Raw genomic sequence first — 57,671 nt, 5'->3', positions numbered from 1 at the left:
GCTGACGGCGGCAACGTCACCGTCACTCAGCGAGGTGCGATATCGACAACCGGAGATTCAGCAGACGGCATCTATGCGCTGAGTGTTTCCAACAATGGCGGTAACGGCGGATCGCAATGGGGGTTGGTCGGGTCTTCCGGTGACGGTGGTTACGGCGGCAGTGGTGGCACCGTTACAGTCAACACGACTTCGACTGGCAGCATTCTGACAACGGGTGATTTTGCCAACGGTATTTACGCTCAGTCTATCGGTGGTTCGGGCGGGTCTGCCGGGACCAGCGGTAACTTGTTGGTATCCTTGATTGGCGGCGCGGACAATGGCGGTAACGGTGGGCGCGTTACGGTTTCGCATGGCGGCGCAATTGAAACGCAGGGCGATTTCGCGCGCGGGATCGTTGCCCAATCCATCGGTGGCGGCGGCGGCTCGGGCGGCACTGCGGGCGGGTTGGTTTCCTTATCTCTGGGCGGTGTCGGTTCGAACGGCGGTAGCGGCGACGCAGTAAGTGTCACGGTGCAGGGCAGCGGCAGTATTCTAACTTCGGGTGCCGGAGCTGACGGAGTTATGGCGCAGTCCATTGGTGGCAGTGGCGGTACGGGCGCGAACTCGTATGGTTTGGTTGCAATCGGCGGTACCGGGTCAAGGGGGGGTACTGGCGCAGCAGTCAGCGTTACCAACTTGGGCCGTATCGTGACCGGAGGCGACGGTGCACGCGGCGTCATCGCCCAGTCCATCGGCGGCGGTGGCGGTGATGGTGGATCGTCCGGCGGTATGGTGTCCGTCGGCGGCAATGGTAGCGGCGGTGGCAGTGGTTCAACCGTGACCATCGTGAATGACGGTATCATCACCACAACCGGAGACGATGCGATGGGCATTCTGGCCCAGTCGATTGGGGGTGGCGGCGGCAACGGCGGATCGTCCGGTTCGGTTGGTGCATTTGTGGGCGTGGCCATTGGCGGCGACGGTGGAGCCGGAGGGGCCGGCGGTAATGTGAACGTAACCCTTTCCAATACCGACAGCAGCCAGCCATCGGCCATTCAGACATCGGGTGCCCGCTCGACCGGTGTGTTCGCGCAATCCGTCGGCGGCGGCGGCGGTAACGGCGGCGGAGCGGTTTCGGTCGCAGTCGGTGCCTTTGGCGCGGCGTCGGTATCCGTAGGTGGTTCAGCCGGAAACGGTGGAAACGGCGGGGCAGTTACGCTCAGCGGCAGCGGTTCAGCGTCGGTGCAAACCGGTGGGGACGACTCGATTGGCGTGATGTTGCAATCTGTCGGTGGCGGCGGCGGCAATGGCGGCTATGCCGTGTCCGTTGCTGCGTCAGGTGGCCCGGTGTCCGGTTCTCTGGCTATCGGCGTCGGTGGCGATGGCAGTGCTGGGGGCACAGGCGGGCCGGTCACGGTAGGTCAATTCAACAGCAGCGGTGTTGCGACCGCAGCAGGTTTTGAAGGTACAGTGGTGACAACCGGAAACCGCTCGACCGGTATGCTGTTTCAGTCCGTTGGCGGCGGCGGCGGTAATGGTGGCCTTGCAGTGGCTGCGACCGGAGGTGCCTCGGCGCTGTTTTCCGGCAATGTCTCGGTCGGTATCGGCGGACAGGCAGGCAGCGCAGGGAACGGCGGTCTGGTGCAGGTATACACGAGAGCCGACGTGACCACGACGGGCACGAATTCCAGCGGGATCATCGCGCAATCTGTCGGTGGCGGCGGCGGCAATGGTGGCGGCAGCATCGCCGCTGGTATCAGTGCAAGCGGCGGAGCGGCTGTTGGAATCAACGTCGGCGTCGGCGGTGATGGCGGCGGGGCCGGTGTCGGGGGCAATGTTACTCTGGTCGCAGGCGGTAACTCAATCGAGACCAGCGGCGCGTTTTCCAGCGGTGTTGTGGCGCAATCCGTTGGTGGTGGCGGCGGCAACGGCGGATATGCCGTCGGAGCCAGCGCCGATATTGGCGGCGGAGCTGCAGGATCGGTTAGTGTGGGCCTCGGTGGCAAAGCCGGCGGTGGCGGGGCAGGGGGAACTGTTACCGCTCAGGTCGACGCGGATGTTACCACGCGCGGGGATGATTCCGGAGCGGTCGTCGTCCAGTCCATTGGCGGCGGCGGTGGCAACGGTGGTTTCAGCGTCGCCGCAGGTTTGGCGGCTGGCGGCGCGGGCGCGGGGACTGTCGATGTGGGCCTAGGTGGCGACGGTGGCAGCGGCGGCATTGGTGGAACCGTGACAGGTGTGCGCGTCAACGGCGACGTCCGGACCGAGGGCGCGCGTTCGACTGGTGTCGTGATCCAATCCATTGGTGGCGGCGGCGGCAACGGTGGCTTCAACGTCACCGCAGGTGTAGCCGCAGCTGGGGCCGGAGCGGGGTCCATCGGCGTTGGTCTTGGCGGCGATGGGGCCACAGGCGGCAATGGCGGTGTGGTCGAAGGTCAGGTTGCTGGCAATGTCACGACGCTGTCCGACGGCTCAAGCGGTGTCGTGTTCCAATCCATAGGTGGCGGTGGCGGTAACGGCGGCTTTAACGTCACTGCTGGAATTGCAGGAGCCGGTGCTGGCGGCGGAGCTGTCACAGTGGGTCTTGGCGGTGGCGGTTCGGGTGGCGGCATCGGGCGATCCGTCACTGGACGTGTTACGGGAACCGTCAGTACCGGGGGGGCGGATTCAACTGCCGTTCTGGCGCAGTCCGTTGGCGGCGGCGGCGGCAATGGCGGTTTTAATGTGAGTGCATCACTGGCGGGCGCGGGCGTGGCCAGTGGCGCGGTATCGGTCGGCTTGGGTGGTGACGGCGGTACAGGCGCGACCGGCGGGACAGTCAACCTGACAACAACCAATTCTATTGTGACTACCGGAGATCGTTCTTCGGGTGTGGTCGCGCAGTCCATTGGCGGCGGCGGTGGCAATGGCGGTTTTAACGTCTCGGGCACCGGGGCAGGCGCGGGAACGGCCAGTGGTGCCGTGAGCGTTGGGCTGGGCGGTACCGGCGCGGGCGGTGGCAATGGTGGTGCGGTCACTCTGACTTCGGGCGGGACTATCCTGACCCAGGGCGACTCGGCCACGGCCTTCCTGGCGCAATCCATCGGTGGCGGAGGCGGCAACGGCGGCTTCAACGTCAGTGCGTCGGTGCAGGGATCGGGCACCGCCGGAGGGGGCGTTTCGGTCGGTCTGGGCGGAAATGGCGGCGGCGGCGGCGACGGCAGCACAGTCATCGCTACGTCGAACAACGCGGTTGAAACCCGTGGCGATCAGTCTTCCGGTGTCGTGGCACAATCGATCGGCGGCGGTGGTGGCAACGGGGGCTTCAACCTAGCCCCGGTTTTGTCAGGCGCGGGTACGGCAAGCGGTGCTGTCAGCGTCGGGCTTGGCGGTTCAGGTGACACGGGTGGCGATGGCGGCAACGTTACGCTGACCTCGAACGGGACCATTCTGACCGATGGCTTCGCCTCAAGTGGATTCGTTGCCCAATCGCTTGGCGGCGGCGGCGGTAATGGTGGCTTCAATATTTCGCCAACTGTATCGGGCGCGGGAACCGGCGCGGCGTCAGTGTCCGTCGGGCTGGGAGGCTCGGGCGCGGGCGGCGGCGACGGCAGTCTGGTTACGGCGAGCACAACGGCAAATGTAGTCACCAGGGGTGATTCATCGGTAGGTATTCTGGCGCAATCCGTTGGCGGCGGCGGTGGTAATGGTGGCTTCAACGTATCGCCTGCCCTCGCCGGGGCTGGCACGGGATCTGGCGCAATCAGCGTTGGCCTTGGCGGATCTGGTGGCAGCGGCGGCACAGGTGGCGTCGTAGGCCTGACAGTCGCAAACAGCGTTCAAACCGAAGGCGCGCAATCCAGCGCGGTTGTTGCGCAATCCATCGGCGGCGGTGGCGGCAATGGCGGCTTTAATGTCTCGGCATCTGTTGGTGGTGCGGGCACTGGTTCTGGCGCGGCGGCTGTGGGGCTAGGTGGCCGCGGAAGCGGTGGCGGTAACGCCTCGGCGGTAACGGCAAACATTACCGGCAATCTTGTGACGCTGGGCGAAACCTCGACTGGTCTGCTGGCGCAATCCGTTGGTGGCGGCGGCGGCAACGGTGGGATGAATATTTCAGTTGCGGTCGCAGCGGCAGGCACGGGATCTGGCGGTGCGTCAGTTGGCCTGGGCGGCGTATCGGGCACAGGTGGCAACGGCGGTACGGTTGAGGCTACTCTAAACGGAAATGTTTCTACACAAGGCGGCGAGTCCGGTGGCGTTGTCGTTCAAAGCCTTGGTGGCGGTGGCGGCAATGGTGGCCTGAATGTTTCGGCCACGATGACGGTCGCCGGGACCGGCAGCGGCGGAGCATCTGTCGGACTGGGCGGCAGCGGCGGAAGCGGCGGCAATGCGAATACGGCCACTGGTACGGTCGTAGGCAATGTCACCACTGCGGGCGACAATTCGGGTGGTATTCTGGTGCAATCCGCTGCGGGCGGCGGCGGCAACGGAGGGCTGAATGTCTCGGCCGCCGTGAACATCTCGGGCACTGGCGGCGGAGCGATTGGTGTTGGCATCGGTGGGTCCGGTGGCGATGGCGGTAACGCAAGCACGGCAACGGGTTCGGTGACTGGTGACGTCACCACGAGTGGCGAAAATGCAGCCGGTGTTCTGGTTCAATCTGTCGGTGGCGGCGGCGGTAATGGCGGCGTCAACATCTCGGGCGCGTTGAGCATAGCGCGGACGGGATCGGGCGCGGCGGGCATCGGCGTTGGCGGTTTTGGCGGCGATGGCGGCACCAGCGGTGTGGTCGACAATACCTTTGACGGCAATGTCAGTACCTCGGGCACGCGTTCGGCAGGGATCATTGCGCAAAGCCTTGGCGGCGGTGGCGGCAATGGCGCCACGAATATCTCGGGTGCGATTTCGGTGGCCAGCAACTACTCGGGCGGTCTCGGGATTGGTGTTGGTGGTTTTGGCGGCGACGGCGGCGCGGCAAACAATGTCACGCAGCAAGTCACCGGTAATGTTACAACGGCGGGCGATGACTCGGTCGGGATTCTAACGCAGAGCCTTGGCGGTGGCGGTGGTAACGGCGGTACGAACATTTCGGCGGCCTTGTCCTTGTCTCGGTCGGCCAACGCGGCCGTAGGCATTGGTGTCGGTGGGTTCGGTGGCGGCGGTGCAGATGCCGGGGCGCTGGTACAATCGACTGTTACGGGTGGTGTCACCACCGGCGGTGATCGCAGCACAGGCATTCTGACGCAAAGCCTTGGCGGCGGCGGTGGTAATGGCGGCACGAATATCTCAGCCTCCTTGGGGATCAGCCAGGAAAACGGGGGATCGGTCAGCCTGGGCGTCGGCGGCTTCGGCGGTGGCGCGGGCGATGCGGGTGAGGTGATCAGCACGTTGCGGTCCGCCAGGGATGGAGGTGTGACAACTTCGGTGGCTACCACCGGAGCGGACAGTATCGGTGTAATGGCTCAATCCGTTGGCGGAGGCGGCGGCAACGGTGGCTTGAATGTCTCGGGCGCGGTGAACCTGACGGGTAAGTCCGGTGCGGCGGTTGCCTTGGGACTAGGTGGTTTTGGCGGCGGCGGCGGTGATGCAGGTGCGGTGACACTGGATGTGGAAAGCGATGTTGTCACCGCGGGTGATGGGTCGCATGGCCTATTTGCACAAAGCCTCGGTGGCGGTGGCGGCACTGGCGGCGTGAACATCTCGGGGTCTTTGGCACTTACCAAACCCTCCGGGTCGGATACGATTTTCTCAGTTGCGGCGGGTGTTGGCGGCTTTGGCGGATCTGGTGGTGACGCCAGCGACGTAGATCTGGACTACACCGGCGCGCTGCAGGCGGTGCCGATGGTGCAGCAATCTGACGGCACACTTGCCGTCGATCAAAATAAAGGTTCCAGCGGTATTATCGCGCAATCGCTGGGTGGTGGCGGTGGCAGCGGCGGTACCAATGTGTCCGGCGGCATTGCCATCAGCGGTAAACCCGGGGCAGGTCAGACCGACAGCAGCAAGTCTTATGCCGTAGTCGTGGGTGTCGGAGGCTTTGGCGGTGGCGGCGGTGATGCTGGGAACGTTGATGTAAACATCGGCGCTGGCAGTACGATCACAGCCCATGGCACCGGCAAATCCGGCCTGTTGGCGCAATCGCTGGGTGGCGGTGGTGGCAATGGCGGCCTGAACGTCTCGGGCGGGATTGTGTCTGATAGCTCTTTGATCGTGGGCGTCGGTGGTTTTGCGGGCGACGGTGGTCAGGCCGGAGACGTCACGGTTACGTCGCAGGCGGATATAACGGTAACGACGAACCCGGACGATATCTCGATCCCAGACACCACAACCTTTGAAGACAAGCTGCGCGATTTCCTGGGCGACACGATTGTGGATGAAACCGAGGAACTTGCGTCGTCCTTTGGTCTCGAACGTCTGTTCATCGACATGGGTGTATTCAACGAAGAAAAACCGGACACCGATGGGTCTGCCGGTTTGATGGCGCAATCCATCGGTGGTGGTGGTGGCAATGGCGGACTGAACGTTTCGGGCGGTATTGCGTTGAGTAAAGACGGTAAAATTCCGTCTGTTACCTTCGGTGTCGGCGGTTTTGGCGGCGACGGCAATGTCTCGGGTGATGTGACTGTTGACCACTCTGGCACGGTATCGGTTGCCGGGAATTGGAAGCACGGCGTTCTGGCCCAATCCATCGCGGGCGGTGGCGGCAATGGTGCGCTGAACGTCACCGGGCAGTTGAACTATGGAGACTCCAACAACTCCGACGGCAAGACTGATCTGAGCATCGTCGGTGGTCTGGGCGGTCACGGGGGTACCGGGGCGGATGCAGGGAACGTTTCAGTTGTACAAACCGGCGCAATATCGACCAATGGTTATCACGCGCGTGGTATCTTTGCCCAAAGCATCGGTGGCGGTGGTGGTACCGGCGGCATCAATGCGACCTTTGTCGGCACCAAGGACAGCTCACCCATCGCCATGGGGATCGGCGGCTTTGGCGGCGGCGGTGGAGACGCAGGCGATGTGACCGTTGCGCGCGGCACAGCCGCACTGGCGGCGGGAACCATCACGACCGACGGAGTGGGCTCGCACGGGATCGAAGCGTCCAGCATCGGCGGTGGCGGCGGAGACGCCGGGATCAACGCGGTTGTGGGTATCAGCAAGACCACCGGCAACCAGAGCAACGGCGGCACCGGCGACTCGACTGATCGCAAGACACCAACCAATACAGGTGTCGATGACTCGGTCATTGCCAATTACAATAAGGTGCTGGACGAGCTTGAAGGCAAAACCAACCCGGCAGATTCCTCTGGCAACAAGACCGGCGTATCGGCCGTTGTCGCTATCGGTGGTGATGCCGGGACCGCCGGGGACGGCGGCACCGTGGATGTCGACCACTATGGCGATATCGTTACGCTGCAAGACAGCAGCCACGGCGTATTTGGTCAGTCCATCGGCGGCGGCGGCGGTAATGCGGCTTTGAACCTTGGCATGACCTACGAACTGGCCTCAGATGCGACCAACAAAGGTTTTGGTTTGGCTATTGGAGGCGGTACGGGCGAGGGCGGCATCGGCGGCTCGGTTGATGTTCGCAACACCGGAAACATCACGACCTCTGGCGCAGATTCCCATGGATTGTTTGCTCAATCCGTTGGCGGCGGCGGCGGTAACGCGGGTTACAACTCGGCGTCGACCTCGGTGGATGGCGGCAACGTCAACATCCAGATCGGTCGGACAGGTGGTACAGGCGGCAGCGGTGGCGATGTATATGCCAGCTCGAACGGTGTCATCAGCACAACGGGTAACCGGTCTTACGGGTTCTTTGCCCAGTCGATTGGCAATGGCGGCGGTAACTCGTCGTCGACCTCGGTCAGCATCGGCACGCCCAAAACCGGAGACAGCAAAGGCAACAAAGCCAGCCTTTCGGTTGGTTTGGAGGGTGGCACAGGTGGCACTGCGGGCGATGTGACTTCGGTGGTCGCGGGCACTGTGGTCACGCAGGGCACAGATGCCCATGGTGTGTTTGCGCAGTCCGTTGGCGGCGGTGGAGGTAATGGCGGCAAAGCCAGCAACTCGGCCGGTAAGGGTATCTCGGTTGCTCTGTCCATTGGTGGCACTGGCGGCACGGGCGGTATTGGCGGCCAGGTTGATGTGACCAACACCGCACGGATCGCCACGTTCGGAGACCGCTCGGTCGGCCTGATGGCGCAATCCATTGGCGGGGCAGGCGGTACCGGCGGGATGGTGCAGGCCGGTCAGTCGAACCTCGACACGATCAAGGCGGTGGTCAATCCGTCAACGGTCGGCACAACTGCGTCGATCAATATCGGCGGCACCGGTGGCGACGGCATGACATCTGACACGGTAACTGTGGTCAGTGACGGGATCATCACCACCGAAGGCACCATGGCGCACGGTATCTACGCCCAGTCGGTCGGCGGCGGCGGCGGCATGGGGGGTGTGGTCGAAAACCGCATCATCAGCCTGCGGAAAGAGATCGGTAATACCGCGACCCTGTCCATTGGTGGCAACGGTGGCACAAGTGCTGTGTCTGCAGCGGTTTCCGTAACCAACCGTGACCTGATCCAGACCACGGGCGATAAGTCCGTTGGTATCTATGCTCAGTCCGTCGGTGGCGGCGGTGGTGACGCGCAACAGGTGCGCAACATCATTCTGGGCCGGTCATCGGACGGGGCAACCACAAACGCCATTTTGATCGGAGGCACCGGGGGCACCGGCGGGGCTGGCAGCACGGTGATCGTTGCGAACGAAAGCGACGGGACGATCCTGACCACAGGTGCGGAAAGCCACGGGATCTTTGCGCAATCCGTTGGAGGCGGCGGCGGCAATGGCGGCTCGACGATTTCGGTCGATGGCCGCTATGGCGGGGCCGAGGCCAGCACACGGCGGGCGCTGCAATTTGGTCTGGGTGGCTCGGGCGGTACCGGCGGTACCGGCGGCAATGTTTCGGTCAGCAATGACGGGATGATTGTGACTACCGGCGCTGTTGCCCACGGTATCTTTGCACAGTCCGTCGGCGGCGGGGGCGGTAACGGCGGCAGCTCGATAACGGGGACACTGCGGCTTAAGACTGGGGACAACAGTTCGCCGACCGCGCAGTTGAATATCGGCGGTTCTGGCGGCAGCGGTAATGTTGCGGGCAACGTCGTTGTCACCAACAGCGGCGACATCCGTGTGGATGGCGCGGGGGCCTATGGCGTTTATGCGCAATCCGTTGGCGGCGGCGGTGGTAATGGCGGCTTGGCCGTTGCCATGGATGTAAACGACCTCAAAAACACCATGACCGGCAGGTCCTATTCGAAGATCGCTATTGGCGGATCGGGTGGGGATGGCGCGGATGGTGGCGACGTCACGGTCAACCACACAGGCGCCATCATCGTGAACGCCGAAGACGGGTTTGGCATCTTTGCGCAATCCGTTGGCGGTGGTGGTGGCAATGCCGGGTATTCGGTATCCTCCCCACTGGTTTCGGCGTTGGATTACACGGTGTCGCAATTGCTGGGCGCGCGCGAGGGCACCACAGGATCCGTGGGAACAGTAACCGTCAATTCGACCGGAGACATTCTTGTGAATGGCGCGGGCAGCGAGGCTGTATTCGGCCAATCTGTAAATGGCGGTGGTGGCAATATTGAAACATCGGTCGATTTCCGGGCCGCATCCGCCAGTGCAGGTGGAACCGGGACTGTTTACACCAGCGATATCTCACTGGGTGGTGATGATGTATCGGGCACAGCCGGTAATCAGGTTGCGCAGTCGCATACCGGTAACATCGCCACGACAAGCGATCGCTCGACTGGTCTGATGTTGCAGAGTGTCGGTGGCGGCGGCGGGACCGCGGCAACTAATGTCAATGTGCAGGACGGCGACGGAATAGACATCGCCGCGCGTCTGGGCGCGATTAACACAAGTGATGCCGGTGGCGGTGATGTCAACGGCAGCCGGACGGGGGATGTCGGCACAGATGGTGCGTTCTCATCCGCTGGTGCGGTGCAGTCTATTGGCGGCGGCGGCGGCAAACTGGTGCTGAACAGCTCTGGTACGGCTGACACGAACAAGTTCGCTTCGGTGATCCTGGGCTCAGACCCCAGTTTCCGTAACGATGGGGGCGACCTCAATCTCTCGTTGGACGGCGACGTGTTCACCAGTGGTGACCGGTCCTTTGGTCAGAGCGTTCAAAGCATTGGCGCGGGTGGCGGCGAAGTGGTCATCATTGGACTTGGGCGTGCGGATGTCACTCTGGGTGCGCAGGACGATTCAACCGGTGACGGTGGTAACGTCGACGTCACCAATATCGGGGATGTGACCACAAGCGGATCCGGATCGCATGGTTTCGTCATCCAGAGCATTGGCGGCGGCGGCGGCCTCGTGTCGACAGATCTGGAGCCAAGCCAAGTGACGGTGAACCTCTCGCCTGCCAATGGCGGTGACGGCGGTGATGTCGCATTTACGCAAACCGGCAATATCGTGACGAGCGGCGAAAACGCGATTGGCGTTGTGGCGCAGTCGTTGGGCGGCGGCGGCGGTATGGTGGATTCGATCTTCCGCGGTGCTGCAGGCGGTGCCGGGTCCGGCGGTGCTATTGATATGGCACTGAATGGCAACATCCTTTCGGTTAACGAAGGCGGCATCGCCGTTGTGGCACAATCCGAAGGGCGCGATGGGGCGGATGCTATCTCGTTGGCGTTCGACGGCGTTGTGATGGGCGGCACGGGACAGGCGGACGCCGTCGCATCGATCATTGTGGATGGTGGTACGGACAATGCGTTGACCTTGTCTGAAAACTCGGTGCTGCTCGCCGGGAACAACCAGCTGGTGAATGGCAGCGGTGGTAATGATCAGATCTCGCTTGCAGGCAGCGCCCTGGGCAACGTGAACCTGGGCGCAGGTACCAATGGCTTGACGGTTGAGGAAGGCGGGGCTTTCTATGCGCTCGACACGATCAATCTGGGCGTCGGCGGATTGATGCAGGTGAATGGCGATTTTGTTCCGGGGGCGAATTGGGGTCTGAACACAGCCCTGTCACCGACCGTTCAGGCCAGCGATTTTGCCTTTACCGGAAATGTCAGTCAGACCACAAACCTGACCGGAAGCCTGGCTTTTGGCGCTACAGCAAGCTCTGTCTTTGATGTGTACTTTTTGACTTCGGGGGCTTCGGGCGGTGACAGCGACCTGATCAATGTCACCGGCGATGCCACAATAGGGGGCACGCTGTCACCACAGCTGAACACGCTGGAACGGGCTTTGCCACTGGTCATCATCAATCCGGAAGGCACGGCTGCAGATGCAGGCACAACAATTCAGGACACGGTGGTGCTGGATTACTCGATTGGTCTGAACGGCTCGACCTCGGACGGCAGTTCAATTGATCTGGTGATCACACCGGATTTCTCGACCACCAATATGAACGCTAATCAGGCTGCCGTTGGGGACTATATCAATCAGGTGCTGAACGGGCGAGGTGCCGCCGCACAAGGTGAGCTGTTTGCCCTGATCGGTAATCTGACGTCCGAAGAAGAGGTCATCGCCGCCATCGATGCATTGACGGTAGGGGATTACGCCTCAGATGCAGTGGATGCGTACTATGGCACTCGGGTCTTTGCCGATGTGCTGCACAATTGCGAGCGGTACACCGACTATCAGGCCGGTGACGATCCACGCACTTGTATCTGGTTCTCGGGCGGAAGGTCCTTTTACGACCGTGAACAGACTGGCATCTACGATGAGCTGGACATTAACAATACCAACCTGTCGGCTGGTATCCGTATGCCGGTCGGAGATGAGCTTTATGCCGGTTTCGCGGTCGGTCATGACCAAATCAGTCTGCGGAACGGATCGAACTACAACGCCACCGGGGATCGGTTCAATCTGGGTGCATCACTGACCAAATATACCGGCGCGTGGGAATTCGCGGCCATGCTGTCGGCGGGATGGTCGGATTACGACACTGACAGAGCGGGCGGGATCAGTGGTGTGCTGCCCAATGGAAATGTTGTGGACACTGTTGGTGTCAGCTCGATCAAGCACAAGATGAACCACCAGAACCTGCGCCTGAGCTTTGCTTATGATCACAGGTTTGCTGGCGGCAGCGCTTACCTGCGACCAGAGGTTGCCGTTGATGCAACGCGTTTGGCAACTGAAAGCAACGGCGATGCAACCCTGTCAGGGGTTGTCCTGCAGGGCGACAGCGAAATGATTTACTCGTTGACGCCATCGCTTGAGATCGGGACGGAACAGGTTTTGAGCGCTTCGCAGAAACTGCGTGCAAGCTTGCGGGCTGGCGCGATCCTGTCGTCGGACGACACCGTTTCGGTTAGCGCAGGGTTTTCGGGTGCCAGCGCAGCAGATGGCGGGTTCTCAAATACCAGCTACATCGGTGACACACACGGGCTGGTCTCGGCCCGGTTGGGGCTGTTCGCACTGGACGATAGCAGCTTTATCAATCTGAGCCTCGATCATATGTTCGGTGACTCAACCGAGGCCTTACAGGTTGGTCTCGGCCTAGGAATACAATTCTAATCAATGAGGAACAGCAGTATGAAAACTTGGATTTGCGCTTTGGGGGCCTCATTGGGCTTGGCATTCCCGCTTGCCGCGCAAGAAAACAATGCGCCACTTTGGTCAGTCAATTGTAGCAATCTGCTCAACGGGTCCGAGTTGATCTGCGAAATGACTCAGAGCATTGTTCTGACGGAAAACAATCAAAGGCTTACCTCAATCGCATTTGTGAAACCCGCAGGGAAAGAGGAAGCCGAGACCGTGCTAACCCTGCCCTTTGGTTTGCTGTTTTCCGAAGGGCTGGTCGCCAAAGTAGATGGCACGGAAGTTGCGCGCCTTGAATTCCTGACCTGCGAAGCGCAAGGCTGCTTTGCCCGTTCCCCTGTCTCGCCGGAATGGATGTCAGCGATGCGGGCTGGCGATCAGTTGACGATCGAAGGCAAAAACCGGGTCGGGGACCCGATCTCTTTCGGTTTCGATCTGGCGGGGTTCAGCAAAATCTCTGATCTATTGCCCTGAGAGCATCCGGCGTTTTTCAGCCATTGCTTCACGGCGATTACGCTCGATTCCCAATCTGAAGGACGCTTCTACAAAGTCGATGTGATCGGTTGCGGCCTTAACCGCACGCTCCTCGTCTCCGTCGATCACGGCTTTGCCCAGTTCCAGATGCTGGGCTAAAAGCTGCTCGCCGGTGCCGTCAATCGTCTTTAGGAAATCGCGGTTGTAGAAAACACCCTTGCGCGTGAGTTCATAGATCGACGCCATCATGTGGATCAGCGTCGCGTTCTGACTGGCATCCACGATTGCCGTGTGCAGTGCGAAATCGGCCACCTGGGCGGCTTTGGAGTCATTTGCCTCCCATGCGCGCTCGTTCTCGGACAAGATTTCCGCAATTCTTTCTTTATCGGCCTTGGTTGCCCGTCTTGCCGCAAGACGGGCGGCAAAGCCCTCCTGCTCGCGCCGATACTCGAGATAGTCGAAAAAGGCGGGCTCATGCCGTTCGTAAAGTGCCAGTAGCGCAGGCATCATCGCTTGCCCGGTCAGGGCAGCAACAAAAGTGCCCTCGCCATGTTGAGTGGTGACAAGGCCGCGTTCTTCCAGAACCGCCAGAGCCTCGCGCAGCTTTGGTCGAGAGACCCGCAGCATTTCTGCAAGATCACGCTCCGAAGGCAGTTTGCGGCCCTGTTTCAGGATGCCCGACGCGATCAGATCCTCAATCTGTGCCACCACGGCTTCGGCCAGCGATTCGTGTCCAACCGGTTCAAAAATCGCCGTAGGGCTCATGGCGCTGCGCCTCCGCTAGGTGTCAGATCAAGAGTTATTGGTAAATAAATATAACCATGTTGGTCAAAAATTCAAGCAAACGTATTCAGCAGTGATGTTGGGCTTAATTCAATGAAAACGCATAAATAAAATGCAAACCTAGTTTTCTAAGGGCTTCTGGATGCCTTAGCTTGATCCACTTTTGAGGGCCTGTTGCTCGAGAACTGCAAGTCCAGTGGTAAACAAATTTGTTGACTGGTTATTACTGGTAAAGTTAGTTTACCACCGGAAGGGCGCTGGAAGAGCCTGCGCCACTGATTGGGGTAGTTGCCCTGACCAACCTGGAGGAGATTTCATGAAGAAGACCCTGACGAGCCTCGCCGTAGCCGCCAGCCTGCTGGCCGCACCCGCTGTCGCCGCTGACAAGCTGCTGCTGAAAACCCCGATCGCATTCTCGACAGAACTGCCAGGCCTTGGCTCGCCGATCCCACGCGTGGCCGAACAGCTGGACCTGATGTCGGGTGGCACGCTGAAGATGAAAGTCTATGAGCCGGGCAAACTGGTTCCGCCGTTTGAAATTCTGGATGCCGTTTCCACCGGCAAGATCAACTCGGGCTACACCACTGCCGGTTACTGGGCGGGTAAAATCCCGGCCGCGCCGCTGTTCTCGGCCGTTCCGTTCGGCCCCGAGGCAGGCGAATACATGGCGTGGATGTATTACGGCAACGGCCTGAAATTGTACCAAGAGATGTACGATCAGGCGGGCTATAACGTGCACGTGCTGCCCTGCGCCATCATCGCCCCCGAAACCTCGGGCTGGTTCGCAACCGAGATCAACTCGCCCGAAGACCTAAACGGCCTGAAGATGCGTTTCTTTGGCTTGGGCGGCAAAGTGATGCAGAAACTGGGCGTTGCGACCTCGCTGCTGCCGGGTGGTGAGATTTTCCCTGCACTGGAAAAAGGCGCCATCGACGCGACCGAGTTCTCGATGCCTGCCATCGACGCGCGTCTGGGCTTCCACAAGCTGGTGAAATTCAACTACTTCCCCGGCTGGCACCAGCAAGCGACCGTGTTCGAACTGCTGATCAACAAGGACGTCTGGAACGAAGCCACCGATCAGCACAAAGCGATCATCGAAAACGCCTGTAAGGCCTCGATGGCGGACAGCTTTGCCGAAGGCGAAGCCATTCAGCACGCCGCTCTGATCGACAACGTTGAAAATAACGGTGTCACCATCAAGCAGTGGTCGCCCGAGATGCTGGATACGTTCCGCGCAACCTGGGACGAGGTTGCCGCTGAAGAAGCCGCAAACGACGCATTCTTTGCACAGGTTCTGACCGACATGAACGAGTTCCGTGACGGTTATGACCTCTGGAAAACGAACGCTTTTCTCCCTCGTCAGTAACCTCCCTAACTGACGACGCCGGGGCGGCTGCAACCGCTGCTCCGGCTCCTTTTCTTAAAACTCGGAATTTCTAACCAATCACTGCCTGCACGCCGGGCTGCTGAGCGAGGAATGACCATGGCCAGCCAAAAAAACTTCAACGATCCGGTCGAAGCCTATGAAGGCATCCTGGAGCATCCCGAGACAGACCGTCAGAAGATCGCTGTCGCCATCGACTCTGGCGTAAAGGCCATCGGCCATGTGGTCATGTGGGCGAACGTGCTGCTGATGGGCGCGATTTTCACCCAGGTCTCGCTGCGCTACCTGTTCAGCCAGAACTACCCCAAACTGGATGAGATCCAGTGGCATTTCTACGGCATCGTCACGATGATCGGTATTTCCTATGCCTTGATCACGGACAGCCACGTGCGTGTGGACGTGCTGCATATGCAGCTTTCGCGTCGCGCGCAGCGGGTCATCGAGGTGATCGGCATCCTGACCCTGCTGACCCCGTTCATCTATCTGATGATCGATCAGGGATATGACTATTTCTACGAAAGCTTCCGCGTCAACGAACGGTCGGACAGCCCCACCGGTCTGCCTGCTCGCTGGGCGTTCAAGGCGGTCATTCCGATCAGTTTCGTGTTGCTGGCACTGGCCGCTCTGGCGCGACTGATCCATGACGGGCACGCGCTGATGTATGGACCGGCGTCCGAGCGCGAAGGCGCGCCGCTGCGTCGTATCCTGCTGGTGCTGGCCGTATTCGCCGCCGTCTGTGTCGGGCTGACCTTCCTTGTTGAAACGACCGAGGAAAAGCTGGTCATCGCGATGTTCCTGACGTTCATCGCGCTTCTGTTCACCGGTTACCCGGTGGCCTGGGTACTGGCCGGTGTTGGCGTGGCCTATTGCGGTCTCGCATATCTGTTCGACAACGATCTGATGCTGTGGACGGGGCTTGAGAGCACCTTCACTGGACTCGACTACCTGACCCTCGGCGCGGTGGTGAACCGGGTCTATGCGACCATGTCCAACGCAGTGCTGGTCGCCTTGCCGATGTTCATCTTCATGGGCCTGATGCTGGACGAATCCGGCGTGGCCGAGCGTCTGATGTCCTCGATGCAGCGCTTGTTCGGTACTGTGCGCGGTGGTCTGGCGATCACTGTAACCCTGATCGGGATCATTCTGGCGGCTTCGACCGGTATCATCGGTGCATCTGTTGTTCTGCTGGGCGTGCTGTCGCTGCCCTCGATGATGCAGCAGAAGTATCAGCCGACGCTGGCGGCAGGTGTGGTTTCGGCGTCTGGTACGCTGGGCATCCTGATCCCGCCGTCGATCATGCTGGTGATCATGGCCGACCAGATGGCACTGTCTGTCGGTGATCTGTTCATGGCTGCGGTCTTCCCCGGTGTGATCATCGGAGGCCTGTATCTGACGTACATCTTCATCCTTGCACTGGTGAAGCGCGACGCGGCCCCGGTGCCGGAAGGTGCGAAAGCCCCCGACTGGGCCGCTGTCAAGGACGTGCTTATCGCCGTCATCCCGACCCTGATGCTGATCCTTGCGGTTCTGGGTTCAATCTTCGCGGGTCTGACCACGCCGACCGAAGCCTCGGGCATCGGTGCACTGGGTGCGACGCTGCTGGCGCTAGGCTATCGCAAGCTAACCTTTGCTAAGTTGTGGAACGTATTGGTCTCGACCTTCAACACCACCGCTTACATCTTCGCGATCTTCCTGGGTGCGACCGTGTTCTCGTACGTTCTGCGCGAACTGGGCGGGGATGAGCTGATCGAACATGTGGTTCAATCCACCGGCTTTGGCGCTAATGGTACGATCCTCTTCATCCTGTTCATCGTCTTCCTGCTGGGCTTTGTGCTGGACTGGATCGAGATCACGCTGATCGTTCTGCCGCTGATGCGCCCGATCGTGAACGGCCTTGGCATCGACATCCCGGGCTTCGGCGTTCTGGATGAACCCGCACTGGTGTGGTTCGTGATCCTGGTCGCGGTGACGCTGCAAACCAGCTTCCTGACACCGCCGGTTGGCTTCGCCTTGTTCTACCTGAAAGGCGTCTGCCCGCCCGAGATCAAGCTGACGCATATCTACAAGGGCATCATCCCCTTCGTGCTGCTGCAGCTGACCGGTCTGGCGCTAGTCTTCCTGTGGCCGACCCTTGCCACCTGGCTTCCTTCGGTCGCGTACTGAGGAGCTTTCGTGATGCGTTTGAACCAATGTCACAACTTCCACGACTTCCGGCGGCTGGCCAAACAGCGGCTGCCGGGGCCGATCTTCAACTACATCGACGGTGGAGCCGATGATGAGGTGACGTATCGGGAAAACACCAACGCGTTCGACCGCTGCGATCTGCTGCCCTCGGTCCTGCGCGGGGTGAAGGATGTGGACATGTCCGTCACCGTGATGGGGCAAAAGCTGGATATGCCGATCTATTGCTCGCCCACCGCCTTGCAGCGCCTGTTCCACCATCAGGGAGAACGCGCTGTTGCGGCGGCGGCCGAGAAATACGGCACCATGTTCGGCGTGTCCTCGCTGGGCACCGTGTCGCTGGAAGAGCTGCGGAAGAAACACAAGAACCCGCAGGTTTATCAGTTCTATTTCCACAAGGACCGTGGTCTGAACTCGGCCATGATGCAGCGCGCCAAAGAGGCGGGCGTCGAGGTGATGATGCTGACCGTCGACAGCATCACCGGCGGCAACCGCGAGCGAGATCTGCGCACCGGCTTCTCGATCCCGTTCCGCCTGACGCTGGGCGGCATGATCCAGTTCGCAATCAAGCCGATGTGGGGCATCAACTATGTCACACACGAGAAATTCCGCCTGCCGCAACTGGATGAGCATGTGGATATGGGTGGTGGTGCAAGCTCGATTGGTGGTTACTTCACCGAAATGCTTGACCCGTCGATGAACTGGGATGACGTGGCGCAGATGGTGCGCGACTGGGATGGTCAGTTCTGCCTCAAAGGCATCATGACTGTCGAGGATGCCAAACGCGCGGCCGAAATCGGCTGCACCGGCATCATCCTGTCGAACCACGGGGGTCGTCAGCTGGACGGTTCGCGCACGCCTTTCGACCAACTGTCCGAGATCGTGGACGCGGTCGGCGACAAGCTGGACGTGATGATGGACAGCGGCATCCAGCGCGGCACCCATGTACTGAAAGCCCTGTCGCTGGGCGCCAAGGCGGTGGGTGTCGGTCGGCACTATCTGTATCCACTGGCCGCCGCAGGGCAGGCGGGTGTCGAACGTGCTCTGGGCTTGATGAGGGCAGAGATCGAGCGCGACATGAAACTGATGGGTGTCACCAGCGTTGACCAACTGAGCCGCGAGAATATCCGCTTCCGCACTACTTGAACCGCTATGAGGGCTACCATGACCAATGATGAACTGATCACACATTTCCGTTCCATCGTTGGGTCGCGCCACGTCCTGACCGGCGAACGCGCGACAGAGCGGTTTCGTCGCGGGTTTCGCTCGGGCGAGGGCGAGGCGTTATGTGTCCTCCAGCCCGGTTCCCTGCTGGAACAGTGGAAAGTGCTGCAGGCCTGTGTGGCCGCCGACAAGATCGTCATCATGCAGGCGGCCAATACCGGTCTGACCGAAGGCTCGACGCCATCGGGCAGCTATGACCGCGACGTGGTGCTGATCAATACGCGGCGGATGGACACTCTGGTGCCGCTGAACAATGGCGAGCAGATCGTCAGCTTTCCTGGTGCCACGCTGTTTGCGTTGGAAAAACTGTTGGCCCCTCTGGGACGCGAGCCGCATTCGGTGATCGGGTCTTCGTGCATCGGCGCCTCGATTGTAGGCGGCGTGTGCAACAACTCGGGCGGATCGCTGGTTGAGCGCGGACCGGTCTTTACCGAACTGTCGGTTTACGCGCAGATCACCGAGGCAGGTGAACTGGAGCTGGTCAACCATCTGGGCATCGATCTGGGCAACACGCCCGAAGAGATTCTGACCAGTCTGGATGCCGGGAAGTTCGACCGTAATCCGGGAGCAACGAACAAGCGCGCCTCGGCCAGCGATTATGCGCAGATCGTGCGGGACGTGGATGCCGAAACGCCTGCGCGGTTCAATGCGGACAAGGCCAAGCTGTTCGAATCCGCCGGGTCGGCGGGCAAGATGGCTGTGTTCGCCGTGCGTCTGGATACTTTTCCAAAGAACGCAGCCGAAAAGGTTTTCTATATTGGCAGCAACAGCCCGGATGATCTGGCCGCCTTGCGCCGTCATATCCTGTCCGAGTTCAACTCCCTGCCGGTTTCGGCCGAATACATGCAGCGCGAGGTGTTCGACATCACGGCGCGCTATGGCAAAGACACGGTTGTTATGATCGACAAGCTGGGCACCGACCGGCTGCCGATGTTCTTTGCCATGAAAGGTGCAGTCGATGCGCGGCTTCGGCGCATTCCGTTCCTGCGCAACTTCACCGACCGTTTCATGCAGGCGGCGGTTTCGATCTGGCCGCGGGTTTTGCCGAAACGGATGGTGGACTTCCGTGACCGCTATGAACATCACCTGATTCTCAAAATGAAGGATGACGGCATCGCCGAGGCCAGTGATTGGCTGCCCGAATTCCTGAAGGGCCTCGATGCGGATTTCTTCGAGTGCACCGCGCGCGAGGCCAAGATTGCAGGCCTGCACCGCTTTGCGGCTGCGGGCGCCGCCGTGCGTTACATGGCGATCCACGCGAGTGAGGTCGAAGACATCATCGCCCTGGACGTCGCGCTGCGCCGCAACGATCAAGACTGGCTTGAAAAACTGCCGCCAGAGATTGAGAGCCAACTAGTTCACAAGCTGTATTACGGCCACTTTATGTGCCATGTGATGCATCAGGACTATGTGGTCAAGAAAGGCGCTGATCCAAAAAAGCTGAAAGCCGCGATGCTGGAATTGTTCGATCAGCGCGGCGCCGAATATCCGGCTGAACACAATGTTGGGCACCTTTACAAGGCCAAGCCCGATCTGGCGGCGCATTACAAATGTTGCGACCCGACCAATTCGTTCAACCCCGGCATTGGCAAGATGTCCAAGGCGCGCAATTACGGCGAGGACAGCGCCTCCTAACCGGTATTGCGCCGAATGGCCGATTGCCGTTCGACCAGTCGCGCCTCAAGCCGTTCCGGGCCAGGTTTTTTCTGTTCCGCGATCCAGTCTGCGAGTGCGACTGCAGAACGTTCGCCCATTTGGGTCACGGGTAGATGCACGGTTGTGATCGGGGGCACTGCAACGGCGGAGCTGGGCAGGTCGTCGATACCGACCAGAGACACATCACCGGGCACGGAAACACCCTCGGCCTGAAGCCCAAACAGGACACCGAGCGCAACCACGTCCGACAGACATAGGATGGCGTCTGGCTTTTGGGGCAGCGCGCAAATCTGTCTGGCAGCGTCCGCCCCGCCTTGGTGACTGAAATCTGTCTCGAATGTCGTCAGCTCTGAGGCCATGGGCAGGGCGCGCAGGCCTGACAGACGCGCGCGGGTCCGGTCGTTGTCATGGGTCGGGCCATGCACAACCGAAATGCGCTGATGACCCAGATCGATCAGATGCTGCAAGGCAAGTTGCGCCGCGCCCGCGTTGTCGTATCCGATGGTCGGCAGCGGGTTTTCCGTGTCGTAGAAAGACGTGATGATCGTCGGCAGCATTGTCCGCTCGATCAGATCATGAAGCGCGGCGCTGTGTGCGGCACCCGTGATAATCAGACCTTCGGCCCCGATATCCACCAGGCTTTTCGCTTTTTCGGCCTCGATTTCCAGGTCCGAGTCGGTTGTGGCCACAACAAGTGACAGGTCGTGCTGAGACAGCGTGCGTTCGAGGGCGGCGAGGAATCGGGCAAAAATTGCGTTGTCCAGAGTGGGTACCAACGCTCCGACAAAGCGGGTCCGTCCGGAATTGATTGCCCGCGCGGCGGCGCTGGGAACGAATTTCAGCCGTGCAATTGCGGTCTGAACCTTTTCCAGCGTGTCCTTCTTGACCACGCCGGGCTCATTCAGGACCCGGGATACCGTGGCGACGGATACGCCGGCGGCTTTGGCTACATCTCTGAGATTTGCGCGTTTTTTGGGCTCGGGGGCTTTTTGCGTCACCAGATTTTGTGTCCGTTTTTGGGATCTCTCAAGAAAGAGTTGACATATGTAACTAGTTTCAGCAACCTCTGTAACTAGTTACATTAGCGAGAATCTGACACCACCATGCTGGGATCTTCGGTCTTACATGCATTTACGAATACCGGGTTTGACAGCCCCCGCCGCCGGTTTCCGGGGTTTCCTCAGGCCTCGGGTGCGCGGGCCCATAAGGTGGCCTCTCGTGAGGCGGTTAGGTTGGCGATGTTGCCGGGGGATTTGCTGTCGCTGGAGGGCGTGGAGCAGCCTTTGGACCTCGTGGTGTTCGCCGAGGACGGGCAGGTCAAGCCAAAAGCTCTGGGGTTGGCGGCAAACACACAGATCGACTGCGCCGAATTTGACAGCGCTCGATTCCTCGGCTGGTTCGAGGCGCAGGGCGGGGCGCTGCCGGTTTCCGGTCATCGGTTAAGTCAGACCACTGAGCCGCTAATCCTGCGTGCGGACCAAAAGGTAACCGTCTGGGCAATTCGGCCTGTATCGGTTGCGGGATTGATCAAGGGCGGAAATACCGGCTGCATCACCATCCGGCATAAACCTGCAACGACGGACAGTCCGCATCTTCCTCCTTTGCTTGGTGACACGCGGGAGGAATTCACCGTGCCGCGGGGCAGCGCCATCGCCTATGAGCTGAAGGCGGGGGAATTCGTTCAGATCATTGATGTCGAAGGACAGCAATGTTCCGACTTCATGGCGCTGCGGTCCGACGGTTTGGATCAAGACCAAGAGTGGATGATCGACTCGACCGCGACCCGGTCGATGGTGCGCCGCGCCTATCCCGGCCCCGGATTGCTGGACAAGTTCTTCGACCGTGAGATGCGGCCTCTGCTGAACGTTGTGCAGGATACTTGCGGGCGGCATGACACATTTGGTCTGGCGTGCACCGCACGCGGATACGAGGATCGGGGCTTTCCCGGCCATCTGAATTGCTCAGACAACATGTCGAACGCGCTGGACCCCTATGGGGTGACACGGCGGGCGGCATGGCCTGCGATTAACTTCTTCTGGAACACGTGGATCGATCCGACAACCCATCACATCCTGACCGAGGAATCCCACTCGCGCCCCGGAGACTATGTCGCAATGCGTGCGCTTGAGGATCTGGTCTGCGTCTCGACCGCCTGTCCCGATGACATCGATCCGATCAATGGCTGGAACCCGACGGATGTGCATGTGCGCATCTATCGCCCTGAAACACCGATCCGCCGCGCGGTGGCCTATCGCGAAAAGGAAGACGCCCCCATGTCGATCAGTCAGGAGTCTGCGTTTCATGACCGTTTGGCCCCGCTGACCCAGCATTTCGCCCCTGCGCGCGATCTGTGGGCACCGGTCAGCTATCCTGCCCATGGCACGTTGGGCGAATACTGGGCCTGTCGTCAGGCGGTGACCGTGCAGGACATGAGCGGTCTGCGTAAATTCGATATCGTCGGTCCGGATGCCGAGGCTCTGATGCAGCTGGCCACCACGCGCAACGTAGCGAAACTGCCGGTATGGCGCGGATCTTATTCGCTAATGTGTGACGAGAGCGGTTCGGTCATCGACGATGGCACCTTGTTCCGGCTCGCGCCCGAGATATTCCGCTGGTGCTGCGGGTCCGAAGAAAGCGGGCGTGCTTTGCAGACACTGGCTGAGGAGCGCGGTCTGCAGGTGCGTGTCCATACGTTGCAGGGGGCGATGCCGAACCTTGCAATTCAGGGGCCGAAATCGCGCGACCTGTTGCTTAAAATCGCCTTTACCCAGCCGCATGTACCTGCCTTGGACCATTTGAAATGGTTTGGCGTCACTATCGCGCGGTTGAACGACCGCGAGGGCACGCCGTTCATGTTGTCGCGCTCCGGCTATACCGGCGAGCTGGGGTATGAGGTTTTTTGCTCCAAATCCGATGCTGTCGCGATCTGGGATGCGGTGATGGCGGCGGGTGAAGAGTTCGGGATCACCCCGATGGGCTCGGCGGCGCTGGACATCATCCGGATCGAAGCCGGGCTGGCTGCAGCTAACGCGGAATTCGCGCCGGGTGTGGATGCCTTTGAGGCCGGGCTTGGCTTTGCCGTCGATCTGACGAAATCTGATTTCACCGGCAAAGCTGCGCTGGAGCGCAACGCACGCGAACCGCGCCGGGTGCTCAAAGGGCTGCTGATCGGTTGTGACGATGTCCCTGCCCATGATGCCCCGGTCTTTGCGGGCGAACGGCAGGTGGGTGTGGTCACTTCGGCCACCCGATCGCCCATGCTGGAACACGCAATCGCCATGGCGCGGCTGTCGGTCGAACACGCGGAGAACCGCACCCGGCTTGAGATTGGCCAACTCGACGGGCGGATGAAGCGGCTGGGGGCCACCGTCACAGACATTCCATTCATAGACCCGCAACGCAAGCGGGCGCGCGCCTGACGCGCTTGAACTTCAACCCAACGGGAGATTGAAAATGAAGAAGCTTACACTTACTGCAACTCTGGCGTTGGCTCTGGGCGCGACGGGGGCGATGGCCCAGGATAAAGTCATGGTCGGTGAGCCCAGCTGGCCCGGCGCTAAGATCATGAGCCGGGTGATTGGTCAGGTAATCGAAACCCGCTTGGGCGGCGAGGTCGGCTATGCCCCCGGTGCCAATGCGGTGATCTTTGCCGCCATGGATGGCGGGCGTGGGGATATTGATGTGCATCCAGATGTCTGGCTGCCGAACCAATCCTCCTTCACCGACGAGTATGTCGATCAAAAGGGCACCGTTGCTTTGTCCTCTGGCAGCTATGAGGGTCGCGCCGGGATCTGTGTGCCGAACTACATGGTCGAGGATCACAACATCAAGTCCATCTACGATTTGGCCACGCCCATGGCGCAGGAGTTGTTCGATTCCGATGGCGATGGCATGGGCGAGGTCTGGGTTGGGGCCTCGGGCTGGGCCTCGACCAACACGTTCAAGGTGCGCGTGCGCGACTATGGGATCGAGACCTTCCTGACGCCGACCACCGAAGATGAAACCGTGTTCTATTCGCGGCTGAAGGATCAGATCGACCAGCAAAAAGGCGCGGCCTTCTACTGCTATGCGCCGCATTACGTCCATGCGTTATATGACGTGACCATTCTGGAAGAGCCCGAGCATGACGCGGCCACCTACAAGATGGTGCAGCCCGATCAGGATGCCGATTGGTACAACAAATCGCATGTCAGTACCGGCGAGCCAGTTAAAACCGTCACCGTGGCGCACTCCAAGTCGCTGGAACAGCGCAACCCGGCGGCGGCCTCTTTCCTTGCCAATATCAACATGGACGCGGGGCAGTTGAGCGGCCTGACCTATGAGGTCGTGGTCAAGGGGCGCGACACAGATGAGGTCGTGGCCGAATGGATCGCCGCCAACGGAGAGACCGTGGATGGTTGGCTTGGTCTGACCACCAACTGACACCAGCGCGCCCTCGGGGCCGGGGGCGCAGCCAGACACACTCAACAGCGGCGGGGCCAGTATGACAGCGGATATCGCAATTGACGCAAAAGGCGTGTGGAAAGTATTCGGCGCGCGCTCGCAGGAGGCTTTGAACGCCATACACAGTGAGGGGTTGAGCAAGGCCGAAGTGCTGGACCGGTTCAACTGCGTTGTCGGTGTGGCCGATGCCAGTTTCGAGATTGAACGGGGTGAGCTGTTCTGCGTCATGGGCCTGTCGGGCTCGGGCAAATCAACCCTCGTACGTCATGTGAATCGCCTGTTGGAGCCGACGGACGGCCATATCTATCTGGACGGCGATGATGTGATGGGCCTGAATGACGAGGGCCTGCGTGACCTGCGTAACCGCCGCGTCGCCATGGTGTTTCAGAATTTCGGTCTGATGCCCCACCGCACTGTCCGCGACAATGTTGCGATGCCGCTGGAAATACGCGGAACCGGCAAAGCCCGACGTTGGGAAGAGGCTGATCGGGTTCTGGAACTGGTGGAACTGAACGGCTGGGAAGATAAGTACGCACATGAGCTGTCGGGCGGGATGCAACAGCGCGTGGGCCTTGCCCGCGCCATCGCCGCTGACCCTGAAATCCTGCTGATGGACGAGCCGTTCTCGGCCCTTGATCCGCTGATCCGCAAACAGTTGCAGGATCAGTTCATGGACCTGAGTCACAAGCTGAACAAGACCACGATGTTCATTACTCATGACTTGGATGAGGCAATCCGTATCGGCCATCGGATTGCGATCATGAAGGACGGGCGCATCGTGCAGATCGGTACTCCGGAAGAGATCATTCTGAATCCCGCCGATGATTATGTCGCTGATTTTGTTGCCGGTATTTCCAAACTTAACATGATCTTCGCCCATGCGGTGATGAAGCCGGTGGATGAATTCGAGGCGCATCACGGCGAAGTCCCCGATGACGCAAAAGAGGCGCACCCGGATATGGATCTGTCCGATCTGATGAACCTCTGCGTGGACGGTCACGGCGTCGTTGCGGTCACACAGGATGGCAAGACAGTGGGCGTGATCAACAGGGCCGGTCTGATCCGCGCTATTCAGGACAGTCAGGCGTGAAGAGGGCGAACATGAAACATGTAGACGTAAACCAGATAAAACCCGAAACCGCAGATCGGCTGGATGGTTTGATCGGAGAATTCGTGGGGCAGGGTCAGGCCTACTACCAAAAGACCTTTGCCTACATGATGCAAGCGCCGGGCTATCGCTTTACTTTGAACAAGGCTGCCGCCGTATTGGGGCCAATCTGGTTTGGCGCGCGCGGACTGTGGTCGTGGTTTCTGGGGTTCCTGGTGCTTGAAACACTGGCTTATATCCAGATAGGGCTGGGCCTGTTCGGCGATCTTGGGCGCGAGTTCCGCGAACGCGCCGAGCAGATCGAACAGACGCTGGAGTTGCGTCGGCAGCAGATCGCGGCGGCGGAACAGTCTGGTGCGGCGTCACTGGATTCTCTTAAACGTGCAGCAGAGTCGTTGGAAGGCGCACTGGCAGGGGCGCAGGACGCTGCCAAGAGTGCCGATTCAACCGGTTTGACATATCTGGCTATTGGGATCGCTTTGCTGCTTGCAGTCAAGTTTCTGGCCGCTTCGCTTGCCAACTGGACATTGGAAGGACAGTTCGCGCGCTGGCGCTCGAACACGAGCGTTGCAAATGGATGGTCGATGACCCGCCTTGTCGTCGCCTCGGTGCTGACGGGTGTTGTGGTGATCCTTTCAATGATCAAGTTTGCGCAGCCTGATGCGTTGGCGGTACTGAAAACCTTCCCGACCAACCGCGACTGGCGTTTGAACGTGGGTGATGGCGTCCAGGCGGTGTTCGAATGGACCAAAACTGCCGGTCGTGGCTTCTTCGATGGGCTGACTTATGGGATGCGTACGCTGCTGGACTGGATCGAGGTGGTTCTGGTCGATACACCCTGGCCGGTTGTGGCATTGGTGATTATCATGCTGGCTTACCTGTCTGCTGGCGCGCGCGTAGCGATCTTCACCGGCGCGGCGCTGGCCTATCTGGGCCTGCTGGATTTCTGGGAAAAGGCGATGACCACAATCGCCTTGCTGGGGGCTGCGGCGCTGATCTCGATCACGCTGGGTATTCCGCTGGGGATTTACTGCGCCCGCCGTCCGCGAGCCTTTGCAATAGTGCGGCCCATTCTGGACTTTATGCAGTCGATGCCGTCCTTCGTCTATCTGATTCCGGTGGTGGCCTTCATCGGATCAGGTAAACCGGCGGGCGTGGTTGCGACGATGATATTCGGCAGCCCTCCGGTCATCCGGTTCACCGTTTTGGGCCTGCAACAGGTGCCGGAAACCGTACGCGAGGCTGCGTTGGCCTTTGGCGCCACGCCCCGATACCTGTTGTGGCGCGTGGATTTGCCGCTAGCGCATAAAACCATCATGGCGGGGGTGAACCAGACCATTCTGATGTCGCTGGCGATGGTCGTAGTCGCTTCGCTGATCGGGGCCAAGGGGCTGGGCGAAGACGTGCTGGAAGCGTTGCAATACGCGGCGGCAGGGCAGGGCATTCTGGCTGGTTTGGCGATCCTGTTCTGTGCGCTGATCCTGGATCGGATCGTTGCTGGCAAGAAATAGGGCTTTACTCAGAGGCGCGACCACAACGGGCGCAAACTAGACCTTCGGCGCCCGGGCGTAGGGAAGATGCCCGGTTTTCATCCAGACCTTGGCGCCGTCGGGGCCTGCGGCGGCCGACAGGGTCTGGCCCTCAGGCAAACGCAGCCAGTCGTTTGTGTTCAAAACATCTTGTTCGGTGGTGATCGAGCCGTCGATGATCAGTACCTCGATCCCGCCGGTTGCGTTTGATGACAGGGTCGCGCCTGCGTCCAGATGGCTATAGGTCACAACTTCGCGGGCGTCTTCGTGCAGGATCGCGGTAGCGACGCCGTTTACCGGCGCGGACAGTTCATCTGACATGGTTTTGCGGAACTGGGTACGGTCATCCATGTCGAACTGCCATAGCTTGACGAAGATGGTGCAGCCGGGTTCCGATCCCGGCGTATGCTGCGATGTCGGCGGGTTTCGCACATAGGTCCCGGCCGGAAAATCGCCGTGCTCGTCCTGAAATACGCCGTCAAGCACGATGAATTCCTCACCACCGGTATGGGTATGAGCAGAGAACTTGCTGCCCGGTGCGTAACGGACAATGGTGGTGGCACGCGCAACCTCGCCTCCGATCCTGTCCAACATGCGCCGGTCCACGCCTTTCATGGGCGATGCTTGCCATTCCAGCTGGTCAGAGTGAACGACGACGCGGGAAGAAAAATCCGAGTTGAGTTCCATGAGGCGGGTTCCTTTCGACGTATGGGGTCGTGATCGGCGCGTGCCGCTTTTTGCACGCCATTCCTGAAGATGGGGCGGACGTTCGAGGATTTCCACCTTGGCGCAAAGACAGAATGTCAGGTCTCGCGCAGTTGCGCCGCCAGAAAGTCAATCAACGCTCGTATCCGAGCGGTCAGGTGGCGGTTCTGCGGGTAGGCGGCATAGAGGCCGACGGATTCCGCCTCCTGCGCCTCAAAAATCAATCGCAACTGTCCTGCATCCAGAAACGGCTGCGCGGTGTACAGGGGAATGCGTCCGATCCCCAACCCGTCTGCGGCCATGTGGGCCACAGCACGCGGCGAGTTGGCCCGGAAATTGCCGGACATCGGAACCGAATACGCGCCGTCCGGTCCCTTGAAGGTCCAATGATCAGAGGTGTTGCCGGTGGTCTGTAGCAGGCAGTTATGAGAGGCCAACGCCGCGGGGTCTTTCGGTGCTCCGAATTCCGCCAGATAGTCCGGCGAGACACAGCACACGATCCGCATGTCCATGAGCTTGCGCGCCACGAGGTTCGAGTCTTTCAGGACGCCGAAGCGAATGGCCAGATCATAGCCTTCCTCGACCATGGGGACGTGGTGATCTGACAGGTGAAGCTCGATCGAGACCTTGGGATGTTTGGTCTGAAACGGTTTCAGCAGGTGGATCAGTTCCGCAGATCCAAACCCGGTTGGCGCGGTGATCCGGATACGGCCTGCCAGTTCGGTTTGCCGCTGCTGGACCAGGCCCTCAAGCTCATCGAACTGTTCCAGCAGGGGCAGGCAACGTTCGTAATATGCCCGCCCGGTATCGGTCAGGGTGACGCTGCGGGTGGTGCGATTGAACAGTTGCGCGTTCAGGCGATCCTCGAGCTGACCGACATATTTACTGGCCAGCTTGGTGCTGATGCCAACCTGCCGCGCCCCTTCGGTGAACGAAGAATGCGCTGCCACGGCCGCGAAAGCCTTCATGCCTTGAACAGTATCCATTATCTACACCATGTTCATAGTAATTCTACAAGTTGATATATTATCGCCAAATGGAATTCCAACTAAGTCTGGTGCTCAGATGCTGATCCTCAGCCAAACCCTTTCAGTCAGAGAAAGAGCTATCAGATGTCCAACGCTATACGAATTCACAGTTTCCCGCTGTCCGGTCATGCCCACCGTGCGGTTCTGTTCGCCAACCTTGCCGGTATCAATCACGATGTCATCGATGTTGATTTGGCCGGGGGTGAACACAAGACGGAGGCCTTTCTGGCGCTGAACCCCGCAGGCCAAGTGCCGGTGCTGGAAGATGGTGACGTGGTTGTCAGCGACAGCAACGCCATCCTCGTTTATCTGGCCCGGAAATACGCGCCGTCCTACCTGCCGACCGATCCGGTGCTTGAGGCCGAGGTGCAGAAATTCCTGACCCTCGCCGCGGGTGAGATTGCCTTTGGTCCCGCCGCCGCGCGGTTGATCACCGTGTTCAATGCTCCGCTGGATGTCGACTTCACCCATGCCACCGCCGCCAAGGTTCTGGGCAAGCTGGACGCACATCTTGAGGGGCGCGACTGGTTGGTCGGTGACGCGCCCTCTATCGCCGACGTCGCGATCTACAGCTACACCGCGCACGCGCCCGAGGGCGGCGTTTCACTGGAACCCTATGCGAATGTCCGTCGCCTGCTGACCAATATCGAGGCGTTGGACGGCTTTGTTCCGATGCCTAGCACGGCGGCTGGTCTGCACACCGCCTGACCCTGAACCTGCCCGGTTGCGCTTCGGTGCAACCGGCCCCCCGCTCGCCGACAAGTGAGGTCTGCCATGAATGTTCCTGTAACCGTCGATAGATCACCCTTTCACGCAGGCGAACGAGCCATGCAGTCGCGCGTGGGGAAACGCGAAAAGGTCGAGAAGATGGGTCGGGACTTTATCCGCCCCTACATGCCGGATCAGCATCGGGAGTTCTTTGGCAAGCTGCCTTTCATTGTCCTGGGCAGCGTCGATACCGATGGGTGGCCCTGGGCGTCGATGGTATCGGGCAGGCCGGGATTTGTCAGTTCGCCCAATGACCGGCGGCTGGACGTCGCGATCCGACCCTTGGAGGACGACCCGCTGAGCGCTGCATTGCAAACCGGTGCACCGATCGGTGTTGTCGGGGTCGAACTGTCCACGCGTCGCCGTAATCGAATGAATGCGACCGTGCGCCATGTCAATGATGATGGTTTTTCGTTGGATGTGGTGCAGTCCTTTGGAAACTGTCCGCAATACATCCAGACCCATGATGTGAGTTTTGCTCGGGAACCTGGGGCCGATGTTACTCACCCCCGCAGTGATCGGTTTTCCACGCTGGACGCGCGGGCCCGTGAAATGATTTCAACGACCAACTCGTTCTACGTGGCAAGTTCCGTCAATACTTCTGAACACGAAGGCGTAGACGTGTCGCATCGCGGTGGGCGCTCTGGGTTCGTCAAGGTCGAAGGCAACAGTTTGCTGGTGCCGGACTTTTCCGGAAACAACTTTTTCAACACGCTTGGCAACTTTCTTGTGAACCCGCGGGCAGGTCTACTGTTTCCCGACTACCAGACTGGGGACCTGTTGATGTTGACCGGAACAGTTGAGGTTTTGGGGGAAGACCATCCCGATATCGCTGCTTTTTACGGGGCCGAACGTGGCTGGCGGTTTGAATTATCTCATGGACTTCGCATCTATGATGCTTTGCCATTCCGGGCCGCGTTTCAGGAATTCTCACCCAACAGCCTCATGGCCGACAATTGGCAGGCAGTAGAAGCCCGCCAAAAAGCCGAAATGCAGCGCCGTCAATGGCGATCCCTCAGGGTTGCTTCGGTCAGGGATGAAAGCGAGGTGATACGGTCCTTTACCTTCGAGCCTGCGGAAGAGTTACCCCTTTTACCTTTTGAAGCGGGACAGTTCCTGACACTTCGTGTTCAGCCCGAAGGTACGACACCTGTGACCCGAACCTACACGGTTTCTTCTGCGCCGGGGGATGTCGGCTACACGATATCGGTCAAACGTGAGCCGGGTGGTGCGGTCTCGAACCACTTGCATGACACGCTCTCAGTCGGCGACCTGGTCGAGGTTAAAGCGCCCAAAGGTCAGTTCTTCCTGAATCCGGCAGAGACCCGCCCCGCCGTTCTGTTCGCCGGAGGAGTTGGCATCACACCGATGATATCGATGGTCCGCCACGTGTTGAACGAAGGCGTGCGTACGCGGCATACGCGCAGATTGACCGTGTTCCATGCCGCGCAGACCGTGGCAAAGCGCGCCTTTCACCTGGATTTGCGTCGGGCAGAGACCGCGAGTGATGGTGCAGTCCGTTACGTTTCGGCTATTTCGCAGCCTGAAAGGGGTGCGCGAGCGGGTGTCGACTTTGATGTTGAAGGACACATCACACTCGACCTGATCCGCGAGGCTCTGCCATTCGATGATTATGATTTCTTCCTGTGCGGCCCGCCGAATTTCACGCAGTCCGTCTACGATATGCTACGCGACCTCGGCGCAAGAGACGACCGGATATTCGCCGAAAGCTTTGGCCCTGCCGCACTGAAACGACGTTCTGACGGCGGTGACGCATCAGTCCCGATAAAGCCTGAGGCCGACGTTTCTCAGATCAGTTTTGAAACCAGCGGGCGTACAGCACGATGGGAAAAAGGGGGGCCAACCCTGTTGGAGACGGCAGAGGCCCAAGGCCTGACCCCGTCCTTTTCCTGTCGCACGGGCTCGTGCGGCAGCTGTTTGACCCGCAAGATCGCTGGCAAGGTTGTCTACCGTTCTGAACCTGCGGCGGACCACTCCGAGGATGAAGTTCTTATCTGTTGTGCTGTACCTGCCGAAGGGACAGATGAGGTTGTGTTGGATCTTTAGCGCAAAGGACTCGGGACTTTGGCTAAGGCTCCGGTTACAAAAGATCGGAATGCAATTGCGATCATGTGAGGATTTCCAATGACCGACCCAAAACTCAGAACCACCTCGGGCAATGGCCGTACCTTTGACAGCGTGCTGGACACGATCGGCAACACGCCCACAATCCGCATCAACAATCTTGGGCCGGATGGCATCAATCTTTTCGTGAAGTTCGAGGCCTTCAACCCGGCCGGGTCGGTCAAGGATCGCCTTGCCGTGAACATCATCGAGGCAGCCGAGCGAAGTGGGGCGTTGAAACCCGGACAAACCGTTGTCGAAGCGACCAGTGGCAATACTGGCATCGGTCTGGCCATGGTCTGTGCGCAAAAAGGGTATCCTTTGGTGGTCACAATGGCCGAGAGTTTTTCGACCGAACGTCGACAGTTGATGCGAATGTTGGGTGCAAAAGTCGTTCTGACCCCCAAGGCGGAGAAAGGCTTTGGCATGTATCGCAAAGCCGCCGAACTGGCCGAAAAGCACGGTTGGTTTCTGGCGCGACAGTTTGAAACACAAGCCAATGCCGAGATCCACGCTGCAACAACCGCCCGGGAGATTCTGGGCGACTTCAACGGCGAACGGCTGGATTACTTCGTGACGGGGTATGGGACTGGCGGAACGGTCACCGGCGTCTCGCGTGTTCTGCGTGCCGAGTGGCCGGAAACAAAGATCATTCTGTCTGAGCCGGAAAATGCGCAATTGGTGGGCAGCGGTATCGCGACCGAGAGGGGAGAGGATGACGATCCTATCTCCAGCCATCCGGCGTTCGAGCCGCATGTGATTCAGGGTTGGACGCCGGATTTTATTCCTGCGGTTCTGCAGGAATCCATCGATAACGGCTACTTTGACCAACTGATACCTGTGCCCGGCCCGACGGGTGTCGAATGGGCACAAAAACTGGCCAGCCAGGAAGGTATTCTGACAGGAATCTCTGGCGGTGCGACCTTTGCCGTAGCTATGGAAATCGCCGAGCAGGCAGAACCTGGCGCGTCGGTCCTGTGTATGTTGCCCGACACGGGCGAGCGGTACCTGAGCACACCGTTGTTTGGTGACATCTCGGTGGACATGACGGATGAGGAATCCGAAATCTCGCGCTCGACTCCAGGGTACCACATCGGCTGACGCTATGTCGTGCTGCGCCCTTCTTGCCTAAGCGCCCCCGTAACTGCAATGATATTGGCGGGTTACGGGGGATGTAGTCCAAGATCGGACAGGGGGAGGCTGATGCAAAAAGTTCGACTGTTGCTAAGGGCTGCTGCGCTGATGTCTTTGCTCTGCGCTTACCCGGTCGAAATGCTTGCGCAGGAAACGGGCACCTCCCTGATGCAAGATCAGGCCAGCGCGGACGTCAAAGCGATTTTGGACCACCGCTGTGTGGTTTGCCACAGCTGCTACGACGCACCTTGCCAGTTGAAACTGACGTCATCGGCGGGTGTCTTGCGAGGGGCCAGCAAAGAAGCCGTTTACCATACCGAGCGTTTGACCGATGCCCAACCCACCCGGTTGGGCATCGACGCGCAGACTGTTCCGGAGTGGCGGGCGCTGGGGTTCCATTCGGTTGTTGGCGGGCAGAATGCTGGATTGCTCGAACGATATCTTGAGTTGGGCCGCCAGAACCCCATGCCAGACAATGCCACCCTTCCATCTGAGCTTGGCCTTGCGATCGATCGCCCTTTGGTTTGTCCCAAGGCCGATGAATTTGATGCATTCAGCAAGGCACATCCGCTTGCAGGTATGCCTTATGGTACAGCACCTCTTGCGGAGGCAGAGTTTCAGGTGCTTAAGGTTTGGGCCCGCAACGGTGCCGAACTGCCCTCGGCGACGACCGATTTACCAGATGGGGTCAAAGCCCAAATCACGAACTGGGAGGCGTTTCTGAATGCGGACAATCTTCGCAGTCAGTTAATGAGCCGCTACCTATACGAACACCTCTTTCTGGCCCGGCTGCACTTTCAGGGCGATGACCCTCGGCGGTTCTTCCAGATCGTACGCTCAACCACTCCGCCGGGCGAAGAAATCGACATAGTCGCGACCCGAAGACCATTCGAGGATCCGGGCGCAGACCTGTTTTATTACCGGTTGCAGCAGATCACGGAAACGATCGTTCACAAAGAGCATCTGGTCTATACGCTTGGTCCGGATCGTATGGATCGGTACCGGCAATTGTTCCTCGGTGCCGATTGGACCTTGTCCGAATTGCCGCCCTACGGAGACGCTGAAGGCGGCAACCCGTTCAGTACCTTCATGCAGATACCCGCACGAAGTCGGTATCAGTTCCTGCTGGATGATGCGCTGTTTTTTGTCCGTAGTTTTATCCGCGGCCCCGTTTGCCACGGTGAGACTGCAGTTGACGTGATCGAGGACCGTTTCTGGGTCAGTTTCCTCGATCCGGATGCGGATTTGTCGATCACTGACCCAAGCTTTCTGGAGGAGGGCGCCGCGTTTTTGGATTTGCCCGTGACAGAAGCCAACGCTGGTGTTTTGGGCACATTGCAGGGGTTCTCGCACAAAAAACAGATCGAGTATCTTGAGTTCAGGGATGCGCGATACCGGGCCGCTCCGGTGTATCAATCCGGGTTTGACTATAGCTCGATCTGGGATGGTGATGGGGCCAATACAAATGCTCTGATCACGGTGTTCCGGCATTTCGACAATGCCTCGGCCATGACAGGGTTTCACGGCGGAATCCCAGAAACCGCCTGGGTCATCGACTTCCCGATTTTCGAGCGCATCTATTATGACCTCGTAGCAGGTTACGATGTGTTTGGACGGGTCGAACATCAACTGGCCACACGTCTTTACATGGACGAGTTGCGGATGGAGAGCGAGGATACTTTTCTGGCTTTCATGCCGCTTGATGTCCGCCCACAGATGCACCGTTCCTGGTATCAGGGTGTTCTGGCAGAGCTGCATACCTATTGGCACCAGCGTCGCGTTGATGACAGTTTCCCCACCGGAGTTACCTATGAAACAGATCAACCAAAGAAGGAATTCTTCCTGAGATTGCTGGAACGCGGCAACGGGTTGTGGCCTGTCACAGATGCGATCAATAGATGCGATGCGGGGGGTTGTGCCTCGGGCCAGCCCGAAGAAGCCCTGCGCGATCTGGCCGGTCAAGTCGGAGATTGGGTCAAATATCTGCCCGATCTGTCCATTCTTGTGATTGAACAAAACGATGAAGAGATAGCGTTATTTACGCTTGCGCGGGACAAGGCGCATTACAACGTGGCTTTCCTGTTCGATGAAAAGGCGCGCCGCAAACCCGAGGAAGATGTCCTAACCATTCTTCCGGGCCTGATTGGCAGTTACCCGAATTTCTATTTCCACGTCCGGCAGGACCAGTTGGAGAGTTTCATACCTGCGTTAAAATCCATTCAGTCGCAAAGTGACCACATGGCTGTTGTGGAAGAGTTCGGCGTGCGCCGAACCAGCCCAGATTTCTGGGCGTTGAGCGACCGGATTTATGATCTCTTTCTAGAGCAGGAGCCGACGCAGGCCGGTATTTTGGATCTTAACAGATACAAGGATCCAAAGCCCACCGATGACCCCGATTAGGGCCATGTTTCCTAGCGTTTAAGCACGAACCCTTGACCGCACGCGAGCGCCGCTAACTTGTTCCAAAGCCGTTTGGCGCTTAAGTTAAGCCTATGTGGTCCTTCGCAGATATCCGACCGGCCTACACCCGAGCCGAGCGTGTAAGCGACGGAGTTGTGCATATTCTAGGTGTCACCGCAGCTCTTGTTGCTGTTCCCGTGTTGATTGCAATCACCGTATTTCACCGGCCCGAGCCCGAGGTTGTTCTGGGTGTTTCGATCTATGGCTTCACGCTGGTGCTGATGCTGACGTTTTCTGCACTTTACAACATGATAGAAAACGACAGGTGGACCGACCTGCTGCGCCGTCTCGATCACTCGGGCATCTATGTGAAAATCGCCGGGACCTATACGCCGTTCCTTTTGCTTTCGGCTGGGCAGGGGCCAGGCCTTTTGATTGGCTTGTGGTCGTCGGCAACGCTGGGCTCTGCGCTGAAGTTGATTGATCCCAGTCGCTTTCGATGGTTCGGGCTTGCTCTGTATCTGATGATGGGGTGGGCTGTTGTCTGGGCCGGGCCAACGATGCTGTCCGAGCTTTCAACGGTTGTTGTCTGGCTGATGATCGCTGGCGGTGTCGCCTACACCGTCGGGGTTGCTTTCTATCTTCTGGACAGACTGCCCTTTCACAACACGATCTGGCACGTGTTTGTTTTGGCCGGGAGCGTGCTGTTTTTCATCGCAATCTCTTTCCGAATTCTGTTTGGGGCTCATCCGGTTGCCTGAGGCTGAGTTTCGGGATGATGGTGCGTGTTGCAATACCTGAGTAATTTTGTCATATAGCGCCCGGCTTAGTCAGATCCGATGGAATCACGCCCGGCCGCTTACAGCTTAATGCCCCGAAAACAAGCGCACTTAACGGCGAAATCGGGCACGTGCACCGGGATGACTGACAATGAAAACAATCATGAACACGCTTCTGGCGGCAGATGATCTGGCACGGACCCACGGGTGTGGGCTGAAACCCGCGCTGCGCGCCGCAATTGAGAAGGATCTTCGCTTTCCAGCCCATGCGGCATCACCGACACCGCAAGAAGCTCAATTGCAGAACGAATTGCCCAAGAATGTTGTCAAGTTGAAGGCCCCTCAGCCGCAAAAGCAGAGGATTTCGGCATGAGCGCGCCGTATCGCTCCGTGCCGCATGGCGGAATGCAGGTGATCGACAGTTATTCGTTCGACACGTTCGAGATCGGTGTTCTGGCGGTTGCCCGCCATCACCTTGATGCGTTGCGCTGTCCCGAGACCCAGGCCTGGCATCTGGCGTATTCCATTGCCGCCGAACGTTGGGGTGACAATATCGGATTGCCGGCCGCGCATTTGCTGGCGCGGTTCCTGAAATATGTGGTTCGTTGCCGTGAAGATGGCTTTGATCACATCGACCCCCTATGTGAACACAGCCGAGATTTGGTGACCGAGGATGAGGCCAGCTTGCTGAGCGCGCTGCATTTCATGCGCCGTGATGACACCCCGGCTGCACGTGAAGCGGTTGAGGAACTGACCCAAGGACGCCTTGACCCGGATGTAATTCGCTCGGGCCTGACCTTCGCCAACCGTTTCCCCGCAGGAGCGTCCCCGGCGATACGTGCGCGATGTGGGGTCAAATTACGCGTTGTGGGATAAGCCGCCATACTAATGACGTGCGGACCGAAGTTGCTTGTTGATTTCCGTTCATTCGGTGTTGGGGAGATTATCTCTGGGAAGACCGCCAAGGAGCACATTTCCGTCTTCTTGTGTGTTTGTGCCGATCTGCACAACGGGCTTTTGAGTTGTATCCGGGACAGCTGTGCCCCTGAGCTAGATAAATTTTATCGTGGGCCCTGATAGTAGTGCTCTGGCCCAAGGATCAAGAATTGAATGATTTGGGGGTTGACTTGACCCGGTGTTAATCGACTAAAAGGCTCAGAAATTAAATTCCTGATAAAAAGAGTCGGACAGATCGAGGATTCCCATGCTCAAACCCACACTCAGACTCACTTCGGCGCTTGTTGCTGCGGCCATGATCAGCAGTGCCGCCATGGCCGATCAGGCCTATGGACCTTTCCCGGTCACTTTGAAAGGCTATGAAGGCGACAAGACTAATTCGGTTTCATACACTGGTCAGATCGCGCGTCACGTGCTGCATGACAGCCTGAAGAAAGCGGCGGCCAAAGGTGACGGCGGCAATAACGCGGCCGACGTCGAAGCGCTGATGCTGGCCTATTTCAACGGGTCCGAAGAAGACCTGGAAATCATTGCGCCTGCAAGCAAGGACGGCTTCCCGGTCATGCAATCGACAGTGAATGAAATCTCCAAGGGCAAGAACATCTCGGGCAAGTTCTACAACGGTGCAATGCCCGCATGGCCGGGCAACCAGTCGGGCGTCGACGTTGCGCTGCAGATGATCAAATTGGCGGCGGCATCTGAGCAAGGCTATGACCCGGTGAACGGCATGGATTGGGGTCAGCTGATCTCGAAATTCACGCTGGGCGCGATGGCTTATAACCAAGCGGTCGACAACTACCTCGACGAAAAGCTGGAAGCCGACAACAAACCCAACGACAAGCCTTACTCCGAGGGCGCGCATTACACAGGCAAGGAGCATTCCTGGGATGAGGCCTTCGGCTACTTCGGTGCCGCAGCACATTCTGTGACTCTGTCGCCGGAGCAGAACTATGGCGTATCCAAGCAGAAAGACATGGCTGCAGCGGACGCCAGCGGTGACGGCGTGATCGACCTGAAAACCGAGATGGTCTTTGGTCCGGCCTACTATGCCGCTGGCGCTGACAAAGGTGGCAGCAAGAACACCCAGTACATGGCGACCATCTTCAATGCGTTCCGCGATGGCCGTGCCCTGATCGCTTCGGCCAATGGCGAGGCGCTGACGGACGCGCAGCGTGCTGAACTGAAGAACTACGCTGACATCATCGAGACCAACTGGGAAAAGACGCTGGCTGAAGCCACGTTCAAATATGCCGGTTCAGTCTACAAAGACATCGACAAGATCAAGTCCGGCGAAGATGCCGACAAGGCGCTGCGTGACTATGCCAAGCATTGGGGTGAGCTGAAAGGCTTCTCGATGGCGCTGCAATCGGGCAAGAACAATCTGGGTGCCACCGCAATTGATCTGAACTGGTTGATCGGTTTTGGCCCGGCGATGCCTGATGGCAAAATGGTGTCGGACATTGATGCCGACGGCAACTTTGTTCGTGGCCGCGACATGACGCTGGATGAGTATCAGGTCAACATGCTGAAAGTTCAGCAGTTGCTGATCGAGAAATTCGGCATCGAAAGCCGCGCCAATGACGCAACTGCTGATCTGGCCGCGCTGGCGGAAAAGCTGGGCGAAAATGCTTCGGCAGAGAACGACTAAGGGTCTTTTGATCCTGACCCGGCGGCCTTAGGGTTGCCGGGTTTTCAGCGGAAAGAGACCCCTTGGAATTTCTCGATCAAATAGGCTCGGTCTTTGCTGATTTTTCAAACCCCAAGAAGCGTACCTTCGTTGGGTATCTGTTTCTTACAATCCTAATAGCACTTGTTTGGCTGGTGGCGGTGCGCCGGTCCTCGATCCGTGCGGCCTTGCGTGAGGTGTTTGACCGCAAGATCCTGTTCTCGCCGTCGGCCAAGGCGGACTACAAGATTTTTGTGATCAACCGCGTCTTCACCTTGTTCATTTCACCATTGCTGGTGTCACAACTGGCGATCGCAACGGCGTTGTACTACGCGTTGCATGACGTGAGTTTTCTGCAACGCGGTCTGTTCGACGACACACCGAAAAGCGTGATCGTGGCGCTTTTCACTGTCACAATTTTTATCGTCGATGATTTCACAAAATACCTTCTGCATCGTTGGATGCACCGCTGGCCAATTCTGTGGGCAATCCACAAAACTCATCATTCGGCCGAAACGATGACACCGATAACGGTCTACCGCACGCACCCGCTTGAGGGCATTCTTTACGGAATGCGCGGCGCGGTTGCGCAGGGCACCGTGATGGCGGTGTTTTTGTTCTTCTTCGGCAGTGCGGTCGATCTGTACACCGTTCTGGGCGTCAATGTGATGTCTTTTGTCTTCCACGTTACTGGCTCAAACCTGCGGCATTCGCATATCTCGATCCGGTATTGGCATTGGCTGGAGCATATCCTGATCTCTCCGGCGCAGCACCAGGTGCATCATTCGATTGCGCGGGAACATCACGATAAGAACTTTGGCGTCGCGTTCGCGGTCTGGGATTGGCTGTTCGGGTCGCTGCACCTGTCAGAGCGTGAGAATAAGCTGACCTTCGGATTGAAGCCCACCGAGGCTCACGCATCAAACCTGATCGACATTTACTTCCGCCCCTTTCGGGATATCGCAAACGTCCTGCGTCGACGGGTTGGAAAGTTGCGTGCCCGGATAGAGGGCCAGTCACGGAATGAGCGCGACCCCGTAGCGTAAGTAGCTGCTGACCTGCTGTTTTATCTGACACAACGCTGCCAACAGGCGTCGGTGACCCTTCTGCATTTCCCTGATTATCGGGCGGCTCATCGCTGATCGGACAGTTAGCAGTTGAAATTTGCAGCTCTATCGATATTAGGAAAGGTAGGCATGGAGTTTCGGACAAATTATCGATAAAATGGAAAACACCACCCCCACATGGACCCGCGAAGCAGCACAAGCTGTTTATGATCTTCCTCTGATGGACCTGCTGTTCCGCGCGCAGACCGTGCATCGCGAGAATTTCGATCCCAACAAGATCCAAACCTCCAAGCTGCTTTCGATCAAGACGGGTGGCTGCGCCGAGGATTGTTCCTATTGCTCGCAGTCGGCCCGGAACGGCTCGAAGCTGTCGGCCTCGAAGCTGATTGAAGTTCAGCGCGTCCTGACTGAGGCGCGCAAGGCGAAAGACGGCGGCGCGACCCGGTTCTGCATGGGCGCGGCTTGGCGCGAGCCAAAAGATCGCGACATGGATGCGTTGGTCGCCATGGTCGAAGGCGTGCGCGACATGGGGATGGAGACCTGCATGACGCTGGGCATGCTGGACGACAATCAGGTCATCCGTCTGCGCGACGCGGGTCTGGATTACTACAACCACAATATCGATACCTCTGAGCGTTATTATCCCGAGGTGATCACCACGCGCACTTTTGCCGACCGCATCGACACGATGAACCGTGTGCAGGATGCCGGGATCAAGGTGTGTTCGGGCGGTATTATGGGAATGGGTGAAGAGATCGGCGACCGCGTCGATATGCTGGTCACCCTGGCCAACATGGGTCCTGCGCCCGAATCCGTGCCGATCAACATGCTGATGCCGCAGGAAGACACGCCGCTGGCCGACGCCAAGCCGATCGACCCGATCGATTTTGTACGCGTGATCGCCACGGCCCGCATCATGATGCCGAATTCTTATGTGCGCCTGTCTGCCGGTCGCAGCGACATGACCGAAGAAATGCAAGCCATGTGTTTCTTCGCCGGTGCGAACTCGATCTTTGTGGGCGAAACGCTTCTGACTGCCGAGAATCCCGAAGAAGACACTGACGCAATCCTGTTCAACAAGCTGGGGCTGCAGGCCGAAACCGTGGCCGGGCAAAGTTGTGCGGAAGCGGCTGAATGAAAGCATTGAGTCGCCTGCACTCGATGCTTGAAACACTGGACGCCCGGCATCGCCGCCGGGCGCTGGCCCCGAGGCGTGGGTTGGACTTTGCCTCGAACGACTATCTGGGCCTTGCGGACTCACCGCTGTTGCGCCGCGCCGCGCAAAAGGCGTTGGAGCGGGGCGTGGCTTTAGGTTCGGGCGGGTCACGACTGTTGCGCGGCAATCACCCGGAACATGAGGCGCTTGAGGAAGAGGCTGCTGCCTTTTTCGGCGCCGAAGCTGCTTTGTTCATGGGCGGCGGATTTCAAGCCAATCAGGCGATTTTCTCGACCCTGCCCGCAGCAGGGGATTTGATACTGTATGACGATCTGGTCCATGCCAGCGCCCATGAAGGGATGCGCACTGGTCGGGCCGAAACCCGGTCCTTTGCTCATAACGACGTGGCCGATGCCCGGCGGGTTTTGGCGGATTGGCAAGCCACCGGCGGATCGGGGCAGGTTTGGATCGCGGTGGAAAGTGTCTATTCGATGGAGGGCGATATTGCGCCCCTGCGCGCTTTGTCCAATCTGGCCATCGAACACAGAGCTGTTCTTGTTGTGGATGAAGCCCACGCTACAGGCGTTTTTGGTCCGAAAGGAAAAGGTCTGGCCCATGGTCTGAAGGCTGAGGTTTTGACACTGCACACTTGCGGTAAGGGCTTGGGTGTCTCGGGTGGCCTGATCTGCGGGTCCCGAGTGATGATTGACGCGCTGATCAACCGGGCCCGGCCGTTTATCTTTGCGACCGCCCCGTCACCGTTCAACGCGGCCCTTGTGCGGGCGGTTCTGGACCATCTGCAATCCGACACCAGCCTGACTAATGCCGCAAATGCCCGAATACGCCATGCTCATACCGAGGCGCGTCGCACCGGTGTGCCGCAGGACGTGCTGAACAGCCAGATTATTCCCGTCATTCTGGGCGACGAAGCCCGGACGATGCAGATGGCCGTAACCTTGCAAGCACAGGGGTTTGACGTCCGGGGTATTCGCCCGCCGACCGTGCCGCGCGGCACCTCGCGGCTTCGGGTCTCGGTCACCAGCAATGTGTCCAACGCTGACATCAGCGCCCTGTTCGAAACGCTGGCACAGCACCAAAGCGAGGCCGCATGAGTACCGTGATTGTTGTTGGCACTGATACCGGCATCGGTAAAACTGTCTTCGCAGCAGGTCTAACCACCGCCCTTGGCGCGCGGTATTGGAAGCCGGTGCAGTCGGGGTTGGAAGAGGCAACGGATTCGGAAATCGTCGCTGAACTGACGGGGGCCGAGGTACTGCCCGAGGCGTATCGGCTGAACATGCCAGCTTCACCGCATTTGTCGGCAGAGGATATGGGGATCGAGATCGCCCCGGCCTGTCTGGCCTTGCCGCAGGTGTCCGGCCCTCTGGTCGTTGAAGGAGCAGGCGGGCTGATGGTGCCGCTGAACCGTCAGGTATTTTTCCTCGACGTGATTGCGCAATGGACGGCGCCGGTCGTGCTGGTGGCGCGCACTGCGTTAGGGACGATCAACCACACGACGCTGTCTCTGATGGCACTGCGCAATGCCGGGTGCAATGTGGTTGGTGTGGCCTTTGTCGGCGATGCCGAGCCGGATGTCGAACAGACCATCGCCGAAATGGGCAACACCCGGCATCTGGGCCGTTTGCCGTTCATCGACACCTTGTCACGGGACACGCTGACCGACTCCTTCAGCGCCATCGACGTCGACACAATCCGGAGCGCCCTGTGACCCCGCTTGAGTTTGACGCCCGCCATCTGTGGCATCCCTATACCAACGTGCTGAAGCCCGGTCCGATGCACCTGATCACCGGGGCCGAGGGCGTCTGGCTGACCGCCGAGGACGGGACCCAAATGATTGACGCCATGTCTTCATGGTGGTGCGCTGTGCATGGGCATCGTCACCCAGCCATTATTGGCGCGATGCAGGCGCAGTTGGATCAGATGCCGCATGTGATGTTCGGCGGACTCACGCATTCCCCGGCTATCGAACTGGGTCGCAGAATGATCGACCTGCTGCCCGACGGGCTCGACCGCATCTTCTACAGCGACAGCGGTTCCGTCGCCATCGAAGTAGCGCTGAAAATGGCGGTGCAATACCAGATGGCGCAGGGCCGAAAGGGGCGCACGCAATTCGCCACCATCCGCGGCGGCTATCACGGCGACACCTGGAAAGCGATGAGCGTCTGCGACCCAGTTAACGGGATGCACGGGCTGTTTGCGGGCGCTCTGTCGGTGCAGCACTTCCTGCCGCGCCCGCAGATCGCCTTTGGGCAGGACTGGTCCGAGGATGGCGAACTGAACGGTCTGAACGCGCTGGAAGAGTTGCTGGAAACCAAGGCCGACCAGATCGCGGGCCTGATCCTTGAGCCGGTCGTCCAAGGCGCGGGCGGGATGTATTTCTATCACCCGACATGGCTGCAACGGGCGCATGAACTGTGCAAGGCCCATGACGTGCTGGTCATCTTCGATGAGATCGCCACCGGTTTCGGTCGCACCGGAGAGCTGTTTGCGCTGCACCATGCCGGTGTGGTGCCGGATATCCTGTGTCTGGGTAAAGCGCTGACCGGGGGCCACATCACGCTGGCCGCGACGGTCACGACCGAAACCGTTGCCCGCCGCATTGGCGAAAGCGAGGCCGGCGTGATGATGCACGGCCCGACCTATATGGCAAACCCACTGGCTTGTGCGGCGGCTGTTGCCAGTTTGGAGCAGTTGTCGATCCGGGATTGTCGATCCGAAGTGGCCAGGATTGAGGACCAGATGGAACACGAATTGGCACCCGCGCGCGGATTGCCGGGGGTCTCGGATGTGCGTGTTCTGGGCGCCATCGGTGTCATTGAAATGGACGATTGGGTCGATCCGTCCGTCGCTCATGGGTTGGCGCTGGAAACCGGCGTCTGGCTGCGCCCCTTTGCGCGAAATATCTATTGTATGCCGCCATACATCATCTCTCCGGATGAGCTGAGCCGTGTGACATCAGCCATGGTATCCTTGGCGAAAGGCGCGTCATGAAACAGCAGTGGCTGTCCCGCTCGGGCACCCAAGAGGTGCTGTTGGTTTTCGGAGGCTGGGCGCTTGGGCCTGGGCCTTTTGAAGACCTTTCGGGCGATTCAGACGTTCTGTTTGTGGATGACTATTCCCGGTTGGATGATCCGCTGAGCGACCTCGCGCAATATGATCGGGTCACCCTGATTGCTTTTTCCTTTGGCGTGGCCTCATCAGCGCACTGGCTGACGCAGACAGGGCTTCAGCCGGATCGTCTGATTGCGGTCAGCGGCACTCTGTCCCCAGCCGATGTTGATCACGGCATCGCGCCGGATATGATCCGCGCCACGGCGGACCAGTTAAGCACCGCCAGTTTCGCCAAGTTCTGTCGCCGCGCCGGATTGGCGGGGCCTGTCCCCGAAATCGATATCGACGCCGCGCGGGCTGAGCTTCACGCGGTGATCGAACGTGGAACAGCGCCGGACCACAAGTTCGACCGGGTATGGATTCCGCAGCGGGATAGGATCATTCCCACTCGCGCGCAACAGGCCGCATGGGCCGGTCAGCCGGACGCGGTGCGCGAGATTTCCGCACCGCATGTGCCCTTTGCCGCCGGTCAAAGCTGGAAGGAGTGGATCGCATGAACGCTCAGTTGACTGACCGTGTCCAGCGCAGCTTCAGCCGTAGTTTCATGACCTATCACGACTCGGCGGGTCAGCAGGCTAAGATCGCGGATCGCTTAGCGCAGGACCTGCGCGATGGCGGCGCACCGCAGCACTTCGCCTCGGCTTTGGAATTCGGCTGCGGCACTGGTCACCTGACGCAACAGCTTTGCGAGCATTTCGCGTTCGACAGGCTCACGGTCAATGACCTCTCGCCCGAGGCCGATGTGACCGCCGCCACCTTTGGTGCCGAATTTCTATGCGGTGATGCCGAGCACGTCGCATGGCCCGCGAAACCGCATCTGATTGCTTCGGCCTCAATGGTCCAGTGGCTTCCCGATCCCGCGGTATTCCTGCACCGGGCCGCGATGGGATTGGCACCCGGAGGCTGGCTTGCCGTTTCGGGGTTTGGTCCCCAGCAATACCACGAATTGGTTCAGGTCGGGTCGGCAGCGAAAGCGCCGGGGCTGTGTGGGCCGGACGTTCTGACTACTGCTGTCGAGGGCATTCTGGATGTTGTCTCCGCCGGAGAGGTGGAACGGCAGATGTATTTTTCCTCGCCCCGCAAAGTGTTGGAGCACCTGCGCCGGACCGGCGTAAATGGACGCGCGCGTAAAACCTGGACCAAGTCCAGCCTGATGGCCTTCACCAATGACTATATCCGACAGTTCGGGGGCGAGTCCGGCGTTCCGCTGACCTACCACCCGACATGGATCATCGCCCGCAAACCCGGTTAATCCGGTCTAGGCTAACCGTGTCAGGTGGCGCTGCATCACCGAATGGGCCTTGGCCGCATCGCGATCCTTGATGGCGGCCAGAATGGCGGCATGATCCGGGTCTGCGCGTTGGCGCCATTTGGCGGTGTGCAGATTGTTGAAATGCCACGTGTACAGCACTTGTAGGTTTTTGATCTCTGAGATCATGCGCGGCATGTTGCAGGCGGCGATGACGGCCATGTGAAAGCGCTGATTAGCGTCCTCCCAATCATCCGCGGTGGTGGCCCCGTCGCAGTCTTCGTGAACCTGTTCGATCAACGCGATCTGATTGGTTGTCAGGTTGGGCACGGAATGCAGCAACGCGACCGGTTCCAGCGCGCGGCGCATCACGCGAAGCTCCTGAATAGCATTCTGATCCATCGGCGCTACGCACATCCCCCGGCGCGGCACGGCGACCGTCAGCCCTTTGGAGGCAAGGTTCAACAAAGCTTCGCGCACGGTCACCTGGCTGACCCCGAACTCGCGCGCGATTAGGTCTTGCCGCAGCTTTTCTCCGGGCTTCAGCGCCCCCTGGACAATCCGCATCGACAGCTTGTCGGCGATGTCATCCGATTTCTTGATCTGCTGCTCAGACACCTGACCCTCGGTTCATTTCACGTGTTCACAGACGCTTACCTTTATGCAGGAGGTTGAGCAACAGAGCTGTGAGCGGGTGGGCTGTGGCGGCAACCGGAGTGACCTTGCGGCACTTGCGACTGAGACCCTGCCAGCGGGTTTCACAAACGCCAATCGCGCGGCTAGGGTACGGAGAATGGTCTGACGTAACAGCCTGAAAAGGGATCACAATGGATTTTGCCCTGTCGCCTCGCGCCGTGGATTACCGCGACCAGCTAAAACGCTTTATGGAGGCGCATATCTATCCGCGCATCCGCGACCACAAGGAAGAGATTGAGGCGGGTAACTTTCCTGTGTCTTTCATGGAGGATCTCAAGGCTCTGGCCCGGGCTGAAGGGTTGTGGAATCTGTTCCTACCTTCCTTGCGCGACGATGAACCCGGCACGCGGCTGAGCAATTTGGAATACGCCCCGTTGGCCGAGTTGATGGGGCAGGTGACATGGTCCTCCGAGGTGTTCAACTGCAGCGCGCCGGACACCGGCAACATGGAACTGCTGCACATGTTCGCTACGCCCGAACAGCGCGAGGAATGGCTGTTGCCGTTGCTGAATGGTGAAATCCGATCAGCCTTTGCGATGACGGAACCGGACGTAGCCAGTTCGGACGCGACCAACATCACCACCTCGATCCGGCGCGTGGGGGATGAGTATGTCCTTAACGGCCGCAAATGGTTCATTACCAATGCCTGCCACCCGAACACCAAGATGTTCATCGTCATGGGCAAGACCGACCCGAATGCGGACCGGCACAAGCAGCAGAGCATGGTGATCGTGCCCAAGGACACGCTGGGTCTTGAGATCGTGCGCAACCCCACGATCCTGAACATGCACGATCCTGAGGGCCATGCGGAACTGGTCTTCAAGGATGTGCGCGTTCCCGCCGGCAATCTGCTGGGCGAAGAAGGCAGTGGGTTTGCTCTGGCGCAGGCGCGGCTGGGGCCGGGGCGTATTCATCACTGTATGCGCTCGGTCGGTGCCGCCGAAATGGCGCTGTCACTGATGGTAGAACGCGCGCAGGAGCGGAAGACCTTCGGCAAGCAGCTGTCAGAGCAGGGGGTGATCCGGGAATGGATCGCGAAATCACGGCTTGAGATCGATCAGGCGCGACTGCTGACCCTGCAGGCGGCGTGGAAGATTGATCAGGTCGGCGCCAAGGCTGCGCGGCGTGAAATCTCACTGATCAAAGTGGTAGCGCCCAATGTGCACGCCACCGTGACTGATCGTGCGATGCAGGTCTTTGGCGCCATGGGCATGACGCCGGACACGCCGCTGGCCGACAGCTATACCTGGGCGCGGGCGCTGCGCTATGCGGATGGCCCGGATGAGGTGCATCTGCAGGCCATCGCTAAGCAAGAGCTGAAAGAGTCGAACTTCGGCATGTCAGCGCAATGGCTGACACCTCCGAAGCGTTGACCTTTTACTTGCCCTTCCAGACCGGGTCGCGTTTTTCCGCAAAGGCGCGGGCGCCTTCCAACTGGTCGTCGCTGGCGTAAAGCACGTCGACGGTGCGCAACTGGCGTTTGGTGATGCGGTTCATCGCGTCCTGGAATTTGCTGTCCTCGGCGTCGCGGACAACCTCTTTGATCGCGGCGTAAACCAGCGGCGGCCCCGAGGCCAGCAAACGGGCCAGTTCCCACGCGCGGTCCATCAGTTGGTTGGCGGCGACAATTTCGTTCACCAGACCCCAACGGTTGGCTTCCTCGGCATCAAACCAGCGGCCGGTAAGCAGCAGTTCCATGGCGATGTGATAGGGGATGCGCTTGGGCAGCTTGATGCTGGCTGCATCTGCCACGGTGCCAGAACGGATTTCCGGCAGCGCGAAAGTTGCGTGTTCTGCAGCGATGATCATGTCCGCCGAGATCGCCAGTTCCAGCCCGCCACCGCAGGCGATACCGTTCACAGCAGCAATTACGGGTTTGTTCAGATCGCGCAGTTCCTGTAGGCCGCCGAAACCACCAACACCATAGTCGCCATCAACCGCATCACCGTCGGCGGCAGCTTTCAGGTCCCAGCCGGGGCAGAAAAACTTCTCGCCCGCGCCGGTAATGATGGCCACGCGCAGTTCCGGATCGTCACGGAATTCGGCAAAGACCTCGCCCATTCTGCGGCTAGTGGCTAGGTCGATGGCGTTGGCCTTGGGCCGGTCCAGCGTCACCTCAAGGATCGCCCCTTCGCGGCGGGTTTTGATCGGGTCCATATCTCAGGCCTTTCTGATGAGGGCATCCACCGCGACGGCCTTGTCGGGCGTGCAGAGGAGCGGGTTAATCTCGACCTCGCCAAGCGTGTCGGCATTTTGCATGACATAGGCCTGAACGGCCTCAATCGCGGTGATGATCGCATCCATATCAGCCGCTGGTTGGCCGCGATAGCCCGCAAGCAGCGGTGCGATTTTCAGCTTGCCAAGCGCGACGCGGACATCGTCGGGTGAGCTGGGCACCAGCAGGGATGCGGTATCGCGCAGAACCTCGGTCAGTACACCGCCTGCGCCCAAGGTAAGCACAAAGCCGTGCGCCGGGTCGCGAACCACGCCGACCAGCAATTCGGCAACGGTTCCGGTGATCATCTCTTCGACCAGAATCTCGTTGGTACCGATATCGGTGGCGACATCTGCCACGTCTTCGGCCTGAACGCCTAGCCGAACCGCAGAATGTTCGGATTTATGGGCAAGACCAACGCCTTTGACGGCAAAAGGAGCGTCCATTTCCTGTGCCGCCGCTTTTGCTTCGTCGGCACCGCTAACCGTACGGTTCTGCGGGATGCGCAACCCGCAATCGGCCAGAGCCTGTTTGGACTCGCCCTCGGTCAGGGTCCGGTTCGCCTCGGCGGTGCCGGGCAGCCAAACGGGATGCGTGGACGGTGCCGCGATCTGAGCTGCCGCGCGGGCGGCGGCCAGTGCTTCGCCCAAACCCATGAAGGGCACGACGCCCCCGGCCATCAGTTCTTGTGCAACGTCTTCCGGCAGCAGTTCCGGCAACGTCGCGACAATTGCGAACCGCGCGCCGGTCTCCGCACGGACTTTCATCGCCGCGCGCGAGGCGCAGGTCCAGTCGGTCGGGTCGGTGGTCGGGTAGTCGACGATCGAGAAGGTCAGGTCGATATCGTTGCCGGTCATGCCGGACCACGCCTTGGTCATCGCTTCTTCGTCGCGCCAGATATAGGTGTGGTAATCCAACGGGTTATTCAGGGCGACCATGGGACCAAGGGCGTCGCGCAAGTGGGCTTTCTTGTCATCGGTCAAACGCGGGAAGGTCAAACCCGTGCCCACGGCCATATCCGCGATCAGGCTGGCCTCGCCCCCCGAACAGCTGATCGAGGCGATGTTGCCGCCCGGTAACGGGCCATAGCAATGCAGCAGTTTCAGCGTTTCAAGGAAATCGGGTAGGGCGGACAGACGTGGGACGCCAAGGCGTTCCAACAGAGCCTGCGCCCCGGCATCGCTGCCTGCCAGCGACGCGGTGTGTGACACGGTGGCCGCCTGCGCCTGTTCCGATGCGCCAACCTTGAGCGCGACCAGAGGGATACCTTTGTTGTGCGCTTTGGCGGCCAGCGCTTCCCATTCGCGGATGTCTTTGAAGCCCTCGATATGCAGGCCAACGGCGGTTACACGCGGATCGTCAATCAGGGCCGAGGCGATCTCGGCCTGGCTGGTCTGCGCCATGTTCCCACAGGTCACCATATAAGCAATTGGCAGGCCACGCTTTTGCATGGTCAGGTTGATCGAAATGTTCGAACTTTGCGTCAGGATCGCGACGCCCTTTTCTACCGGGGTCGCACCGTGCTGATCGGGCCACAGCAGCGCGCCGTCCAATGCGTTGATGAAACCATAGCAGTTTGGCCCCAGAATGGGCATGTCACCGGCAGCAGCGATCAGTTGGTCCTGCAGGTCTCCGCCCGTATCATCCTCGGCCGCAGCCTCGGAAAAGCCCGAGGCAAAACACACCGCGCCACCGGCGCCCATGCTGGACAGAATGTGAACCGCCTCGATCGTGGCGTGGCGGTTGATGCCGATGAACACCGCGTCGGGAGCCTCGGGCAGGTCTTCGAGGTGCCCATAAACCGTATGGCCTGCGATTTCCGTGGCCTTGGGATGTACCGGCCAGATTTGACCCGCATAGCCCATGCGTTCCGATTGCAGAATAACCTGTTGGCACCAGGCGCCGCCCCCAATGACGGCAATGGTTTTCGGGCGCAGCAGCCGGGTAAGATCTCTGTTCATCGACGATCCTGATCGTGTCGTTGGAAATAAACGACGGAGAGCGGACCCTGGCAGAGTGAGAGCATTTGATGCCAGAGCCCGCTCACCGCAGTAGCGTGGTCTTATGCGCCGAGGGGACGCAGAAGATCGCGGCTGATGATGTGACGCTGAATCTCGCTAGTGCCATCCCAGATGCGCTCAACCCGGGCATCGCGCCAAAAGCGTTCGATCGGGAAGTCATCCATCAGGCCCATGCCGCCATAGATTTGCAGAGTCGTATCGGTGACCCGCGCCAGCATCTCGGACGCGTACAGCTTGGCCGAGGCGATTTCGCGGTTTGACGGCAGGTTTTCGTCCAGACGCCACGCGGCGGACAGGGTCAGCCAGTCGGCGGCGTCGATCTCGGTGATCATGTCGGCGATCTGAAAACCGATACCCTGGAACTTGCCGATGGGTTGACCGAACTGCTTACGCTCGGCCGAATAGTTCAGAGCATAGTCAAAGCAACGGCGCGCACGACCAACCGAGAAGGCCGCAACCGTCAGGCGGGTCGCGTAGAGCCATTCGTTCATCACGGCAAAGCCGCCATCGACCTCGCCCAGAACCTGCGCATCGGGCAGGCGGCAATTGTCGAAATACAGGATGTAGTTCTTGTAACCCTTGTGGCTGACCGAGTTGTAGCCCTCGCGTACCTCAAAACCGGGCGTGCCGCGATCCACCAGGAAGGTGGTGATGCGCTTTTTGGGGCCTTTCGGGGTCTCATCCACACCGGTGGCGATGAAGACGATGAAGAAATCCGCGTGTTCCGCGCCCGAGATGAAGTGTTTCGAGCCGTTGACGACCCAGTCACCGCCGTCACGCACGGCCTGACATTTCATGCCACGCACGTCCGAACCTGCGTCCGGCTCGGTCATTGCCAGCGCGTCCATTTTCTCACCACGTACGGCGGGCAGCAGGTAACGTTCACGCTGCTCGTCGTTACAGGCCATCAGGATGTTCTGGGGGCGACCAAAGAAATGGGTCAGCGCCATTGAACCACGGCCCAGTTCACGCTCGACCAGCGTGAAGTCGAAATGCGACAAACCGGCGCCGCCAACCTCTTCGGGGAAGTTACAGGCGTAAAAACCCAGATCGATGCACTTCTGCTTGATCTGCTCGCCCAGCTCATGCGGGACCTGACCGGTGCGTTCAACCTCGGCCTCGTGCGGGTAGATTTCGTTTTCGACGAAGCTGCGAACAGTCGAAACGATCATTTCCTGTTCTTCTGACAGACCAAACTGCATGGCGCGTATCCTTAGATAGGTGATTGACGCAAGAAACGGCATTGCGCATTTTCACGACATGCAGAATTAGTTCGGAATCGTGCAGAGTTGGAAAAAATTTGTCCCGGCAATATAACATTTTGATTTTCGACGGATACTCGAACCACTGCCTTGCCAATATGGTCGAGCCGCTGCGGGCGGCAAACACTTTAGCACGGCAGAGTCTGTATGCGTGGCGATTCTGTTCGATTGACGGAGGGTTGGTTGAAAGCTCCAGCGGGCTTGCCGTCACGCCGAACGGCGCTTTGGCTGATCAGCGTGGAGACGTGCTGGTGGTTATGCCGTCTTATGGTTATCTCAAGTTGGACACACGTGACACCATTCGTGCTGTGCTGTCGGCTGCAGGACGGCACACACAGCTGGCGGGTCTGGACACCGGCAGCTGGCTGTTGGCCCGGGCTGGGTTACTGAACGATCACCGGGCGACGATTCACTGGGATGAACTGGCCCGGTTCGAAGAGACCTTTCCGGCGGTCAACGCGGTTCAGGAGCGGTATGTCATCGACGGCAACCGTCTGACTTGTTCCGGGGCGATGGCGGCGTTTGACCTGGCCTCGGCCCTCATTCGCCGCGATCACGGGCCACTGTTGTCGATGGAGGTCGCGCATCTGCTGATGAGCCGGGGCGGCGCGGATCACTATGCGCTGCCGCTGAAATCCGAAGACAGCCTGGTCAATCGCGCTCTTACCGTGATGCAGGTGAATCTGGAAACGCCGCTGCCGATCAAAGAAGTCGCCCGCAAAATCGGGTGCTCGCAGAAACGGATCGAGTTGCGGATACAGGCCGAACTGAAAACCACGCCGCAGGCGCTGTATCGGCGTTTGCGGCTGAACCTTGCGCGAAAACTGGCGGAAGAGACGGAACAATCCATCGCTGAAATCGCCGGGCGCTGCGGTTATGAAAACGCCAGCGCCATGACCCGAGCTTTTAAGGCCGAGTTCGGGCAGACGCCAACCGCGTTCCGCAGCGGCAGTTGAGGTATATGACGTTGCGGAGCCTTACGCTTTCTGCACAGTAGCAAAGCAAACCCAAGTCGCAGGACGAGACCCAAAACAAAGGAGTCTGAACATGACCCAATCCACAGACGTTAACCGGCAGATCGTTTTGAATGAACGCCCCAGCGGTCAGCCGGACGAAAACACGCTGCGCCTGACCACGACCGAGGTTCCGACCCCCGGCCCGAATGAGATGCTGGTGCGCACAGTTTATCTGTCTTTGGATCCCTATATGCGCGGGCGTATGAACGATGCGAAATCATATGCTGAACCCGTGGCCATAGGTGGCGTCATGACCGCTCAGGTCGTGGGGCAGGTGGTGATGTCGAATCTTGAGGGGTTTGAGGCGGGAGATTACGTCCTGTCGGGCAGCGGTTGGCAGGACTATGCAATCTCGGACGGGACCGAGGTGATGAACCTTGGCAAATCCCCGCAAAACCCGTCCTGGGCGTTGGGTATCCTTGGGATGCCCGGCTATACCGCCTATGCCGGTCTGCTGAAAATCGGTGAGCCGAAGCCCGGTGAAACCGTTGTAGTTGCGGCCGCTGCCGGGCCTGTGGGCGCGACCGTCGGGCAGATCGCAAAGCTCAAAGGATGCCGGGTTGTGGGCGTCGCCGGTGGTGCGGAGAAATGTGCGCATATCGTAGAAAATCTTGGGTTCGATGCCTGTATCGACCACAGGGCGCCGGACTTTGCCGAGCAGTTGAAACTGGCTTGCCCGGACGGAATCGATGTCTATTTCGAAAATGTCGGTGGCAAGGTGCTGTATGCGGTGCTGCCGCTGCTGAACCCGTTTGCGCGGATGCCGGTCTGCGGCGTTGTCGCGTGGTATAACCTGCCGGGGCTGCCCGAAGGTCCGGATATGGGTCCAGCAATCATGGGCACGCTGTTGCGCATGAAGGTGAAAATGCAGGGTTTCATCATTTTCGATAGCTTCACGCGCGAGGTATACGAAGAGTTCCGCCGCGACATGACCGGATGGCTTGCCGACGGGTCGATCCAGTACAAAGAACATATGGTCGAAGGGCTGGAAAACGCGCCCGAAGCCCTGAACCAACTGCTGAGCGGCGGTAACTTCGGCAAAATGGTGGTCAATGTAGGGGCATAAAGCCTACCCCCAAAATGCGTTCACCCGATGCAAGGCACCGGGTGAACATTGATCAAGTTGATATATTTACGCTGTTGTGCCCTTGATGCGGATGGCTGAACCCAGCGAGCCCGCGCACAGACCGACGACCACGGCAATCAAAAGCTCGATCGTTTCGACATTGGCAAAGTTCCAATGCGCGAAGACCAGCGTTTCCATCACGCCGACCGCGCCACCCATCAGTGCGCCCAGCCAAACACGCCGCGTCATCATCCCCAGCGCAAGGCCCAGAATACCCGGCAGGCTGATAATGTTGGCCCCGATTGTTCCCAGAAGTTCCAGCATGTCTTGCCCCTCTTATTCCGCCTGATTGGCCAGAAATGACCGGATTTCAGCGCTGCCATCCGCCACCTGATGCTGCAGCTTGCCCGAGGGTTCACCAGCCAGTTCTTCGGTGATTTCCTGATAGGTCTCAAGATAGTTCGGCGGCAGAGTGTGCGCGATGCCCTGGTGACAGTCGATGCAGGTCATGTTGTTGTCGATTGCGCGCTGGTGCTCGGACGCGGCGCGGGTTTCCTGGATGGTAAAGTCCATATAGTCGAAATTGTGACAGTTGCGGCATTCGCGGCTGTCCGACGCCTTCATCTTTTTCCAGACGGCCGAGGCCATGCTCAGCCGGTGTTCTTCGTATTTTTCAGGCGTGCTGATGGTGCCGACCATCTCGTGATAGACGTCCTTGACGGCCATGATCTTGGCCTTGATCTTGTGGTTCCACTCATGCGGCACGTGGCAGTCGGAACAGATCGCGCGCACGCCCGAGTGGTTGTTGTAGTGGATCGTCTCGCGATATTCGCCCAGATTGGTTTCCATCGTGTGGCACGAGGTACAGAATTCCTCGGTATTGGTCAGTTCCAGCGTCCAGTGGAACCCACCCCAGAACAGGATGCCGGCGAGAAAACCTGCCAACACCAGAAAGCCCGAGCTGAACATGACAGCCGGTGTCCAGATTGCATTCCAGATGCGGCCAATCCAACCGCGATTTTCGGGGGAGTCTGCCATGTTGGTGCTCCTTTCAGACTTGCGTTGGATCAGTTGCCGGACGAGGGTTCAAACACGTTGTCGACCAACGCAGGAGCATCCGCCTGAGGCACGTGGCACTGATTGCAGAAATACCGGGTGCCTGCGATACGGTCCAACTCGTTGCCGTCGCGATCCAGATAGTGGGTCATCGACAAGGTTGGCGCGTTACGCTCGCCTGCTTTGGTCCAGTCGTGGCAGGACAGGCATTGGTTGGTGCGCACGTCGATCTGGTACTGCTCGATTGAATGCGGGATCAGCGGCGGTTGTTGGCGATAGTTGCGCTGCATCCGTCCTTCGACATCTTTGTGGATCTGATGCAGAGGGATTGGCTCATCTACATCTGCCCCGCGCAGAGTTTCCACCTGGGCTGACTGGGCAAGGGCGAACCCGCTCAGGAGCAAAACGGGGATCAGGGCAATTCCGCCTGTCACAATTGATTTTTTCATCTTGGCACTCCCTTAGATAGGTCTGGCTTCGCGCGGCTCGGGCGCGGGAACTGGATCGGAAGGTGCGACGACCTGGTCGTCGAACCGGTGAGTAAATTTGAAGACATCGACGGCGCAGACATCGATGCAGCGGCCACAATTGGTGCAGTCCGGCGACAGGATCAGCGGTGTCGAGCCGGGCTTGCCCTTCAACGCGGGGGATATGATCTGGTTTTCTGGGCAGACGGCATAGCAATCCATGCAATCGTCACAGGCGGTCCGGTTGGCGGCGCTGACCCGCAGCAGGCTTTTGCTGCCGATCAAGCCATAGAAGGCGCCGACCGGGCAGATATGGCCGCACCAGCCGTGGCGCGCGACGACCAGATCGAAGATGAAGATCGCAGCAACCAGAGCCCAGACGAAACCGGCGCCAAAGATCAGCCCGCGGTGCAGCATGGTGATCGGGTTGACCAACTCCCACGCGATTACGCCGGTCAGGCCCGAGACAATCAGCACCGTCGCCAACACCCAAAGGCGCGTGTTGCGTTTTGGTTGCCAGCCTTTCGGCAGATCCAGTTTGCGGTGCAACCAGTTGGCGGCGTCGGTCACCGGGTTGATCGGGCAGACCCAGGAACAATAGACGCGGCCGCCGATCAGCGCGTAGGCGACCAGAACGATCAACCCACCAATCAACGCGGTTAGTTCGGGCCAATGACCGGCCACGAGGCTTTGCAACAGCACCAACGGATCAGTCAAAGGCAACACGCCAAGGGTCAGCGACCCCGCCAGCGTGCCCTGCACGATCCAGATGCCGAACCAGGGGCCCAGCAGAAACAAGACCAAAAAGAACAGTTGGCTTGTGCGACGCAGCAGCAGAAAACGGTGCGCGCCGAACCAGCCTTTGGTGGCGACAGCCTCTTGGCCGACAGGAAGATGAGTGCGGGCGCTCATTGTCCTGCCCCCGGAAGGTCATAAGACGGAGCGAAGCCGCCCGGTGTGGCCAGATTGTCCGTGCCCGGTCCCGGCAGGCGGTCGGGCAGGTCGATCAGGCCGTCCACAAGGGGACCGCCATGGCTCTCTTTTTCTTCCCAACCTTTGCGGTAGTGATCCGCGCTGCTGCCGCGCGCCAGTCTGGCGGGCAGCACCTTGATGGCGGCTTCGGGCAGAACGCAGCTTTTTTCGCACATTCCACAGCCGGTGCAGCGGTCGGCATGGACGGTCGGAATGAACATCGCATGGTGACCGGACCGGTCGTTATGCGCGGTTTCCAGCGTGATCGCCTCGTCAATGACGGGGCAGACGCGGTAACAGACATCGCAGCGCAGGCCGAGGAAGTTAAGACAGTTTTCCTGATCGACCAGAACCGCAACGCCCATTTTGGCATCGTCGATATTGTCCAGCCCCTGGTCCAGCGCGCCGGTGGGGCAGGCGACGACGCAGGGGATATCGTCACACATCTCGCACGGCACATCGCGCGCCGTGAAATAGGGCGTGCCGGTTGCAACGGCGTCGACCCCAAGTTCAGCCAGTTTCAACGTATCGTAAGGGCAGTCCCGCACGCATAGCCCACAACGGATGCAGGCCGACAGGAAATCCTCTTCTGGCAATGCACCGGGTGGGCGTAATGCCTCGGCCGGCAGCGCGCGGGCATCGCGGGCCAACCAGGCCAGCAAGGACCCAGCGACCACGCAGCCGCCTGCCGCGCGCGCCGAATCCTGCAGGAATCGGCGCCGTTGCGGCGAGAGAGGAGTACCGGTCAGGGACATGGGGACTACCTTTGCGATCCTTCCCGGTTACGCGCGTTCGACCTTACACGCGCATTTCTTGAAGTCGGTCTCCTTCGACAGCGGGCAGGTTGCGTCCAGCGTCAACTTGTTGGTCAGCTGATGCTCGTCGAACCAGGGCATGAAGACCAGACCGCGCGGCACCTTGTTGCGCCCGCGGGTCTCGACACGGCTGGTGACCTCACCGCGACGGGTGGACAGAACGATTTCCTGACCGCGCCGCAGACCCCGATCCTTGGCGTCCTGCGGGTGCATGTAGACAACCGCATTCGGATAGGCGCGGTGCAGTTCCGGCACCCGGCGGGTCATCGAACCCGAGTGCCAGTGTTCCAGCACGCGACCCGTGGACAGCCACAGATCATATTCTTCATCCGGCTCCTCGGCGGCGGGCTCATAAGGCGCAAAGATGATGCTCGCCTTGCCGTCGGGCTTGCCATAGAACTTCACGCCTGCGCCTTCGGGCACATAGGGGTCATAGCCTTCGCGGAAACGATACAGCGTCTCTTTACCGTCAACGACCGGCCAGCGCATACCGCGCGCCTCGTGATACATCTCGAACGGTGCCAGATCGTGCGCATGGCCGCGACCGAAGTCGGCATATTCCTCGAACAGACCTTTCTGCACGTAGTAGCCGAAGTGCTCGGCATCGTCGTTGTCGAAGCCTTCG

Annotated in this window: 42 protein-coding genes (2 of these 42 running past the window's edge); 28 read left to right on the top strand and 14 right to left on the bottom strand. The window is 59.5% G+C overall.

Going from position 1 to position 57,671, the window contains the following annotated elements; translation table 11 throughout:
- Positions 1 to 12,489 carry the 3' portion of an autotransporter outer membrane beta-barrel domain-containing protein gene (locus GOW98_RS07780; RefSeq protein ID WP_170330668.1) on the top strand. It extends 495 nt beyond the left edge of the window, so the window shows 12,489 of its 12,984 coding nt (coding positions 496–12,984); the start codon falls outside the window, past its left edge; it ends in the stop codon at positions 12,487 to 12,489.
- A gap of 18 nt (positions 12,490 to 12,507) precedes the next feature.
- Positions 12,508 to 12,987 carry an invasion associated locus B family protein gene (locus GOW98_RS07775; RefSeq protein WP_170330666.1) on the top strand — a complete coding sequence of 160 codons (480 nt, stop codon included), beginning with the start codon at positions 12,508 to 12,510 and terminating at the stop codon, positions 12,985 to 12,987.
- Here GOW98_RS07775 and GOW98_RS07770 read toward each other — a convergent pair.
- On the bottom strand, positions 12,976 to 13,752 hold the full coding sequence (locus tag GOW98_RS07770; protein WP_170330663.1) for a FadR/GntR family transcriptional regulator: 777 nt from the start codon (positions 13,750 to 13,752) through the stop codon (positions 12,976 to 12,978). The genes GOW98_RS07775 and GOW98_RS07770 overlap by 12 nt on opposite strands.
- A gap of 334 nt (positions 13,753 to 14,086) precedes the next feature.
- Between GOW98_RS07770 and GOW98_RS07765 the strand changes: the two genes are divergently transcribed.
- The 4 genes from GOW98_RS07765 to dld all read left to right on the top strand — a co-directional run bounded on the left by GOW98_RS07765 (position 14,087) and on the right by dld (position 20,194).
- Entirely contained in the window at positions 14,087 to 15,136 is a 1,050-nt protein-coding gene (locus GOW98_RS07765; protein ID WP_170330661.1) for a TRAP transporter substrate-binding protein, read from the top strand.
- Between the two features lie 117 nt (positions 15,137 to 15,253).
- Positions 15,254 to 17,317, top strand: coding sequence for a TRAP transporter large permease subunit (locus GOW98_RS07760; RefSeq protein WP_170330660.1), 2,064 nt, complete (start codon positions 15,254 to 15,256; stop codon positions 17,315 to 17,317).
- A gap of 12 nt (positions 17,318 to 17,329) precedes the next feature.
- On the top strand, positions 17,330 to 18,481 hold the full coding sequence (locus tag GOW98_RS07755) for an alpha-hydroxy acid oxidase (protein WP_170330658.1): 1,152 nt from the start codon (positions 17,330 to 17,332) through the stop codon (positions 18,479 to 18,481).
- A gap of 18 nt (positions 18,482 to 18,499) precedes the next feature.
- Positions 18,500 to 20,194: a D-lactate dehydrogenase gene (gene dld / locus GOW98_RS07750; RefSeq protein WP_170330656.1), complete on the top strand. Its 1,695-nt coding sequence runs from the start codon at positions 18,500 to 18,502 to the stop codon at positions 20,192 to 20,194.
- On the opposite strand, the gene GOW98_RS07745 is transcribed toward dld, so the two are convergent.
- A complete protein-coding gene (locus tag GOW98_RS07745; protein ID WP_170330653.1) occupies positions 20,191 to 21,213 on the bottom strand; it encodes a LacI family DNA-binding transcriptional regulator in 1,023 nt (340 codons plus the stop codon). The two genes, dld and GOW98_RS07745, sit on opposite strands and share 4 nt — an antisense overlap.
- Positions 21,214 to 21,318: 105 nt before the next feature.
- Here GOW98_RS07745 and GOW98_RS07740 point away from each other — a divergent pair, with 105 nt between their 5' ends.
- The 4 genes from GOW98_RS07740 (at position 21,319) to GOW98_RS07725 (ending at position 27,277) form a co-directional block, all read left to right on the top strand.
- Positions 21,319 to 23,634: a DUF1989 domain-containing protein gene (locus tag GOW98_RS07740; RefSeq protein WP_170330651.1), complete on the top strand. Its 2,316-nt coding sequence runs from the start codon at positions 21,319 to 21,321 to the stop codon at positions 23,632 to 23,634.
- 34 nt (positions 23,635 to 23,668) lie between these two features.
- Positions 23,669 to 24,637, top strand: coding sequence for an ABC transporter substrate-binding protein (locus GOW98_RS07735; RefSeq protein WP_170330649.1), 969 nt, complete (start codon positions 23,669 to 23,671; stop codon positions 24,635 to 24,637).
- 61 nt (positions 24,638 to 24,698) lie between these two features.
- On the top strand, positions 24,699 to 25,748 hold the full coding sequence (locus tag GOW98_RS07730) for a quaternary amine ABC transporter ATP-binding protein (RefSeq protein WP_170330647.1): 1,050 nt from the start codon (positions 24,699 to 24,701) through the stop codon (positions 25,746 to 25,748).
- 11 nt (positions 25,749 to 25,759) lie between these two features.
- Entirely contained in the window at positions 25,760 to 27,277 is a 1,518-nt protein-coding gene (locus GOW98_RS07725; protein WP_170330645.1) for an ABC transporter permease, read from the top strand.
- A gap of 36 nt (positions 27,278 to 27,313) precedes the next feature.
- On the opposite strand, the gene GOW98_RS07720 is transcribed toward GOW98_RS07725, so the two are convergent.
- On the bottom strand, positions 27,314 to 27,982 hold the full coding sequence (locus GOW98_RS07720) for a cupin domain-containing protein (protein WP_170330643.1): 669 nt from the start codon (positions 27,980 to 27,982) through the stop codon (positions 27,314 to 27,316).
- 116 nt (positions 27,983 to 28,098) lie between these two features.
- Positions 28,099 to 28,986: a LysR family transcriptional regulator gene (locus GOW98_RS07715; RefSeq protein WP_170330641.1), complete on the bottom strand. Its 888-nt coding sequence runs from the start codon at positions 28,984 to 28,986 to the stop codon at positions 28,099 to 28,101.
- Positions 28,987 to 29,112: 126 nt separating this feature from the next.
- Between GOW98_RS07715 and GOW98_RS07710 the strand changes: the two genes are divergently transcribed.
- From GOW98_RS07710 to GOW98_RS07640, 15 genes are all read left to right on the top strand, one after another.
- Positions 29,113 to 29,736 (top strand): glutathione S-transferase family protein, encoded by a 624-nt coding sequence (locus GOW98_RS07710; protein ID WP_170330639.1) that lies wholly within the window; start codon positions 29,113 to 29,115, stop codon positions 29,734 to 29,736.
- Positions 29,737 to 29,802: 66 nt separating this feature from the next.
- Complete coding sequence (locus GOW98_RS07705; RefSeq protein WP_170330636.1) at positions 29,803 to 31,863, top strand: FAD-binding oxidoreductase; 2,061 nt, start codon at positions 29,803 to 29,805, stop codon at positions 31,861 to 31,863.
- Positions 31,864 to 31,941: 78 nt separating this feature from the next.
- Positions 31,942 to 33,021: a PLP-dependent cysteine synthase family protein gene (locus GOW98_RS07700; protein ID WP_170330634.1), complete on the top strand. Its 1,080-nt coding sequence runs from the start codon at positions 31,942 to 31,944 to the stop codon at positions 33,019 to 33,021.
- 102 nt (positions 33,022 to 33,123) lie between these two features.
- The gene (locus GOW98_RS07695) at positions 33,124 to 35,454 is read left to right on the top strand and encodes a fatty acid cis/trans isomerase (protein ID WP_254437935.1); all 2,331 of its coding nucleotides are present in this window, start codon (positions 33,124 to 33,126) and stop codon (positions 35,452 to 35,454) included.
- 92 nt (positions 35,455 to 35,546) lie between these two features.
- Positions 35,547 to 36,215, top strand: a complete 669-nt coding sequence (gene trhA / locus GOW98_RS07690; RefSeq protein ID WP_170330632.1) for a PAQR family membrane homeostasis protein TrhA — start codon at positions 35,547 to 35,549, stop codon at positions 36,213 to 36,215.
- Positions 36,216 to 36,384: 169 nt separating this feature from the next.
- Entirely contained in the window at positions 36,385 to 36,606 is a 222-nt protein-coding gene (locus tag GOW98_RS07685; RefSeq protein ID WP_217359447.1) for a hypothetical protein, read from the top strand.
- Positions 36,603 to 37,109: a hypothetical protein gene (locus GOW98_RS07680; RefSeq protein ID WP_254437934.1), complete on the top strand. Its 507-nt coding sequence runs from the start codon at positions 36,603 to 36,605 to the stop codon at positions 37,107 to 37,109. The genes GOW98_RS07685 and GOW98_RS07680 overlap by 4 nt, the downstream gene beginning before the upstream one ends.
- Before the next feature lie 328 nt (positions 37,110 to 37,437).
- The gene (locus GOW98_RS07675; protein ID WP_170330621.1) at positions 37,438 to 38,838 is read left to right on the top strand and encodes a DUF4856 domain-containing protein; all 1,401 of its coding nucleotides are present in this window, start codon (positions 37,438 to 37,440) and stop codon (positions 38,836 to 38,838) included.
- Between the two features lie 62 nt (positions 38,839 to 38,900).
- The gene (locus tag GOW98_RS07670; RefSeq protein WP_170330619.1) at positions 38,901 to 39,902 is read left to right on the top strand and encodes a sterol desaturase family protein; all 1,002 of its coding nucleotides are present in this window, start codon (positions 38,901 to 38,903) and stop codon (positions 39,900 to 39,902) included.
- Positions 39,903 to 40,080: 178 nt separating this feature from the next.
- Positions 40,081 to 41,061, top strand: coding sequence for a biotin synthase BioB (gene bioB, locus GOW98_RS07665; RefSeq protein ID WP_170330617.1), 981 nt, complete (start codon positions 40,081 to 40,083; stop codon positions 41,059 to 41,061).
- Positions 41,058 to 42,191, top strand: coding sequence for an 8-amino-7-oxononanoate synthase (locus tag GOW98_RS07660; protein ID WP_170330615.1), 1,134 nt, complete (start codon positions 41,058 to 41,060; stop codon positions 42,189 to 42,191). The genes bioB and GOW98_RS07660 overlap by 4 nt, the downstream gene beginning before the upstream one ends.
- The gene (gene bioD, locus GOW98_RS07655) at positions 42,188 to 42,808 is read left to right on the top strand and encodes a dethiobiotin synthase (RefSeq protein WP_170330613.1); all 621 of its coding nucleotides are present in this window, start codon (positions 42,188 to 42,190) and stop codon (positions 42,806 to 42,808) included. Before GOW98_RS07660 ends, bioD begins: the two co-directional genes overlap by 4 nt.
- Entirely contained in the window at positions 42,805 to 44,091 is a 1,287-nt protein-coding gene (gene bioA / locus GOW98_RS07650) for an adenosylmethionine--8-amino-7-oxononanoate transaminase (RefSeq protein ID WP_170330612.1), read from the top strand. The genes bioD and bioA overlap by 4 nt, the downstream gene beginning before the upstream one ends.
- Positions 44,088 to 44,708: a pimeloyl-ACP methyl esterase BioG family protein gene (locus GOW98_RS07645; RefSeq protein WP_170330611.1), complete on the top strand. Its 621-nt coding sequence runs from the start codon at positions 44,088 to 44,090 to the stop codon at positions 44,706 to 44,708. The genes bioA and GOW98_RS07645 overlap by 4 nt, the downstream gene beginning before the upstream one ends.
- Positions 44,705 to 45,463 carry a methyltransferase domain-containing protein gene (locus GOW98_RS07640; RefSeq protein WP_170330609.1) on the top strand — a complete coding sequence of 253 codons (759 nt, stop codon included), beginning with the start codon at positions 44,705 to 44,707 and terminating at the stop codon, positions 45,461 to 45,463. Before GOW98_RS07645 ends, GOW98_RS07640 begins: the two co-directional genes overlap by 4 nt.
- Positions 45,464 to 45,469: 6 nt before the next feature.
- On the opposite strand, the gene GOW98_RS26215 is transcribed toward GOW98_RS07640, so the two are convergent.
- Positions 45,470 to 46,078: a GntR family transcriptional regulator gene (locus GOW98_RS26215; RefSeq protein WP_170330607.1), complete on the bottom strand. Its 609-nt coding sequence runs from the start codon at positions 46,076 to 46,078 to the stop codon at positions 45,470 to 45,472.
- Positions 46,079 to 46,287: 209 nt separating this feature from the next.
- On the opposite strand from GOW98_RS26215, the gene GOW98_RS07630 reads away from it, so the two are divergent.
- Positions 46,288 to 47,529, top strand: coding sequence for an acyl-CoA dehydrogenase family protein (locus GOW98_RS07630; RefSeq protein ID WP_170330605.1), 1,242 nt, complete (start codon positions 46,288 to 46,290; stop codon positions 47,527 to 47,529).
- Between the two features lie 4 nt (positions 47,530 to 47,533).
- Here the strand turns inward: GOW98_RS07630 and GOW98_RS07625 are convergent, their stop codons facing one another.
- The 3 genes from GOW98_RS07625 to GOW98_RS07615 all read right to left on the bottom strand — a co-directional run bounded on the left by GOW98_RS07625 (position 47,534) and on the right by GOW98_RS07615 (position 51,594).
- A complete protein-coding gene (locus GOW98_RS07625; RefSeq protein WP_170330603.1) occupies positions 47,534 to 48,313 on the bottom strand; it encodes a carnitinyl-CoA dehydratase in 780 nt (259 codons plus the stop codon).
- A gap of 3 nt (positions 48,314 to 48,316) precedes the next feature.
- On the bottom strand, positions 48,317 to 50,332 hold the full coding sequence (locus GOW98_RS07620) for an acetate--CoA ligase family protein (protein ID WP_170330601.1): 2,016 nt from the start codon (positions 50,330 to 50,332) through the stop codon (positions 48,317 to 48,319).
- Positions 50,333 to 50,433: 101 nt separating this feature from the next.
- Positions 50,434 to 51,594, bottom strand: a complete 1,161-nt coding sequence (locus tag GOW98_RS07615) for an acyl-CoA dehydrogenase family protein (protein ID WP_170330599.1) — start codon at positions 51,592 to 51,594, stop codon at positions 50,434 to 50,436.
- A 98-nt stretch (positions 51,595 to 51,692) separates the two neighbouring features.
- On the opposite strand from GOW98_RS07615, the gene GOW98_RS07610 reads away from it, so the two are divergent.
- Positions 51,693 to 52,610, top strand: a complete 918-nt coding sequence (locus GOW98_RS07610; RefSeq protein ID WP_254437933.1) for a GlxA family transcriptional regulator — start codon at positions 51,693 to 51,695, stop codon at positions 52,608 to 52,610.
- Between the two features lie 91 nt (positions 52,611 to 52,701).
- On the top strand, positions 52,702 to 53,736 hold the full coding sequence (locus tag GOW98_RS07605; RefSeq protein ID WP_170330598.1) for an NADP-dependent oxidoreductase: 1,035 nt from the start codon (positions 52,702 to 52,704) through the stop codon (positions 53,734 to 53,736).
- A gap of 66 nt (positions 53,737 to 53,802) precedes the next feature.
- Here GOW98_RS07605 and GOW98_RS07600 read toward each other — a convergent pair whose 3' ends face one another.
- The 6 genes in view from GOW98_RS07600 to napA are tightly spaced (at most 29 nt apart) and all read right to left on the bottom strand, a layout consistent with a single transcriptional unit that may run on beyond the window.
- Positions 53,803 to 54,060, bottom strand: coding sequence for a hypothetical protein (locus GOW98_RS07600; RefSeq protein WP_170330596.1), 258 nt, complete (start codon positions 54,058 to 54,060; stop codon positions 53,803 to 53,805).
- 12 nt (positions 54,061 to 54,072) lie between these two features.
- Positions 54,073 to 54,774: a NapC/NirT family cytochrome c gene (locus GOW98_RS07595; RefSeq protein WP_170330594.1), complete on the bottom strand. Its 702-nt coding sequence runs from the start codon at positions 54,772 to 54,774 to the stop codon at positions 54,073 to 54,075.
- Positions 54,775 to 54,803: 29 nt separating this feature from the next.
- The gene (locus GOW98_RS07590) at positions 54,804 to 55,241 is read right to left on the bottom strand and encodes a nitrate reductase cytochrome c-type subunit (protein ID WP_170330591.1); all 438 of its coding nucleotides are present in this window, start codon (positions 55,239 to 55,241) and stop codon (positions 54,804 to 54,806) included.
- Between the two features lie 12 nt (positions 55,242 to 55,253).
- Entirely contained in the window at positions 55,254 to 56,171 is a 918-nt protein-coding gene (gene napH, locus GOW98_RS07585; protein ID WP_170330589.1) for a quinol dehydrogenase ferredoxin subunit NapH, read from the bottom strand.
- Positions 56,168 to 56,986 carry a ferredoxin-type protein NapG gene (gene napG / locus GOW98_RS07580; protein WP_170330587.1) on the bottom strand — a complete coding sequence of 273 codons (819 nt, stop codon included), beginning with the start codon at positions 56,984 to 56,986 and terminating at the stop codon, positions 56,168 to 56,170. Before napG ends, napH begins: the two co-directional genes overlap by 4 nt.
- Before the next feature lie 27 nt (positions 56,987 to 57,013).
- Positions 57,014 to 57,671: the end of a nitrate reductase catalytic subunit NapA gene (napA, locus tag GOW98_RS07575; protein WP_170330585.1), read on the bottom strand. The gene runs 1,835 nt beyond the window's last position; the window shows 658 of its 2,493 coding nt (coding positions 1,836–2,493); its start codon lies beyond the right edge, outside the window — the gene reads right to left on this strand; the stop codon is at positions 57,014 to 57,016.

This window comes from Ruegeria arenilitoris, assembly GCF_013032445.1.
Taxonomy (GTDB): Bacteria; Pseudomonadota; Alphaproteobacteria; order Rhodobacterales; family Rhodobacteraceae; genus Ruegeria; species Ruegeria arenilitoris_F.
The sequence above is the reverse complement of the archived record's forward strand: the minus strand, read 5'-3'. Positions and strand labels throughout refer to the sequence as shown.

Excerpts from the sequence above, each read along its gene's own strand:
- GOW98_RS07775 (WP_170330666.1), top strand. The coding sequence starts at position 12,508 with ATGAAAACTTGGATTTGCGCTTTGGGGGCCTCATTGGGCTTGGCATTC.
- GOW98_RS07705 (WP_170330636.1), top strand. The coding sequence starts at position 29,803 with ATGAATGTTCCTGTAACCGTCGATAGATCACCCTTTCACGCAGGCGAA.
- GOW98_RS07755 (WP_170330658.1), top strand. The coding sequence starts at position 17,330 with ATGCGTTTGAACCAATGTCACAACTTCCACGACTTCCGGCGGCTGGCC.
- GOW98_RS07660 (WP_170330615.1), top strand. The coding sequence starts at position 41,058 with ATGAAAGCATTGAGTCGCCTGCACTCGATGCTTGAAACACTGGACGCC.
- GOW98_RS07760 (WP_170330660.1), top strand. The coding sequence starts at position 15,254 with ATGGCCAGCCAAAAAAACTTCAACGATCCGGTCGAAGCCTATGAAGGC.
- GOW98_RS07630 (WP_170330605.1), top strand. The coding sequence starts at position 46,288 with ATGGATTTTGCCCTGTCGCCTCGCGCCGTGGATTACCGCGACCAGCTA.
- GOW98_RS07625 (WP_170330603.1), bottom strand. The coding sequence starts at position 48,313 with ATGGACCCGATCAAAACCCGCCGCGAAGGGGCGATCCTTGAGGTGACG.
- GOW98_RS07605 (WP_170330598.1), top strand. The coding sequence starts at position 52,702 with ATGACCCAATCCACAGACGTTAACCGGCAGATCGTTTTGAATGAACGC.
- GOW98_RS07620 (WP_170330601.1), bottom strand. The coding sequence starts at position 50,332 with ATGAACAGAGATCTTACCCGGCTGCTGCGCCCGAAAACCATTGCCGTC.
- trhA (WP_170330632.1), top strand. The coding sequence starts at position 35,547 with ATGTGGTCCTTCGCAGATATCCGACCGGCCTACACCCGAGCCGAGCGT.
- GOW98_RS07730 (WP_170330647.1), top strand. The coding sequence starts at position 24,699 with ATGACAGCGGATATCGCAATTGACGCAAAAGGCGTGTGGAAAGTATTC.
- napH (WP_170330589.1), bottom strand. The coding sequence starts at position 56,171 with ATGAGCGCCCGCACTCATCTTCCTGTCGGCCAAGAGGCTGTCGCCACC.
- GOW98_RS07740 (WP_170330651.1), top strand. The coding sequence starts at position 21,319 with ATGCTGGGATCTTCGGTCTTACATGCATTTACGAATACCGGGTTTGAC.
- GOW98_RS07675 (WP_170330621.1), top strand. The coding sequence starts at position 37,438 with ATGCTCAAACCCACACTCAGACTCACTTCGGCGCTTGTTGCTGCGGCC.
- GOW98_RS07680 (WP_254437934.1), top strand. The coding sequence starts at position 36,603 with ATGAGCGCGCCGTATCGCTCCGTGCCGCATGGCGGAATGCAGGTGATC.
- GOW98_RS07685 (WP_217359447.1), top strand. The coding sequence starts at position 36,385 with ATGAAAACAATCATGAACACGCTTCTGGCGGCAGATGATCTGGCACGG.
- GOW98_RS07595 (WP_170330594.1), bottom strand. The coding sequence starts at position 54,774 with ATGGCAGACTCCCCCGAAAATCGCGGTTGGATTGGCCGCATCTGGAAT.
- napG (WP_170330587.1), bottom strand. The coding sequence starts at position 56,986 with ATGTCCCTGACCGGTACTCCTCTCTCGCCGCAACGGCGCCGATTCCTG.
- bioD (WP_170330613.1), top strand. The coding sequence starts at position 42,188 with ATGAGTACCGTGATTGTTGTTGGCACTGATACCGGCATCGGTAAAACT.
- GOW98_RS07615 (WP_170330599.1), bottom strand. The coding sequence starts at position 51,594 with ATGCAGTTTGGTCTGTCAGAAGAACAGGAAATGATCGTTTCGACTGTT.
- bioB (WP_170330617.1), top strand. The coding sequence starts at position 40,081 with ATGGAAAACACCACCCCCACATGGACCCGCGAAGCAGCACAAGCTGTT.
- GOW98_RS07765 (WP_170330661.1), top strand. The coding sequence starts at position 14,087 with ATGAAGAAGACCCTGACGAGCCTCGCCGTAGCCGCCAGCCTGCTGGCC.
- GOW98_RS07700 (WP_170330634.1), top strand. The coding sequence starts at position 31,942 with ATGACCGACCCAAAACTCAGAACCACCTCGGGCAATGGCCGTACCTTT.
- GOW98_RS07695 (WP_254437935.1), top strand. The coding sequence starts at position 33,124 with ATGCAAAAAGTTCGACTGTTGCTAAGGGCTGCTGCGCTGATGTCTTTG.
- GOW98_RS07645 (WP_170330611.1), top strand. The coding sequence starts at position 44,088 with ATGAAACAGCAGTGGCTGTCCCGCTCGGGCACCCAAGAGGTGCTGTTG.
- GOW98_RS07735 (WP_170330649.1), top strand. The coding sequence starts at position 23,669 with ATGAAGAAGCTTACACTTACTGCAACTCTGGCGTTGGCTCTGGGCGCG.
- GOW98_RS07715 (WP_170330641.1), bottom strand. The coding sequence starts at position 28,986 with ATGGATACTGTTCAAGGCATGAAGGCTTTCGCGGCCGTGGCAGCGCAT.
- GOW98_RS07600 (WP_170330596.1), bottom strand. The coding sequence starts at position 54,060 with ATGCTGGAACTTCTGGGAACAATCGGGGCCAACATTATCAGCCTGCCG.
- GOW98_RS07725 (WP_170330645.1), top strand. The coding sequence starts at position 25,760 with ATGAAACATGTAGACGTAAACCAGATAAAACCCGAAACCGCAGATCGG.
- GOW98_RS07640 (WP_170330609.1), top strand. The coding sequence starts at position 44,705 with ATGAACGCTCAGTTGACTGACCGTGTCCAGCGCAGCTTCAGCCGTAGT.
- GOW98_RS07710 (WP_170330639.1), top strand. The coding sequence starts at position 29,113 with ATGTCCAACGCTATACGAATTCACAGTTTCCCGCTGTCCGGTCATGCC.
- dld (WP_170330656.1), top strand. The coding sequence starts at position 18,500 with ATGACCAATGATGAACTGATCACACATTTCCGTTCCATCGTTGGGTCG.
- GOW98_RS07720 (WP_170330643.1), bottom strand. The coding sequence starts at position 27,982 with ATGGAACTCAACTCGGATTTTTCTTCCCGCGTCGTCGTTCACTCTGAC.
- GOW98_RS07770 (WP_170330663.1), bottom strand. The coding sequence starts at position 13,752 with ATGAGCCCTACGGCGATTTTTGAACCGGTTGGACACGAATCGCTGGCC.
- GOW98_RS07590 (WP_170330591.1), bottom strand. The coding sequence starts at position 55,241 with ATGAAAAAATCAATTGTGACAGGCGGAATTGCCCTGATCCCCGTTTTG.